Here is a 56,376-nt window from a genome sequence, read left to right as displayed (position 1 = left end):
TTCTTCCAGCTGGCCTTCGTGCTGTTCAGCCGCGGTGACCCGCAGCTGCTGCTGAATCCCAAGATCCTGTTCAGCCAGGCCATCGGCAACATCAAGAGCCCGCCCTGGTGGAACCTCGCCTACCGCGCGCAGAAGTTCCATGGCGCGATCCTGCCCACCGACTCTTCGCGCATCGACCTGGCCGCGTACTACGACCTGGCAGCCAGCCTGAGCGGCCGTGACGACGAGGCGCTGGCCTGGAACGACGCGCATTCCGGACCCTTCCAGGTCTGGGCGGAGACGCAGGCGCCGCCACGCTACCCGGGCGCGATCGATACGAAGCTGGCCGAAGCCGGCGCCATCCTGTTCCACGCCAAGGACCTGTGGGGCCGCGGCCTGGACAACCCGGCACCGCGTCCGGCCGAGGGCAACGGCTCCTGCGCCAGCTGCCATGGCGCCTACTCGCCGCGCTTCATCCACGACCCGGCCTACCTGGAGACGCCGGAGCTGGGCGGGCTGGCCGCCTACGTGGTGCCGATGTCGGTAGTGCGCACCGATCCGGTCTATGCCGACGCCATGCAGAGCCTGCGCAGCATCGACGGCGACTTCCCCGAGGCCACCAAGAAGCAGAACTTCCTCTACTGCGGCAGCGGTGCCTACGGCGAGACGGACAACAAGACGCCGGTGCTGCTGGCCCCGCCGCTGTGGGGAACCTGGGCCGCGGCGCCCTACCTGCACAATGCCTCGGTCCCCAACATCTGGGGCGTGCTGGACCCGGACAGCGAGCGGCCGGACATCTGGCGGCGTGTGTCCACGCCGGCACGCGAGGACCAGAAGGGCCTGGTGGTGATGGGCTACGACACGAACTTCGAGCGGGCCTACGACAGCGCCAGGCTCGGCTGGAAGTACGAGGCGCTGCGCTGCGGCGACGACGGCACCAGCCCCTACCGGGTCTGCAGCCCGGGAGAGGAGGAGCGCCCCTCCACGGCGCAGAACGCCATCAATCTGCTGTACGAGCAGATCGGCCTGCTCTGGAACCTGCCTCGCTTCGAGGGCCTGCGCATGAACCAGCAGGACATCGAGAACCGCAAGATCTACAACACCCATCTCTACAGCCAGGGCAACCAGGGCCACGACTTCACGCGGGTGCTGACCGATACGGAGCGCCGCGCGCTGATCGAGTACCTCAAGACCCTGTGAACCTGCCGATTCTTCGTCGCAAATGGGCGCCGTCCGTTACCGAGGCGCCCTCTTTTAACGGACCTTCCAGATGACGATCCTTTCCCGCCGCCCCCTGATGACAGACGACCTGCCGGCCCTGGTGAGCGGCCGGCTTCGCGAAGCCGGCGAGGGCTACCCCAGCCTTGCGCGCATGGCGGCCTGCCTGTGCATGTCGCCGCGCACCCTCAAGCGGCGCCTGCGCGCCCATGGCGTGCGCTTCCGCCAGCTGCTGGACGGCGTGCGTTTCCGCGAGTCCGCGCAGCTGCTCGAGCAGTCCGATCTGACGGTGGAGCAGATTGCGCTGCGCCTGGGCTACAGCAGCCCGGCGAACTTCTCGCGCGCCTTCCGCCGCTGGTCGGGTCATGCACCCGGCGCCTACCGGCGCACCGAGGCACTGCGCGGCTGGAGTCCCGCCCCGACACCTTCGATGGGCGGACAGCATGCGGGCCCGTCTGATTCATTCGAGGCCATTCGTGCCGGCCTGAATTGACAGGAGCCGGCAAGTGATTATCTTGACAGATGTCAAATAGAAGAATGATCCGCCGCCAGCGGCCTTACGGGGCGGCGGGGTGGCGCAACCAGGAGCCGCGCGGCGAACGATTCGGCGTCGTGCGGGGACTGATACAAGGCTGCAAAACATCAATTACCGGCCGCCGCCATCGCAGGGCAGGACCGGTTCGTTCGGAGGGGAGACTCCACATGCAGGCAAGGCGGCATGGCTGGGCGCGCATCGCGCTGGCGCTGGTTCTCGGGGGCGCGGCTTCGGCAGTACAGGCGCTCAGTTTCGAGATGCCGGGTTTCGGCGAGCAGACGATCGAGGGCGTGCTCAACACCACGATCACGGCCGGTGCCGCGGTGCGCACGCAGAAGCGTTCGTCCGACCTGCTGGGCAAGAGCAACATCGACCCCCAGGCCTGCGGCCGCCTCGACGGCAAGACCTACTACCAGGGCTGCCAGGGTCTCTTCCGCACGCAGACTTTCCCGGCGGAGCGCCTCGGCGAGGTGCCGGGCCAATACACGATGAACGCCGACGACGGCAACTGGAACTACGACAAGGGCGACCTGGCACAGGCGCCGCTGAAGGTCACGCAGGACCTGACGCTGTCGATGGGAGACTTCGGCATCTTCGTGAAGGGCCTGTACTTCTACGACTTCGTCAACAACGACTTTACCGAATACCACCCCAACCGCATCACCTCGGAGAACCTCAACGAGGTGGGCAACGTCTCGACCGTCGGCACGGAACTGGTGCCGCTGCCGCTGCCGACGCTGGGCGTGCGCAGCGACTCGCGCCCCTGCGGCTCGCGCGATCCGGACAACAACCCGCTGACGCCCTGCGGCATCGTCTACGGTCCGGGCGGCGTGGTGCGCAACCAGCGCTCCGACGGCGAAACCCTGCGCCAGATCGGCGCCGACCTGCAGTTGCTGGATGCCTACTTCTACGGCCAGTTGCCGCTGTGGGGCGACAAGAACCTGACCTTCAAGATCGGCCGGCAGAACGTCAACTGGGGTGAGTCCACCGCCCTGGTGTTCGATTCCATCAACACGGTCAACCCGGTCAACGCCAACAACTTCTTCCGCGTCGGCGCGCAGATCGAGGAAGTGTTCCAGCCGGTGGGCATGGTGTTCCTGTCGATGGAACCCTTCGACAACGCCACGCTGGAAGGCTTCTACCAGTACGAGTGGCTGGCCACCGAGGCACCCGCGCCGGGATCGTTCTACTCCTTCCTGGACATCGGCAGCTACAACGCCGTGGACAACATCAATCTCAGCTTCGGCTACTCGGCCGAGGACCCGCAGGGCCTGGGCTTCCTGCTCGACAACCCCCTGTCGGGCGTCACCAACACCGCGTCCACCGGCTTCCGCCTGAGGGACAAGGAGCCGGACGGCGGCGGCCAGTACGGCATCGCGCTGAAGTATTACGCCGAGTGGCTCAACGACGGCACCGAGCTGGGCGTCTATTTCACCAACACCCATGCCCGCAATCCCTACCTGAGCATGTACTCGGTGACCCAGGGCTGCGGCAAGAACACCACCAGCACGGTGGCCTACCTGCTGGCCTGCTTCGACCAGCCGCTGGGTCACGCGCTGCTGTCGCCCAACGATCCGGAAGGCTCGACCGACGACGCCACCAACTTCGACACGCTGCGCGTACAGCTCGAGTACCCGGAAGACATCAAGATGTTCGGCCTGTCGTTCAATACCACGGCCGGCGAATTCTCGCTGCAGGGCGAGGTGGCCTACCGCCCCGACATGCCGATGCAGGTGGACGTGGAGGACCTGGCCTTCGCCGGCTTCGGGCCGACGCTGTCCAACTGCCACCTCCCCACCGCGGGCTGCAACGGCAGCGGCGACCTCACGGGCCTGGCCACGGGCCTGCTGCCGGAGCCGGTCGGAAGCCTGGTGTCCGGCCTGGTCAGCGGCCTGCTGGCCCTGCCGTCCCTGGCCTTGCCGCCCGGCCTTGACATCTACGACCTGCTCGGCGGTATCGGCACCTATCGCGATCCGGCGTCCTGCTCCCAGGTGGCCGGAGGCATCATCACGGTGCCGGGAACCAATACCTGCCTCTATCCGGGCAGCGACTTCGTGGTCGATGCCAACGGCACGCCCGGCGCCTTCAAGGATTCCTACGACCTGGTGATCGGCCACATGGTCGGCTCGGGCCGTTCCTTCCCGTCGTTCATCATCCCGTACCGCGGCGGCGTGGTCGGCACCAATCCGGGCAACAGCTACATCCGCGGCTGGGAGAAGTTCGACAGCTACCAGTTCAACCTTGGAGGCACCTACGTGGCCGGCGCCACGCAGAACCCGATCGGCGCCGACCAGGTGATCCTGCTGTTCGAAACCGGCGCCACCTGGGTGCCGGACATGCCGGACTACGACGTGCTGCAGCTGGAAGCACCCGGCACCTATCTGCATGCCAGCGCCGGTGCCGACGGCTCGGGCGCGGACCGTTCGCGGCAGGCCTGCTCCACCAACGAGGCCTGCTCCTACGGTCCGGACGGCCTGCGCTTCAATCCGCACCAGCAGGACCGCGATGGCTACGCCGACAAATTCTCCTGGGGCTACGTACTGATCAGCCAGATCAGCTACGAGTCGGTGCTGCCCGGCATCAGCGTGCGCCCCTTCATCATCTGGAAGCATGACGTGAAGGGAACGGCGCCGGGACTGGTCGGCAACTTCGTGGAAGGCCGCAAGACCGCCAACCTGATGATCGAGACACGCTACAAGTCCAGCTTCTCGGTCAGCCTGGGCTACACCTGGTTCACCGGCGGCGGTTCCTACAACCTGAACCGCGACCGCGACAACCTGCAGGCCTTCTTCAAGGTGCAGTTCTAGCAGGGGGCGGGGATGAGCATCCGGATCGCGATGATGGGCGCTGGCCTGGCACTGGCCCTGGCGCAGGCGCCGGCCCTGGCCAAGGTCACGGCCAAGGAAGCGGCCGAGCTCGGCAAGTCGCTGACGCCCGTGGGCGCCGAGAAGGCCGCCAACAAGGACAGCAGCATCCCGGAATGGACGCCGGCGCCCCGGCACGGCTCGCTCAAGGGCGAGTACCCGTCCGATCCGGAGATCGACGGCGACAAGCCGCTGTACACCATCACCAAGGCCAACCTGCCGCAGTACGCGGACAAGCTCAGCGAGGGCCACAAGCGCCTGCTGTCGACCTACGACAGCTACAAGATGAACGTCTACCCGAGCCGGCGCCGGGTGTCGTTCCCGGACTTCATCTACAAGTCGACCATCGCCAACGCCATCACCTGCGAACTGGCGGGCATCGACAATCCGGACAACTGCCGGCAGGGCTTCACCTTCCCGATCCCGAAGAGCGGCGCGGAGATCATGTGGAACCACCGCGTGCGCTGGCGCGGCGATGGCGCGCGGCGCTACAACAACCAGATGATCGTGCAGCAGACCGGCGAGTACCAGCTCACCAAGATCATCGAAGAGGTGAATTTCTACTACGCCACCACCATCGACCCGGTGCCCCTGACCCGCAGCAGCGGCCTGTTCCTCAAGTACTTCTCGCGTACCGTCGAGCCGCCGCGCCTGGCCGGCACGATGATCCTGGTCCACGAGAAGGCCGGCTCCGGTAGCGAGGGCCGCGCCGCCTGGCTCTACTCCCCGGGCCTCAAGCGCATCCGCCGTGCCCCGACGGTCTGCTGCGACAACCCGTACGAAGGCACCGACGGCCACCAGTTCTACGACCAGGTGGACATGTTCAACGGCGTGCTGGAACGCTATGACTGGAAGCTGGTCGGCAAGAAGGAACTGATCATCCCCTACAACTCCAACCGCATCGGCAGTCCGGCGGTGAAGTTCAAGGCGATGGCGCGGCCGCGGCATCTCAACCAGGACCTGCCGCGCTACGAGCTGCATCGCGTGTGGGTGGTGGAGGCCAGCATCCGGCCGGGCACCAACCATACCTTCAACAAGCGCCGGCTCTACCTGGACGAGGACAGCTGGTACCCGGCGCAGATCGACAACTACGACAATCGCGGCGGCCTCTACCAGTTCCAGGAAGGGCATACGGTATTCGCGCCCAGCGTGCAGTCCGTCGGCGGCATTCCCGAGGTGATCTACCACTTCACCTCCGGCCGCTACTTCCTCACGGCCATGGCCAACGAGGACAAGCCCAACGATTTCACGGCCCGCTTTCCGGACGACTACTTCGAAGCGGCCGCGGTACAGAAGCGTTCGCTGAAATAGGCTCACAGGTAAACGATCCATGCCGTACTTCCAGGCCCGCGATGGCGCGCGGCTGCACTACCTCGACATCGGCCGCGGCCCGGCCTGCGTGATGCTGCATGCCTTTGGCATGCGCGCCGCCATGTGGCTGCCCTTCGTGCTGCCCTTCGCCGCGCGGCGGCGCTTCGTGATGCTCGACTTCCGCGGCTTCGGCGGCTCCCGTGGCGTGAAGCCCAGCAGCGCGGATGCCCTGCGGCAGAACGCCGACGACGTGCATGACCTGCTGCAGCACCTGCGGCTGGAGCGTCCACGCATGGTCGGCTTCTCCATCGGCGCGGCCAGCGGCCTGGAGTACCAGCGGCGCTACGGCTTCGACCGGATCTCCGCCTACCTGCACGTGGACCAGACGCCCTGCATCGCCAACGGCGAAGGCTGGAGCTGGGGGCTGATGGGGGTGGACAATGCCCAGGCCTTCGAACGGGCCCGGGAACTGATCGCCGCCTTCGAACCCGTCGACCGCGACATGCCGTTCCATCGGCTGCCGCCGGCCCTGCAGCAGCAGTTCTGGTCGTGGTTCGGGGAGTTCTTCGAGAACTGCATCGGCCAGCCGCTGCTCAAGCTCGTGTTCCGCGCGGCGGGCGGGAGCCGGCCGGGAAGCCACCTGCTGCGCGCCGACGACTGGCCGATCTACCTGGCCTGCGTGCGTGCCTTCGTGGAGCAGGATTACGATTTCCGCGAGTCGCTGCGCCGCGTCCGCATCCCGTTCTGGGTCCTGGTCGGCCGCCGGTCCGCCGTGTTTCCGCCCGAGGGGCAGCGCCGCATCGCCCGCTACGTGCCGGATGCACGGGTGATCGAATTCCGCTACTGCGGCCATATCGTCCCCGTGGAGGCGCCGGGGCGTTTCCTCTACACCCTGGGACGGTTCCTCTCGGCGCCGCTGGCGCCGCCGCGGATCGCCGTCCAGCCGGAGGCCGCATGAGCCTGCAGGCCCGTTTCGAGGCCCTGGCCTCCCGCCAGGGCAAGACCGGCCTGGAGGAGCTCGATGCACTGTTCGATGCCCTGCCGGACGTCGCCGAGGACTTCATGCTGGGCGAATGGGATGGCGGCGTGTTCGACACCGGCCATCCCGGCGAGGGCCAGCTCGAGGCCCTGCGCTGGGTCGGCAAGACCTTCCGCGGCAGCAACGATGTCTCGCCGATCGTCTCGCGCGGCCCCGACGGTGGCCGCGTCGTCAACCCCATCATGGGCACGGCCTCGCTGCGCCGCGTCGAGTACCGCGGCGTGGTCACCGCCACGATGTGCTACGACCAGCACCCGGTGTTCGACCACTTCCGCCGGGTGGACGAGCGCACCGTGCTGGGCGTGATGGACCGCAAGGGGGATTCGATGCCCCTGTACTTCTACCTCCGGCGCTGCTGAAGCGCCCCCGCCAGAGATTCACGATGACCGCTGCACAGAGTCCCTTCCTCCAGAACGTCCCCTCCATGGTGCCCCGCAGCCTGTTCACCGCCGAGCACGAGGAGTTCCGCCGCAGCGTGCGGCGCTTCATCGCCGAGGAGATCAGCCCGAACCATGAGCGCTGGGAGGAGCAGCAGCACGTCGATCGCGCGCTGTGGAACAAGGCGGGCGAGATGGGCCTGCTGAGCCTGACCGTACCCGAGCAATACGGCGGGATCGGCGCCGACCGTCTCTACAGCGTGGTCTATCTCGAGGAGCTGCTGTACGCCGGAGCCTCCGGCATCGGCTGGCCGGTGCACTCCGACATCGTCGCTCCCTATGTGCTGAACCACGGCACCGAGGAGCAGAAGCGCCATTGGCTGCCGAAGCTGGTGTCGGGCGAGGCGGTGGGCGCCATCGCCATGACCGAGCCCGGCACCGGCTCCGACCTGCAGGGCATGAAGATGCGCGCCGTCGAGGACGGCGACGACCTGGTGCTCAACGGCACCAAGACCTTCATCACCAACGGCTTCCTCTGCGACATGGTGATCGTGGCCGTGAAGATGGGCGAGGGTGACGAGGGCGGCAAGAGCGTCAGCCTGGTGATCGTCGAGGCCGACCGTCCGGGCTTTGCCAAGGCCAAGCCGCTGAAGAAGGTGGGCATGAAGGCGCAGGATACCTGCGAGCTGTTCTTCAACAACGTGCGCATCCCCAAGTCCAACATCCTGGGCGGGGAGAAGGCCATCGGGCAGGGCTTCATCATGCTGATGAAGGAACTGGCCTGGGAGCGCATGGTGATCGCCGTGATGTCCGTGGCCGGCGCCCGCGCCGCCTTCGAGAGCACGGTGAAATACACCAAGGGTCGCAAGGCCTTCGGCAAGCCGGTGGCCAGCTTCCAGAACACCAAGTTCAAGCTCGCCGAGATGCGCGCCGAGATCGAGATCGCCCAGGTCTACGTGGACCGCTGCATCGAGCTGGTGCTGCAGCGCAAGCTCAGCCCGGAGGCGGCCGCAGCGGCCAAGTACTGGTGTTCCGACATGATGAACAAGGTCATCGACGAGTGCGTGCAGCTGCACGGCGGCTACGGCTACATGCTGGAGTATCCGGTGGCCCGCGCCTGGGTGGATGCACGCGTGATGCGGATTTTTGGCGGCACCAACGAGATCATGAAGGAGCTGATTTCGCGGTCCCTGTAGCGTCGTCGTGCCGGCGAAAGCCGGCATCCGGTCTCCGGCAGCAATGGCCACATGGCGATTGGATACCGGCTTTCGCCGGCATGACGAAGCGGTTGTAACGGTCCTCGTTGCCGGATGGTTTGCCGGGGGGCAGCCATCCGGTTTTTTTAACGTTGTCAGGAAGGGTGCTTTCTGGTGCTGCGGCGCCTTAGTATCCGTCCCGTTCACCCCGAGTAGCGTCGCGAAGCGTCGCGTATCAGGAGCCTCCAAAGGGTGGCTCGATACGCACGCTCGCTACGCTCACGAGGCTACTCGCCATGAACGGGTCGTTCTGGCGCATATCCCAGAGAACCGGACACCAGCCCACGAAACCATGGACTTCTCCCTCAGCCCCGACCTGCAGGCCCTGCAGCAGAAGACCCGCGATTTCATCGCGCAGCAGGTCATCCCCTACGAGCGCGATCCGCGCCAGACCCCGCACGGCCCCGGCGAGGCGCTGCGGCAGGAACTGGTGGCCCTGGCGCGCGGCACCGGCCTGCTGACGCCGCATGCCTCGCCGGAGTTCGGAGGGCTGGGCCTGTCGCATGTCGCCAAGGCGGTGGTGTTCGAGGAAGCCGGATATTCGCCGCTGGGCCCGGTGGCGCTGAACATCCACGCGCCGGACGAGGGCAACATCCACCTGATGGAGATCGTGGCGACGCCGGAGCAGAAGGAGCGCTGGCTGCGTCCGCTGGCCGAGGGATGCACGCGTTCCTGCTTCGCCATGACGGAGCCAGCGCCCGGTGCCGGCTCGGACCCCTCCATGCTGCAGACCACGGCGGTTCGAGACGGCGACCACTACGTCATCAACGGCACCAAGTGGCTCATCACGGGTGCCGAGGGCGCCCGCTTCGCCATCATCATGGCCAGGATGGAAGACGGTTCCGCCACCATGTTCCTGTCGGACATGGACCGGCCGGAGATTCGCCTGGAGCGGCTGATGGATTCGCTGGACTCCTGCTTCACCGGCGGCCACGGCGTGCTGCACTTCGAGAACCTGCGCGTGCCGGCAGCGGACGTCCTGGGTGAGATCGGCAAGGGCTTCCGCTACGCCCAGGTACGCCTGGCGCCCGCGCGGCTGACGCACTGCATGCGCTGGCTGGGCGCCGCGCGCCGTGCCCACGACACCGCGCTGGCCTATGCCCGGCAGCGCCAGGCCTTCGGCAAGCGCCTGGGCGAGCACGAGGGCGTGGGCTTCATGCTGGCGGACAACGCCATGGACCTGCACAACACGCGCCTGGCGATATGGCACTGCGCCTGGGTGCTGGACCAGGGGCACTCCGGCAACCGCGAGTCGAGCATGACCAAGGTCACGGCCTCCGAGGCGGCCTGGCGCATCGTCGACCGCTCGGTGCAGATCCTCGGCGGACGCGGCGTCACCGGCGAGGCCATCGTGGAGCGCATCTTCCGCGACCTGCGTGCCTTCCGCATCTACGACGGCCCCTCGGAAGTCCACCGCTGGAGCCTGGCCAGCAAGCTGCTGGAAGGAAAGATCTCATGAGCCCCGAACTGTTCTCGCTGAAGGGGCGTCACGCCCTGGTGACCGGAGCTTCCAGCGGCTTCGGCCAGCACTTCGCCCGCGTGCTCGCGCGCGCCGGTGCAGAGGTCGCGGTGGCGGCACGCCGGGCCGATCGCCTCTCGACGCTGGTGGAGCAGATCGTGGCGGAGGGCGGCAGTGCCCGGGCGCTTTCCATGGACGTGACTGCGCGCGACAGCGTCCAGGCCGCCTTCGACGAACTGGCCGCACGCTGGGGCGCCCCGGACATCGTCGTCAACAATGCCGGCGTGGGCGCCAAGGCCCGCGCCCTGGACTGCGACGACGCGGAATGGACGTCCGTGCTCGACACCAACCTGCGCGGCGCCTGGATCGTGGCGCAGGAGGCGGCGCGGCGCATGGTGGCCGCCCAGCGCGGGGGCAGCATCATCAACGTCACCTCGATCCTGGCCAGCCGCGTCGGCGTTGCCCTGGCTCCGTACTGCGCGTCCAAGGCTGGCCTGGCGCACCTGACGCGGGCCCTGGCGCTGGAATGGGCCCGGCATGGCATCCGCGTCAACAGCATTGCTCCCGGCTACTTCTCCACCGAGATCAATGCGGACTACCTCGCCAGCGAGGGCGGCGAGAAGCTGCGGGCGAGGGTGCCCTTCCGCCGCTTCGGCCAGTATCCGGACCTCGACGGTCCCCTGCTGCTGCTGGCCTCCGATGCCGGCCGCTACATGAGCGGCGCCGAGATCGTGGTGGACGGCGCCCATTCCTGTGCCTCGGTCTAGGCGGCGCCGGCCGCTTCCCCCCCATCGCAGGATGCTTCCCCACCAACGCTTGGGCGGCTGAGCGGAACCTGGCGGATCCCCGCCAGTCCAAGCGGCATCCCCCGACGCTGGAGGGCCTGCCCTTGAAACCCGCCATCATCCTGCTGGCCGCCGCCGCGGCCCTGTCCGCCTGCCAGCGCGGCAGCGGCGAGAATTCGCCGCCGGTGGACAGCGCCCCCGAGCCGGCTGCCGTGGCCCCGGAGCCGCCGAAGCAGGAGGAAACGGTGGGATTCCGGGGCTTTGGCCCGGCTCATTTCGGCGACGGCGAGGCCGCCGTGCGCCTGGCCTGGGGGCGGCCGCTGAAGGCGGCCGGCAGCGAGCCGGGAAGCTGCCTGCAGCTCTTTCCCGACCCGGCGCCGGCCCGGGGGTTCGGCACTTCGTTCATGCTGGTCGAGGGCCGCTTTGCGCGCTTCGACGTGGACGAGGCGCTGTTCCCCGCGCCCGGAGGCGGGCGTGTCGGCAGCAGCGCGCAGGAGTTGCAGCAGCACTATGGCGGCCGCATCGAGGAGGTCCCGCACAAGTACGTGGCCGGCGCGAAGTACTACATCGTCCGCGCGCCGGAGGGCGGCGAGGCCCGGCTGATCTTCGAGGTTTCGCCGGAGGGCCGGGTGCAGCGCTGGCGCATCGGCCTGCCGCCGGCGGTGGATTACGTGGAGGGCTGTTCCTGAGGCGCCAGCCGGGCGCGGGTCTCGTCCCATAGCCGCCGCGAGACCGCGGCGTCGTGGCTGTCGGCGCTGGCCCGTGCCACGCGGCAGCTGCGGTAGTAGGCGCCCCCCACGGCCTCCGGCGCGGTGGCGCAGACCAGCGTGGTCTGCGCACCTTCCTCCGGTGTCAGCAGGAAGATCGCTTCCATCGGCGCAAAGAAGCGCCGCACCGCCTCCAGCAGCGGATTGCCGCTCAAGCCCTTGTCGGCGATGTTGGTGAACACCGCACCCGGGTGCAGGCTGAAGGCCTTGAGGCCCTGCGGGCCGTAGCGCCGCTGCAGTTCCTGCGTCGCATGCACCAGGGCCAGCTTGGAATTGCCGTAGGCCACCCAGGAGTTGTAGGCGGGACCGCCGCCGAACAGGCCGGCATTGCTGCCGCGCGCATGCAGCATCGACACCACGTTGACCACGCGGGCCTCGCCTTGCGTGGCGGCCGTGCGCAGCAGCAGCGGCAGCAGGCGCAAGGTCAGCTGCATCGTGCCGAGGTAGTTCGTGCGCCAGTGGATCTCGTGGCCGTCCACCAGCTTCGGCTCCTTCCATTGCGACAGCAGGTCCAGGTGGATGCCGGCGTTGTTGATCAGGCCGTCGAGGCGGCCATAGGCGATGACGAAGTCCGCCAGCCGGTCCACCGAGCTGGCATACGCCAGGTCCAGCGCGAGCGGCTCCACCGTGCCGCTGCCCGGCGGGAGCGCCGCGCGCAACGCCTGTGCCGCGGCATCCGGCTGGCTGCGCGTGGTGACGAGCACGGTCGCGCCCCAGGCGGCCAGCGCCCGGGCGGTTTCGAAGCCGATGGAGCCCGGTGCGATGCCGGTGACGAGATAGACGCGACCCTTCAGGTCACGAGGCTGCGCGCCGGCCGCCCCGAACAGGCGGCGGCAGGCGCGGCCCAGCGCCGCCGTGTAGCGGCGCAGGGCCATCTCAGGCGGAAGCCTTCAGCAGGCCCCGCTCGCGGGCCATGGTGATGGCGGTGTCCTCGATCATGTCCTCCTGTCCGCCGACCATCTTCTGGCGGCCGAGCTCCAGCAGGATCTCGCGGGCCGGGACGCCGTACTTGGCCTCGGCGCGGCGGGCGAACAGCAGGAAGCTGGAGTACACGCCGGCATAGCCCAGCGTCAGCGAGTTGCGGTCGATGCGCACCGGGAAGTCCATGATCGGCGTGACCAGGTCCTCGGCCACGTCGGAGATCTTGAACACATCCACCCCGGTCTGGATGCCCATGCGGTTGCACACCGCCACGAACACCTCCATCGGCGTGTTGCCGGCGCCGGCGCCCATGCCGCCGCAGGCGCAGTCGATGCGCCGCGCGCCGGCCGCCACCGCCGCGATCGAGTTGGCCACGCCCATCGACAGGTTGTGGTGGCCGTGGAAGCCGATCTCGGTCTCCGGCTTGAGCTTCTCGCGCGCCAGAGCGATGCGGGCGGTGACGTCCTCCGGCAGCATGTAGCCGGCCGAGTCGGTCAGGTAGATGCAGTTGGCGCCGTAGCTTTCCATCAGCAGCGCCTGCTCGATCAGCTTCTCCGGCTCGATCATGTGGGCCATCATCAGGAAGCCCACCGTGTCCAGGCCCATCTTGCGGCCCAGGCTGATGTGCTGCTCGGAGACGTCGGCCTCGGTGCAGTGGGTGGCCACGCGGATCGTGGTGACGCCGCAGTCGGCCGCCATCTTCAGGTGGTCCACGGTGCCGATGCCCGGCAGCAGCAGGGCCGATACCTTGGCCTGCTTCATCAGCGGGATCACCGCGCGCAGGTACTGCTCGTCGGTGGCGGCCGGGAAGCCGTAGTTCACCGAGGCGCCGCCCAGGCCGTCGCCGTGGGTGACCTCGATCAGCGGACAGCCCGCCTGGTCCAGGCCCTGGGCGATGGTCTTCATCTGCTCGATGGTGATCTGGTGACGCTTGGGGTGCATGCCGTCGCGCAGCGACATGTCATGGACCTTGATCTGGATGCCCTTGAGATGGCTCATGGTTCTGTTCCTCAGGCGGCTTCGAGCGTCAGGCGCCCGGCCAGGATTTCTTCGGCGAACATCTCGGCGGTGCGGGTGGCCGAGGCGGTCATGATGTCGAGGTTGCCGGCGTACTTGGGCAGGAAGTCGCCCAGGCCTTCGACCTGCATGAAGCTGGTGACGCGGTGGCCGTCGAACACCGGGCCGTTGACCAGGCGGTAGCCCGGCACGTACTTCTGCACCTCGGCCACCATGTCGCGCACCGATTCCTCGATCTGCTTCTGCTTCGGCTCGTCCACGGTCAGGCAGTGGATGGTGTCGCGCATGATCATCGGCGGCTCGGCCGGGTTGATCACGATGATGGCCTTGCCTTCGTCGGCGCCGCCGATCCGGGATACCGCGCCGGCCGTGGTGCGGGTGAATTCGTCGATGTTCTTGCGCGTGCCGGGACCCACGGACTTGCTGGACACGGTGGCGATGATCTCGGCGTAGCGGACTTTCTGCACCCGCGAGACGGCGTATACCATCGGGATCGTGGCCTGGCCGCCGCAGGTGACCATGTTGACGTTCATCTCGCGCTTGCCGGCGTGCTCCTTGAGGTTGATCGGCGGCACGCAGTAGGGGCCGATGGCCGCCGGCGTCAGGTCGATCATCATCACGCCGAGCTTGTTCAGCTTGTCGGAGTTGTCCTTGTGCACGTAGGCGGACGTGGCGTCGAAGGCGATCTGCACGCCGTCGGCCTTGACGTGGGCCAGCATGCCGTCCACGCCCTGGTCGGTGGTCTTCAGCCCGTGCTCGCGCGCACGCGCCAGGCCCTCGGAGGTCGGGTCCACGCCCACCATCCATACCGGCTCCAGCACCGGCGACCGCTTCAGCTTGTACAGCAGGTCGGTGCCGATGTTGCCCGGACCGATGATGGCGCACTTGATCTTCTTCATGGGGTCTTCCGAATCAGGCCTCGAATCCGATCGAGGCGGTACCGATGCCGGCGATGCTCATCTCGAAACGGTCGCCCGGCGACGCCGGCAGCAGCGGCGCGAGCGAACCGGAGAGGATGACTTCACCGGCCAGAAAGGGGATGCCGTAGCGGCCCAGCGTGTTCGCCAGCCAGGCGACCGCGGTAGCCGGATGGCCCTGCACGGCCGCGCCGACGCCGGAGGCGACGTGCTGGCCGTTCTTGTGGATTTCCATGGTCGCCGCGGCCAGGTCCAGCGAGCGCGGGTCGATCCGGGCATCGCCCACCACGAACACGCCGCAGGAGGCATTGTCGGCCACGGTGTCCTGGATCTTGATCTTCCAGTCGCGGATGCGGGAATCCACGATCTCGAAGCAGGGCGCCACGTATTCGGTGGCGTCCAGCACCTGCTCCTCGGTGATGCCGGGGCCCTTGAGGTCCTTCTTCAGGACGAAGGCGATCTCGCCCTCGGCGCGCGGCTGGATCAGGCCGCTGCCCGCGATGCTCACCGTGCTGCCGTTGGCCACGTGCATGCGGTCGGTGAGGAAGCCGAAGTCCGGCTGGTGCACGCCGAGCATGTCCTGCACCGGCTTGCTGGTCACGCCGATCTTCTTGCCGATGACGCGCTCGCCCTCGGCCTCGCGGCGCGACAGGAAGCGCAGCGAGATGCGGTAGGCGTCCTCGATGTCGATGCCGGCCTCGCGGTTGGTCAGCGGCTCCAGGACGGAGCGCGAGCGCAGCGCCGCGAACAGTTCGTCGCCCAGGGCAATGATTCTTTGGTCTGTGAGGCTCATGGGGATATCAGTGGCCTTCAGGGCCGCTCGCCCTTCGGCAGGCTCGGCACGAACGGCTCGGAGAGGGCGTGGGTCGGATCAGCCATGCTTCAGGAAGTCCAGCACCGTGCGGTTGAACAGCCCGCGATGCTCGATCATGACCCAGTGGCCGCACTGCGGCACCAGCACCATGCGGCCGTGCCTGAGGCCCTTGGCCAGGCGCATGATCCCGCTGTCCGGCATCATGTTCTCGTTGAGTCCCCAGAGCGTCAGCACCGGGCAACCGATCTCGCCCAGGCGCTCGGTCATCACCGGCACCTTCAGCGTCTTGATGACCTGCGGGTTCTGCAGCTTGGCCATCTCGGCGCGCTCGTGCACCAGGTCGTCGGTGACCACGGCCGGGTCCACCACGAAGGCCTTGATGAAGAAATCCTTCATCGCTTCCTCGGTCACCGGCTTGCCGGAACCGTAGAGCGCGAACATGGCCTTCATGCCCGGCATTTCCAGGTAGTCCGGCAGCTCGTTGAGGCCGCCCGGTGCCATCAGCACCAGCTTCTCGACGCTGGCCGGGTGCTCCAGCGCGAAACCCAGCGCCACGGCGCCGCCCAGGGAGTTGCCCACCAGCGTGGCCTTCTGCACGCCCAGGGCGTCCAGGGTCTGCTTGAGGCAGTCCACGAAGAAGGACAGGGGGTATTCCACGTCCGCCGGCTTGTCGGAGTAGCCGAAGCCGATCAGGTCGGGCACGAGGCAGCGGTAGCCGGCCTGGGCCAGGTCCGGGTAGTTGCCCTTGAAGTTGCTGTAGCCGCTGGCGCCGTTGCCGGAGCCGTGCAGGAACACCACGACCGGACCCTGGCCCTGGTCCTGGTAGTGGATGCGGTAGCCGTTCTTGAGGGTGACGTACTGACCCTCGGGCACGGGTTTGCTGGTCATGGGAGCGGACTTTCCGGCGGGCATGGTTTTCTGCACGCGAATGGTCCTCCTCCGCGCCGGGCGCTGCTTCATCCTTTTGGAGTAAAGCTCCGCCCCCCGCAATCGCCTAGGATGATGGCCGGAAAGGACTTTTTCGGGAGCGGGGCGTGCAGCAGGGCAGGGTCGTACTGGTTACCGGGGGCGCCAAGGGCGTCGGGCGCGGCATCACCGAGCGTTTCCTGGCCACGGGGGCGCGGGTGGTGATCTGCGGCCGCGAGGCTCCGGGGGCGCTGCCGCAGGTGAACGGCAACACGGCCGAATTCGTCGCCTGCGACGTGCGCAACCGCGAGGCCGTGGACGCCCTGTTCGCCGGCATCGCGGAGAAGCACGGCCGCCTCGACGTGCTGGTCAACAATGCCGGCGGCGCGCCCTTCGCGATGGCCGACAAGGCCTCGCCGCGATTCCACGAGTCGATCATCGCGCTGAACCTGCTGGCGCCGTTCCATTTCGCGCAGAAGGCCAATGCCCTGATGCAGGGGCAGGCCGGCGGCGGCGTCATCGTCAATGTCGCCAGCGTTTCCGCCATCCGCCCCTCGCCCGGCACCGCGGCCTACGGCGCCGCCAAGGCGGGCCTCCTCAGCCTCACCGCTTCGCTGGCGGTGGAGTGGGCGCCCAAGGTGCGCGTGGTCGCGGTGAGCCCGGGCATGGTCCGCACCGAGCAGTCCGACCTGCACTACGGCGACGAGGCCGGCATCGCGGCGGTGGCCCGTACGGTGCCGATGGCGCGCCTGGCCGATCCCGCCGACATCGGCAACGCCTGTGTCTGGCTGTCTTCGCCGGAGGCCTCGTACGCCTCGGGCACCAACCTCGTGCTGCACGGCGGCGGCGAGCGGCCGGCCTTCCTGGATGCGGCGCAGGTGAATAAGGATAAATGAATAAAAACTAGCGCCTCCTCCAGCGCCGATGGTTAAGATTTCCGCTCGTGCTGAGCCTGTCGAAGTACGGGCGGGAATCAGGTAGCCAGGTGTCGGGCGGTCCGTTCACCCTTCGACAAGCTCAGGGCGAACGGAGGAGGACTTGGATTGCGAAGGGGGAGAGAGGATGCGTCGCTTGCTATGCCTGGGACTGCTGCTGGCCTTGAGTGCCTGCGGGCGCAGTGACGAGACCACGGGTTCGGCGAACCCGCCGCCCGCCAGCGCCAAGTGCCGCCACTACAACGAGCAGCGCCAGCCCTTCTTCGGCGACCTGCACGTCCACACCAAGTATTCGCTGGACGCCAACACGCAAGGCACCGTGATCGGTCCGCACGAGGCCTACCGCTTCGCGCAGGGCGAGGAACTGGGCATCCAGCCCTACAACGCCGAGGGCCAGCCGCTGCGCAGCACGAAGCTGTCGCGCCCGCTGGACTTTGCCGCCGTCACCGATCATGCCGAGCTGTTCGGCGAGACCGAGATCTGCACCAACCCCGAGCTCGAGGGCTACAACTCCCTGGAGTGCCGCTTCTATCGCGCCGCGCCGCCGCAGGCCTTCATCGTGTTCAACCTGCTCGGCCCCGGCCTGTTCGGCCTGCCCTCGGGCGATGGCGAGATCATCCCGCGCCTGCCGTTCTGCGGGCTGGGCGGCGAGCGCTGCATCGAGGCCGCCAAGACCCCCTGGCGCGACATCCAGCTCGCCGCCGAGGCCTACCTGGACCGCAGCCCGGAGTGCCACTTCACCACCTTCGTCGGCTATGAATGGACCGGTGCGCCGCTGTCCAACAACCTGCACCGCAACGTGCTGTTCGAAACCGAGGTCGTGCCGGAGATCCCGCCGAGCTACCTGGAGACGCCGGAGCCCGAGCTGCTGTGGGAGGCGCTGGCCGAGCAGTGCCGCGGCGACCAGGGCTGCAACGTGCTGACCATCCCGCACAACTCCAACCTCAGCGGCGGCCTGATGTTCCGCGGCAAGGACCGCCGTGGCCGCGACTTCACCGAGGAGTATGCCCTGGCGCGGCAGCTCAACGAGCCGCTGGCCGAGATCTACCAGCACAAGGGGCAGTCGGAATGCCTGGGCACCACCGGTGCCGGCCTGTCCGACGAGGAATGCGGCTTCGAGCTGATTCCCTACCGCAACTTCATCGGCAGCCAGATCAGCCCCGCCGCCAGCGGCGCGCCGCTGGAGCGCGACTACCTGCGCGATGCGCTGAAGGAAGGCCTGCGCTACGAGCAGGAGATTGGCGCCAACCCCTTCAAGTACGGCTTCGTCGGCAGCTCCGACACGCACCTCGGCACGCCGGGCCGCGTGCAGGAGCAGGACTACCCGGGCCACGGCGGCGCCGGCGCCAGCGCGAGAGACGAGCTGCCGCCGGGCCTCACCGACCGCATCGAGAACAGCCCCGGCGGCCTGGCGGTGCTGTGGGCAGAGGAGAACACTCGCAGCTCGCTGTTCTCCGCCATGCGCCGGCGCGAAGCCTATGCCACCAGCGGTACGCGGCCGGTGGTGCGCTTCTATGGCGGCTGGAATCTCCCCGAGGGCCTCTGCGGCAGCCGCAATTTCGCCTCCGAGGGCTACCGCAACGGCGTGCCGATGGGCGGCGACCTGCCGGCGCAGCCGGCCAGCGGCCTGAAGCCGCGCTTCGCCGTGTCCGCGCTGCGCGATCCGGGGGCCGGCGGCGAACCGGTAGAGCCGCTGCAGCATATCCAGATCGTCAAGGGCTGGATCGAGAACGGCGAAAAGCGCGAAGCGGTCTACGAGATCGCCGGCAACAAGGACAATGGCGCCTCGGTGGACACCGACACCTGCCAGACCTCCGGCGACGGCTACGCCAGCCTCTGCGGCGTCTGGGAGGATCCGGACTTCGACCCGGCGCAGAACGCGTTCTACTACGCCCGCGTACTGGAGAACCCGAGCTGCCGCTGGTCCACGCGCCAGTGCGTGGCGGCGGGCGTGAGCTGCGCCGATCCGGACGCCGTGCCCGAGGCCTTCGCCGACTGCTGCAATGCCGACTACCCCAAGACGGTGCAGGAGCGGGCCTGGACTTCGCCGATCTGGTACCGGGCGGCGCGTTGAGCGACGATGTCAGTGGAGTCCATCAGCAGACCGTTCATGCCGAGCAGCCTCGTGAGCGTCGCGAGCGTGCGTATCGAGGCACGTACTGCACGCAGCTGGATACGCGACGCTTCGCGGCGCGACTCGGTGTGAACGGTCCGTGAAAGCTTCCCGCCTCTTCCGCCAGCCCCTGCTGCACTTCCTGCTCCTTGGCGCCTTGCTGCACCTGGCCCAGGCCTGGGTGCCGCCGCCCACCGAACCCATCCGCGTCAGCGCCGCCGACATCGAGCGGCTGCGCCAGGACTGGCGCCGCGACACCGGGCGTGCGCCGGATGCGGCGCAGCTGCAGGCCAGCTACCGCCGCTGGCTGGAGGACGAGGCCCTGCTGCGCGAGGCGCTGCGCCTGGGGCTGGACCAGCGCGATCCGGTGGCGCAGCGGCGCCTGCTGATGAACCTGCGCTTCGCCTACCCGGAGTCGAAGCTCGACGATGCCGCGCTGCTGCGCGAGGCCGAGGCCCTGGAGATGCGCCAGAGCGACCTGGTGGCGCGTCGCCGCCTGATCCAGGCGATGGAGCAGCGGCTGCTGGCGGAGGCCGCGCCCAGCGAGGGCGAACTGCGCGACTACGTCGCCGCGCACCCGGAGCGCTACGGCGCCCCGGAGCGCTACAGCTTCGAGCAGGTGTTCCTGGATGCCAGGCGCCCGCCCGGCGAGGCGCAGCGCCAACTGGCCGCCCTGCGTGCGGGAGCGGCGCCCGGCGGCGACGCCTTCCTGCTCGGAGCGCAGTTCCGCGCGCTGACGCAGGAGGAGATCGCGCGCCAGCTCGGCCGGCCGCTGGCCGCGGCGGTGGCTGCTGCGGCCCCCGGCGAGTGGACCGGACCGGTGGCCTCCCCGTACGGCCTGCACTTGCTGCGCCTGCAGGCACGCGAGGCGGGAGCCGCGCCGGACTTCGCTGCGGTCCGCCGCCAGGCGGCCTATGCCCTGCTGGCGGAGCGCCAGGCCCGGCAGCTCGCCGAAGCCCGGGCGAGGCTGCTGCAGCGTTATCGCATCGACGCGGAGTCCGGCATCGAGCCGGTCGCATCATGAGGCGCGCGCTCGCCGTGCTGCTGTGGCTGTGCTGCGGGCTGGCGCAGGCCCACCCGCTGGCGCCGGCACTGCTGCAGCTGCGCGAGGCCGGCGATGGCCGCGTCGAGCTGCTGTGGCGCGCCTCGATCCTGCAGGCGGTGGGCGTGGAACCTCAGCTTCCGGCCGACTGCGCGCGCCTGGAGGAGCCGCGCATCGAGCGCGACGACCGCGGCGCCTATACCGCGCGGTGGACCGTCCGCTGCCCCGGCGGGCTGACCGGCCGCAGCCTGTCGGTGCCGCAACTCGATCGCGCCGGCATCAACGTCATCCTGCGCGTCGAGCGTGCCGACGGCTCGGTGGCCAAGACCCTGCTCGACGCCACGCGGCCGGGCTACACCGTGCCGCCGCCGGAGGCCGTGCCGGCGGTCTTTCCGGCCTACCTGCACCTGGGCATGGAACACCTGCTGTTCGGGTTCGATCATGTGCTGTTCGTGACCGCGCTGGTGCTGCTGGTGCGGCGCCTGAAGCCGTTGCTGGTCACCGTCACCGCGTTCACGCTGGGGCACAGCATCACGCTGGGGCTGGCGGTGCTGGGCTTCGTCCACGTGGACCCCGGCCTGACCGAGCTGGGCATTGCCCTGAGCATCCTGCTGCTGGCCTGCGAGCTGGCTCGCCCGGCGGATCGCCCGCCGACCCTGCTGGCCCGCCGTCCGGCCCTGATGGCGGCGAGCTTCGGACTGCTGCACGGCCTGGGCTTCGCCGGGGCGCTGTCCGAGGTGGGGTTGCCGCAGGGCGAGATTCCGCTGGCCCTGTTCGCCTTCAACCTCGGCATCGAGCTGGGGCAGGTCCTGCTGGTGGTCGTCCTGCTGGTTCTTGGGCTGGCCTGGCGGCGCCTGCCGGTGGTCGCCCAGGGACCCTTGCCGCGCCTGCTGCCGGTGTACCTCATCGGCGCCCTGGCGGCCTACTGGTGCCTGGACCGGGTGTCCGGGATCGGGCTCTAGAAAGCAAAATCCCTCTCCCGCGGCGGCAGGAGAGGGACGTGGCATTCCTTGCTGGCGGCGGGGCTTACGGCAGCCCGATCACGCCCTGCACGGCCTGGATGATCAGGGTCCACCAGCCGGCTACGAACAGGCCGGAGAGCATCAGCTCTCCGCGGCGGCTGCGGGCCTTGAGCTCGCCGATGGCCAGGGGCTTGGCGCGGTCCAGCAGGCCGAGGGCGAAATTGGCCGGCATCAGGATGATGATCTGGGCCAGCGTGGACAGGATCGGGTTCATGGCGGTTCCTTTGCCGGGAGGCGTGGTTTTCTCCTCCCTTGCTGCCTATTCAACGGCAGCAAGGCGCCGGAATTCAGTCGGCAAAACCTACTGGTTCGTGCCGTCATCGTTCTGGCGCTACCGCTTGTCCGCATCTGCCCGGAACGCCCTCTCCAGGGCGCCCGCGCAGCGGTCCAGCGCCTCGTCGGCGGCACCGATGGCGCCCAGCATGTTGATGAAGCCGTGGATCTGGCCCGGATAATCCAGCACCTCCACCGGTACCCCGGCCTCGCGCAGGCGGCCCGCGTAGGCCAGGCCCTCGTCGCAGAGCGGGTCGTAGCCGGCCACCAGCACGGTGGCCGGCGGCAGGTTCCTGAAATCGGCGGCGCGCAGCGGCGAGACGCGCGGATCGCCGCGCACGGCCGGATCGGGCGTGTACTGGTCGCCGAACCAGCGCATCAGTTCGGCGGTGAGGAAGTAGCCTTCGGCGCGGGTCCGGCGGGACTCCGTCTCGGCGGCGAAGTCGGTGGCCGGGTAGATCAGCAACTGGTGGCTCAGCGCGGGACCGGTGCCGCGGCAGAGTTGCGAGACCACGGCGGAAAGGTTGCCGCCGGCGCTGTCGCCGGCCACCGCCAGCCGCCCCGGATCGCCGCCGAACTCCGCGGCATGCGCATGCACCCAGCGCAGCGCCGCCAAGGCGTCCTCCACCGCGGCCGGGAAGGGCGCCTCCGGCGCGCGGCGGTAGTCCACCGAGACCACGATGCTGTCCGCGCGCCGGCACAGGCAGCGGCAGACGTTGTCGTGCGTGTCCAGCGTGCAGCCGACGAAGCCGCCGCCGTGGAAGAACAGTGTCACCGGATAGCCGCCCATTGCGCCCGGGCGGTAGATGCGCAGCCGCAGGCCGCCCCCGGGGCCGGGAATCTCCCGCTCCTCCACCGAGTGCACCGCGTCTCCGGCCGCGAACAGGCCGCTGCGGTCCATCACCGCGCGATAGCCCTCGCCGGTGAGCGTGGCGAATTCGAAGGGCCGCAGGCGCGACAGCGCCTGCAGCATGGCCTGGGCCTGGGGGTCGAGCGTCATGCGGGCTCCGGTAAGCAATGGCGGCAGCATAGCGGAGCCGTGACGCGCCCAAGAAAAAGGCCGCCCTGGCGGGCGGCCTGAAGGGGACGGCCTACGGAATCCGGGGTGGGAGGCCGCCCCAGGGACTCCTACTTGGTGGTCATCTTCTGCACCGAGCTGGCACTGAAGTAGTCCGCATTGAAGGACACGCTGGAGTCATTGGGCTTGTCCTCGTTGAATGCGGCCGTGACGAAATAGCGGCCCGAGGTGAAGTGATAGATGATCTCCGGCACCGTCGTCGCCGCCAGGATGTTGTAGGCGAAGATCAGATGGCCTTCCTGGAACTGGTAGAGCTCGTCGCGCTTGTCGTAATCGTCCACCGCCACGATGTTCCAGCTGTCCTCGTCGATGTAGAAGCGGCGCTTCTTGAAGGTGTGGCTGGTGCCAGGTTTCAGTTCGGCCTCGACCACCCAGACGCGATGCAACTCGTAGCGCGGCAGCTCGGGGTTGACGTGCTTGGCCTTGGCGATGTCCTTGTACTTCACCTTGGGGCCGGCGATCTTGTTGGAGTTGTACGGGATGTACATCTCCTTCTTGCCCAGCAGCTTCCAGTTGTAGCGCTCCAGCACGCCGTTGAACATGTCCACCTGGTCGTAGAACTGGTGGCCGTCGGTGCCTTCGTACGGGTTGTCGCAGCAGACCGTCGGGGCGCGGCGGATGCGCTTGAGGCCCGGCGAGTACAGCCAGGCGGCGCGGCCTTCCGCCCCCGTGCCGGCCTTCTCGTGCACCAGGATGAAGGTGCCGGCCATGCGCGGCGGCTCCACGGTCTTGGACAGGTACTTCAGGAACTCGCCCGAGTTCTTGGTCACCGGCACCGGGTTCTTGATCGACGCATAGCCGAAGCTCACGTCCTCGATGATCTTGGTCAGCTGGAACTGGCCGTTGGGCTGCACGATCATCTGGTTGTTGAAACGCGTCTGCGCCTCGCCGCGCCACTTCATCTTGTGGTTCCAGATCGGCTCGGCACCGCTCTTGGGAATCGGGAAGGGGAAGCCCAGCCTGCAGTTGTCCGGCGTGTCGGTGCCCACCATCTCGCAGTTCACCGCGTTCTCGGCCGTCGCCTTCAGGATCGCGTCCGGGAAGGTGGCCATGCGGTGGCTGGGATACACGTTCATCTTGTAGCTGTCGTAGGTCTTCAGCAGCTTCTGGTGGCCCTGGGTGAGCTTGTCCGCGTACTGGCCCATGTTGGCCTTGGTGATCGTGAACAGCGGCTTCTCGGCGTCGATCGCCGCGTCGTTGGGGAACTCGCCCTTGAGAGCGCCGCGCTGCCGGGCCGGCACCCAGGCCGGGATGCTGCCGTCCTTGTTGGCGCCCGGTTCCGCGCCCACCGGCGTCAGCTCCTTGCCCAGCCTGCCGGCCTCGGCCGCCGGGACCTTGGCCAGTGCGGCCGGCGGAAGGCCCAGCGCGACGGCGGTGGCCCCCGCCATCGCCATCGCCTTGAACATATTGAATTTCATGGTTTTTCTCCTCTTGTGACCACGGTTTTACGGTGGCGGCACAATAGGGGAGAGTGAAAATTATTACCCCTAACTCAGGTTAGGTTTTGCATCCGGCGGGTGGTCCGCCGGCGAGGAGGGCGGGCGAAGGCGCGGCTCCGCCCTCCTTGTCCCGGCGGCGGCGCCGGCTTCCGGGTCCAGGCGTTCGGTCGGGCGCCCACTGCCTTATGATGACCGCCTTTCGAACCAATCTACCCCATGAAAGCCGTAAAGAAATCGAGCAAGCTGGCGAACGTCCTCTACGACATCCGTGGCCCGATCATGGATCGGGCCAAGCAGATGGAGGATGAGGGCCAGCAGCTCATCAAGCTCAACATCGGCAACCTGGCCGTGTTCGGCTTCGACGCCCCCGAGGAAGTCCAGCAGGACATGATCCGCAACCTGCCCCATTCGGCCGGGTATTCGGAGAGCAAGGGCATCTTCGCCGCACGCAAGGCGGTCATGCACTACACCCAGGTGCAGGGCATCCAGGGCGTGACCCTGGAAGACGTCTATCTGGGCAACGGCGCCTCCGAACTGATCGCCATGGCGACCAACGCGCTGCTCGACAATGGCGACGAACTGCTCCTGCCCGCCCCGGACTATCCGCTGTGGACGGCGGTGGCGAGCCTGTCGGGCGGCAAGCCCGTGCACTACCTGTGCAACGAGGCCAACGGCTGGATTCCCGACCTGGACGACATCCGCGCCAAGATCACGCCGCGGACCAAGGGCATCGTGGTCATCAACCCGAACAACCCGACGGGCGTGGTCTACCCCGACGACGTGCTGCGCGAGATCGTGGCGATCGCGCGAGAGCACGGCCTGGTCATCCTGGCCGACGAGGTCTACGACAAGGTGCTGTACGACGGCGTGCGCCATACCGCGCTGGGCAGCCTGTCCACCGACGTGCTGACGCTGACCTTCAACTCGCTTTCCAAGAGCTACCGGGCCTGCGGCTACCGCGCGGGCTGGATGGTGGTCTCGGGAGACAAGGCCGGCGCCGCGGACTACATCGAGGGCCTGAACATGCTGGCCAACATGAAGCTCTGCGCCAACGTGCCCGGCCAGTGGGCCATCCAGACCGCGCTGGGCGGCTACCAGAGCATCAACGACCTGGTCGGCGAAGGCGGGCGCCTGCGCCGCCAGCGCGACCTGGCCTACGAGCTGATCACCGCCATCCCGGGCGTCACCTGCGTCAAGCCGGAGGCTGCGCTCTACATGTTCCCGCGGCTCGATCCGGAGATCTACCCGATCAAGGACGACCGCCAGTTCTTCCTGCAACTGCTGGAGGCCACGCGGGTGATGCTGGTGCAGGGCACGGGCTTCAACTGGCCCAAGCCCGATCATTTCCGCATCGTCTTCCTGCCGCACGAACCCGACCTGCGCGAGGCCATCGGCCGCATCGCCAGGTTCCTCGGCGACTACCGCGCCCGGCACGGCAAGAAACAGCTGGTAGCCTGATCCCGCACCGCTTTCACCGCCTCACAGCCGCTCGGCGTCGCCCTGCGCTGGCGCGATCCTTGCGGGTTGGCGAGCACCATGGCCGGGTCCGTATCCATGATGCTTCGCCGACTGATCGTGCTTCCCCTGATGCTGCCGTGGGCCGCGATGGCGGCCGACGGCGCTGCCCTGTACGCGGAGCGCTGCGCGGTCTGCCACCAGGCCCAGGGGCAGGGGATCGAGGGCCATGCCCCGCCGCTGACGGGGATGGAAGCCTGGCTGGCCACCGGCGAGGGGCGCAGCTACATCGCGCGCGCCGTCGTGCATGGGCTGGCCGGCCCGATCACGGTGCGCGGGCAGCCCTATTCCGCCCTGATGCTGACCTTCCGCTGGCGACTGCAGGATGAGCAGCTGGTCGCGGTGCTGGGCTACGTCGCGGAGACGCTGAACCACCCCGCCGCGGGCTACCGGCCGATCGACCTCGAAACGCTGCGTGCCGCGCGCGCGGCATCCGGCCGCGACGCCGACACCCTGGCCCTGCGCGCGCAGCTGCCCGCGCGCTGAGGGAAGGCCGCGCGGGCAGGGGCCTCCCGGGTCTCTACCGGCGCCTTGCGGTCTCCGCCGCCTCCGGGCGGCGCGGTGGCGGGCCCTCCCCAAACCCTACCTATTGTTCGGCGCGGTCCGCCGCGGCCCGGACGAAGATGGCCGCAGCCCGCATCAGCGCCGGGAATCCCAGGAGAGAGAGCAACATGACGTCCCCGTCCGCCGGCCGGCAGGCCTGGCTCGCGCAGTATCCCGCCGGCATCGCGCCGGAGATCGGCAAGCCCGCCGCGGCCTGCGTCACCGACCTGCTGGGTGACGCCTGCTGGCGCCATGGCCAGCGTATCGCCGTGGCCTGCGGCGACGAGCAGCTGAGCTACGCGGAGCTGGGTCGCCAGGCCGAGCGCCTGGCCGCCTTCCTGGCGGCCGACCTGGGCCTGGTCCGCGGCGACCGCGTGGCGGTGATGATGCCGAACCTGGCGGCCTATCCGGTAGCGATGCTCGGCATCCTGGCCGCCGGCTGCGCGGTGGTGAACGTCAACCCGCTCTACACCCCGCGCGAGCTCAGGCACCAGCTGCGCGATTCCGGCGCGCGCGCGATCCTGATCGCCGAGCCCTTCCTGGCCACGCTCGACGCCGTGCTGGCGGAAACGCCGCTGCAGGGCGTGATCACGGTGCCGGCGGGCCCGCTGCCGGCACCGGCCGGGGAATACGCCGGCGAATTGCGCGTGCCCCTGGCCACGGCGCTGGCGACGGCGTCGCCGCTGCCCGTGATCCAGCTGGGCCACGCCGACACCGCCTTCCTGCAGTACACCGGCGGCACCACCGGCGTTTCCAAGGGTGCGGAGCTGACCCATGGCAACATCCTGTCCAACCTCGCGCAACTCGACGCCTGGTTCTCCGGCGTGTTCGCCGAGGGCCGCGAGGTCGCCATCACCGCGCTGCCGCTGTACCACATCTTCGCGCTGATGCTGAACCTGCTGAACGTGCTGCGCCAGGGCGGCACCAGCGTGCTGATCGCCAATCCGCGCGACCTGGGCGGCGTGGTCGCGACGATGCGCAAGCATCCCTTCTCGCTCTTCACCGGCGTCAACACCCTGTACAACGGCCTGCTCAACACCCCCGGCTTCGCCGACCTGGACTTCTCCTCCCTGCGCCTCTCCATGGGCGGCGGCGCGGCGGTGCAGCCGGCGGTGGCGCGGCGCTGGCAGCAGACCACCGGCTGCGTGCTGCTCGAGGGCTACGGCCTCTCCGAGACCTCCCCGGTGCTGACCGTCAACCGTCCCGATGCGCCGGGATTCCGCGGCGGCATCGGCCTGCCGCTGCCGTCCACCGACATCTCCGTGCGCGACAGCGAGGGCCGGGAGGTGGCGCCCGGCCAGGTGGGCGAGATCTGCGCCCGCGGCCCGCAGGTGATGCGCGGCTACTGGCAGCGCCCCGAGGAAACCGCCAAGGTCATGACCGCCGACGGCTACTTCCGCACCGGCGACATGGGGCGCCAGGACGAAGAGGGATATTTCCACATCGTCGACCGCGTCAAGGACATGGTCCTGGTGTCCGGCTTCAACGTGTACCCCAACGAGATCGAGGCGGTCTGTGCCGAGCACCCCGCGGTGCTGGAGTCGGCCTGCATCGGCGTGCCGGACGACAAGACCGGCGAAGCCGTGAAGGTCTTCGTGGTGCGCCGCGACGAGTTGCTCACCGCCGAGGCGCTGATCGCCCACTGCCGCAGCAACCTTACCGCCTACAAGGTGCCGCGCCACGTGGAATTCATCCCCGCGCTGCCCAAGTCGCCGGTCGGCAAGATCCTGCGCCGCGAACTGCGCTGAGGGCGCCCTCCCATGCAGCACGACTACGACTACCTCATCGTCGGCTCCGGCTTTGGCGGCAGCGTGTCCGCGCTGCGCCTGGCGGAGAAGGGCTACAGCGTCGCGGTGATGGAAATGGGACGGCGCTGGACGCCGGACAACCTGCCCAGGACCAACTGGAGCCTGTCGCGCTATCTCTGGGCGCCCGTGCTGGGCCTGCGCGGCTTCCTCAGCCTGCGCCTGTTCCGTCACGTCATGATCCTGCACGGCAACGCCGTGGGCGGCGGCTCCATCACCTACGCCCAGACCCTGCTGGTGCCGCCCGCCAAGGTGTGGTCCGACGGCTCCTGGGCCGGCCTGGACGACTGGGACAAGGTCATGCCGGGCCACTACGCCACCGCCAAGCGCATGCTCGGCGTGACCCAGAACCGCATCCTCGGCCCGGCCGACCACGCCCTGCAGAAGATGGCCGAGGCGGCCGGAGTGGGCGACAGCTTCTATCGCACCGACGTCGGCGTCTTCTTCGGCAAGCCCGGCGATGCGCCGGGCACGCGCTATCCCGATCCCTACTTCGGCGGTGCCGGCCCGGAGCGGCGATCCTGCCAGGGCTGCGGCGGCTGCATGGTCGGCTGCCGCCACGGCGCCAAGAACACCCTGGACCAGAACTACCTCTATCTCGCCGAGAAGCTCGGCGCGCAGGTGCATGCCGAGACCAAGGTCGTCGACATCCGCCCGCTGAACGGCACCGGCGGCGCCGACGGCTACGAGGTGATCGTGAAGCCGAGCTTCGGCCTGTTCGGCAAGGAGCGCCGCTGCACCGCGCGCCATGTCGTGCTGGCCGCCTCCTCGCTCGGCACCCAGGGCCTGCTGATGCGGCTGAAGGACCGCGGCTCGCTGCCGCGCATCTCCGGCGAACTGGGCCGGCGCGTGCGCACCAACGCCGAATCCATCCTCGGCGTGCGCTACCCGCATGGCCGGCAGGACATGTCCAAGGGCATCGCCATCGGCTCCGGCATCTACATCGACGAGCACACCCACATCGAGGCCGTGCGCTATCCGGCCGGCTCCGACTCCATGGGTACGCTCTTCACCATGCTCACCGGCGGCAAGCCGGGGCCGACGCGCCCGCTGTACTGGCTGGCCGCGGTGCTCGGGCTGCTGGCGCGCGGCCCGCTCAAGGCCCTGCGCTTCTTGCTGCCCTTCGGCTTCGCCAGGGAAACGGTGATCTTCCTCTGCATGCAGACCCTCGAGGGTCACATCGACATGCGCTGGAAGCGCCGATGGTGGTGGCCCTTCGGCAAGGCCATGGTCAGCGAGGGCCAGCCGATCCCCACCTTCATCCCCGAGGCCAATGCCTTCGCCGAGAAGGCCGCGAAAGCCACGGGCGGCATCCCCATGAGCTCCATGAGCGAGATCTTCCTCAACGTGCCCATGACCGCCCACTGCATGGGCGGCTGCGCCATGGCGGACTCGCCGGACAAGGGCGTGATCGACGCCCAGAACCGCGTGTTCGGCTACAAGAACCTCTACGTGGTGGACGGATCGATGCTCGGCGCCAACCTCGGCGTGAATCCCAGCCTGACCATCACCGCGCTGGCGGAACGGGCGATGAGCTTCATTCCGAAGAAGGGAGTGGGGCGGATGGTGGTGGAGAGGGTTGAGGCGGAGGTGGTGGAGGCTTGAGGAGCCCTCGCAGATGAATCTACCCCTTTTGCGATTTCGCTAGCCTCCGAGATTAGAAAGGACAGTTCCAAGTGCCAACGCCGCGAACGCTGCTCCGAAGACTTTCCAGCGATTCCTTAGGCCCAGGATTCGGAATGTACCAACGAAAGCGCCGGCTGCAACGAGCAGATAACCCAGATTGGCGATTCCGTAGCCAGCAATTTCAGCGGGGCCGGCTGGTGTAGCTGTGGCCATGTAGATAGTGGCACTTATTGGATACAGCAGACCCGCCATGCTAGGCCACGGAAAATTCCTGCCGGAGATGGTCATGAACTCACGCATCTTCGGCTGATCGTGTGCGCTATATGCGTAGTTGAGAACAACGATGTTAAAGAGGTTGAAGGCAGCCTCGTCGTCCGTTGCAAAGCCAAGTGGACCGAGGAGGCGTCGCGCATCTGCGATTATTTCGTCAAATACATCTGCGGTGTCCTGCTGCCAGAAATCTTGGTTGTAAACGCGACCATTCCACCGGTCAATGAACCCTTCAGAAAGACCTCGCACGGCTTCGGGAAGTATCGCAATCGTCCCTTGAAGACCGGCAACGCGCTCGCGCTGGTTCTGTCGAGCAAGGTGATGCTGAATTAGTTCGCAGAAGCGCTTTCCCGAAAACTGATTTCTTAGTTCGGTTAGGTTGATTGGGGTTCTGCTTTGAGAGTTCATAGTCGCCGCTCCTAAACCCAAATCCCGCTGCAATGCTAATACGCCAGGTGTACTTATCTGATGTGGGTTGGACTTAGCGTAGAGATATCCAACGCTCAAGCTTTGCGTGTTGGGCATCGCTACGCTCAGCCCGACTACTTTTACTGCGTCTACTTAGAAGAATATATTTTTGTTAGAAGCGGACTGAAGTGATACCTAACATTTAACTTTCCTTCGCATCGAACCCGATGGAAGTTATCCAGAGCCACACAAGTTTCATAGCTCAGGAGGGCCGCCAATTTCTGAATGGAAGAGGCGAATGTCATTTCGTACATGTTCCCTTTTCCCGCTTCTAAGCCCATAAGCACGGGATAGATGGCTGCCCAGATATCAAAAGTGTGAGGCATCAGTACGTGAATATTAAGTGCGGTATCGCGCAGGATTTCTGAATCTAAATCGTGCATGGATGACGGCCGAAAATTCTCATGCAGAATCATGCGGAGAGTTTTACCTGGCATGGCGATACCGTTAATCGCTTGTGCCATTTGTGCGCTGTAGAACTCTATATCTGTGCGGGCCTTCTCTAGATATACCTGATCACTCTCACGTCTGTTCATCTGAGTTTGAAGAGACACTTGCGTGAGCAGAACAATCAAAGTAAGGATGGCGATGATTGGTGAGTAGATTCCGCCAATCGCTGATCCGAACTCTGCCCAACGGGTATGGTTATCCGAGAGGGTGGTTCCAAACACGCATAAATACGTTGCTACTGGAGCCAGGAGAACGGAAAGAAAAAGCAATGTTGGAAGGTTTGGCTTTTTCATTTATCTACGCAAGGTTTATATCTAAAGATATACCGTCACCAGTCTGATCTCTTGGGCCAAAGGAACCTCAGCCGTGACACCATCCATGGCGCGACCTCGGCGCGATGATTGAGCCCCGGCCCGGCCATCCGTGGCCGGGCGTTCGGCGGGGCGGATGTCCACTGGACATCCGCCTGTTTCCGCCTCACCCAAGCAACCCCATCTTCTTCGCACTAGCCACCGCCGCCGACCGGTGCCGCACACCCAGCTTGCCGTAGATGTTGTGCAGGTGCCATTTGAGCGTGCCTTCCGACACGAACAGCGACTCCGCGATCTCGCGGTTGTTCAGGGCGGTGTCGAGCTGGCGCAGGATGCGGCGTTCCTGCCGGGTCAGTTCCTCCATCGGCGCGGCGCTGGCCGCGGTGCCCGGCTTGCCCTGGGCCTGCAGGGCGCGCACCAGCGATGCGAGCGCCGGATTGTCGGCCACCGAGGCGGGCAGGGCCTGGGCGATGGGCGCCATTTCCACGGCCTCATCGAGGAAGACACGGCGGTAGCCCTCGCGCGCGGCGATGCCCAGCGCTTCCTGCAGCGCCGCGCTGGCGCGCTCGCCGCGGCCGCAGCGCTGCTGCGCGGCGGCGGTGATCATCAGCAGTTCCACCTGGCGGTGCAGCAGGCCGCGGTCGCGGGCATGCGCCAGCGCGGGCGCGATCATCGACGGCACCGCGGCGGGCTGGTCGTAGAGCCGCAGGCGGGCGGCGACGCGCGCGGCGCGCTCGGCCGCCAGGTTCCAGCCCGCGTCTGCCTCGGGCAGCGGGTCGAGTCCATGCTTGCGGGCCAGAGCCTGCGCAGCGGCCACCCGGCCCTGCCGGCACAGCCAGTGGCATTCCTCGGCGGCCAGCGTCAGCAGCACGCGCGGCAGGCGGCGGCGCGTGGCGACCTCCTGGCCGTTGTGCAGGCTCTCGAGGCCGGCTTCGGGTTCGCCGCGCTGGAACTGCAGGCGTGCCTGGGTCAGGTAGGCGACCATCAGGATGTCGGCCGTGCTGTACTCCTCCAGGTTCACCAGGCTGACTTCGATATGGCGCTGCGCCCGGGCCTGGTCGTCGAACTCGTAGGCAATGCCGGCCATCAGCGCCTCCAGGATCGCGGCATGGCTGCGGTGCCCATGCAGCTGGTCGCGCACCAGCGACAGGCCTGCTTCGCAGCAGGCCTGCGCCTGCCGGTAGCTGCCCTGCTTGAGGCGCAGCATCGCCTCGATGGTATGGCTCCAGGCGGCACCGTACCAGGCGCGTGCGGTCATCAGCCGGTGCCTGGCCGTGGTGACGGCCTCCAGCCCGTCGCCGATCTGCGAGCAGCTCTTGTGGCCGAAGGCCAGCAGGTTGCAGGCGGTACCCAGCTGCAGGTCGTTGGCCCTGGGCCAGCGCTGCAGCCACAGCAATGCGCTTTCCCGCGCTTCGCGGCCGCGGTCGGTGATGCCCATGGACACCGTGCGCTGCAGTTCCACGCCGCAGCGGATGGTTTCGATGCGCTCACGCTGCTGCCGGGCGTTGCCGGCCTCCAGTTGCGCCGCCAGCCGCTCCAGGTGCGCGAGCTGCGCTTCCACCTGGTGCTGGCTGGGCAGGAAGCCCAGCGAGAAGGCGTAGTGGATGCGGATCTCCGGGTGCAGGTCCAGCCAGCCGGCGGGAATCTCGTCCAGCCAGCGCCGCGCGATCTGGTGGTGGCCGCGGCCCTGCACGGTCTCTTCCATGTTCTGCGCCAGCCAGTCGGAGGCCAGCTCCCAGGCCTGGGCCTGGATCGCGGTATTGATCGCGTCGTCGGTCAGGCCCTGTGCCTGCAGCCAGCGTGCGCCGCGCAGTTGCAGTTCCCGGCAGGCTTCGGGTTGCGCCAGGGCATGGCGCCGCCGCAGGAAGTCGCCGACCAGGTGATGGAAGCGGAACCACTCGCCGTTGCGGTCCAGCGCGATCAGGAACAGGTTGCGCGCCGCCAGCCGCTCCAGCATGGGGCCGGCATCGGCGATGCCGGCGGCCTCGCGCAGCAGGGCGGCGCTGAAGCGGTCGAACTGCGCGGCCTGGCACAGCAGCTCGCGGCTCGGGGCGTCGAGCTGGTCCAGCACCACCTCGCCCAGGTAGTCGACCACGCCGCGGTCGGAGCCGGCGAAGGAGCGCATCAGCTGCTCGCGCTGCGCCGGGTCCTGCAGGGCCAGGGCCGCCAGTTCCAGCCCGGCCGGCCAGCCCTCGGTCTTGGCCATCAGCTGGCGCATCAGCGCCGGGCTCAGGCTGTCCTTGAGGCGGGCTTCGCAGAAGCGGCGGGCCTCGTCCTCGTCGAAGCCGAGCGCCTCCTGGTCCAGCTCCAGCAGCTGCCCGCCGAGCCGCAGCTTGCCCAGCGGCACATGCGAGGCCTCGCGCGATCCGGCCAGGAACTGCATCTGCGGATGCGCGTACTGCAGCAGCCAGCTGAAGATGCCCAGGACCTCCTCGCTGTGGATCACATGCGTGTCGTCCAGGAACAGTGCCAGCCGGCCCTGCACCTGCGCCAGGTCGGCCGCCAGCGAGGCCAGCACCAGCCTGGGCGAACTGGTCAGCAGCAGGTCGGCCTGGGTCCAGGCGTCGGCGCCGATCGCGGGATCGATGCTGCGCAGTGCCCCGACCAGGTAGCGCAGGAAGCGCGAGGGGTCGTTGTCGTCCTCGTCCAGGCTCAGCCAGGCGCAGCGTGCACCCTGTTCCTGGAGCTGCGTGAACCACTGCGCCAGGACCGTGGACTTGCCGTAGCCGGCGGGGGCCTGCACGCGGGCCAGCCGGCAGCTGCCGTCGGCCACGGCCGCAGGCAGGCCCAGCCGCGGCCGCGAAACCGGCCGGCGGGTACCTACCCCCGGAAAGAGCTTGGCGTCGATCAGCGCCGCCGGACTGCGTGCGGTCATTCGTGACCTTATGTCGTTGTTCTCCTGCCGGAATCCTAGCCCGAATCGGCAGACGGCTGCCCGGCGGCGTCAGATGGGAGAGTGCTCCATGGGCAGGCGTCTTGCGGAACGGGTGTCCACTGGATATCCGCCGGCCTGCGGCTCAACCCAACTCTTGTTAGGCGCGCTCGGGGACCTCGCTCGGGGAAGATGCCACCGTGACAACAACCGGAGTTTCCCCGTGCTGGCCGATTATCGCTTCGACACCGTGACCGACCATGTCGGGCAGGAACTGGGCGTCTCGCCCTGGATGACCGTCAACCAGTCGCAGATCGACCAGTTCGCCGAGGTGACCGGCGACCACCAGTGGATCCACGTGGACGTGGAGCGCTGCAAGGCCGAGAGCCCCTACGGCGCGCCGATAGCCCATGGCTTCCTGACCCTGTCTCTGCTGGCCCGGCTGCTGATGGACGTGGGCATGGTGCCGCCGGACGTGCGCCAGGCGATCAATGCCGGCGTCAGCAACGTGCGCTTCAAGACACCGGTGCGGGCCGGTGCCCGCGTGCGCGCCCGCGCCAGCGTCCTCTCCGCCGAGCGCAAGGGCGAGGGGCGCATGCTCGCCACCGCCTCGGCGGTCCTGGAAGTGGAGGGCGAGAAGCATCCGGCGCTGAGCGCCGAGGTCACCGTCATGCTGTTCCGGGGAGAGGCCGCATGAGCCGCAATGCCCCGGAGCGCATCGCCGCCCACAGTGCCGAGGTCATCCTCGGGCCCAATCCCTTCGTCGGCTTCCGCGCCCGCGACGTCGGCCGCGAGACGCTGCGCGCGCTCAAGCTGGCGCTGGCGCAGCCCCGGCTTACCGCCCGCAGCGCCGGTCGTTTCGGCCGCGAACTGGCGCGGGTACTGCGCGGCGAGTCGGAGCTGGCCGCGGGGCCCAGGGACCGCCGCTTCGCCGACGCCGCCTGGCGCGAGAGCACCGGCTACCGGCGCTGGTTGCAGGCCTACCTGGCGCTGGAAGCCAGCGTCGGGGAGTGGCTCAAGGCGCAGGACCTGCCCGCGCACAGCCGCGCCCGCCTGGAGTTCATGAGTGCGCTGGTCACGGACGCGCTGGCGCCGTCCAACTTTCCCTGGCAGCCGGAAGCGGTGAAGCGCTTCCGCGAGACCGGCGGACAGAGCGCGGTGGACGGGCTGAAGAACCTGCTGCGCGACCTGCGCGAGAACCGCGGCCTGCCGGCGCAGGTGGACAAGAGCCAGTTCCGCGTCGGCGACAACCTGGCCAACACGCCGGGCTCGGTGGTGCTGCGCACCGAACTGATCGAACTGATCCAGTACAAGCCGGTTACCGCCCAGGTGCATGACGTGCCGGTGCTGATCGTGCCGCCGCAGATCAACAAGTACTACGTCTTCGATCTCACGCCGGAGAAGAGCGTGGTGCGCGGGCTGCTGGAGCAGGGCCTGCAGGTCTACGTCATCAGCTGGCGCAATCCGGAGGTGGAGCACCGCGACTGGGGCCTGGCCGAGTACGCCGCGGCCATCGACATGGCGGTGTCGGCCATCTGCAACCTCGGCGGCGTGTCGCGCCTGAACCTGGTCGGCGCCTGCGCCGGCGGCATGACGCTGGCCAGCTACGTCGCCGCCCGCGCCGCGGCGGGCGACCACCGCGTGCAGTCCCTGACGCTGATGGTCAACGTGCTCGACGTCTCCGCCGTCGGCGACACGCCGATGGGCCTGTTCGCCACGCCGCGCGCCATCGCCACCGCCAAGCGCTATTCGCAGGCCAAGGGCGTGCTCGACGGCAAGGACATGGCGGCGGCCTTCGCCTGGCTGCGTCCCAACGACCTGATCTGGAACTACTGGGTCAACAACGTGCTGCTCGGCAACAAGCCGCCGGCCTTCGACGTGCTGTACTGGAACAACGACAGCACGCGCCTGCCCGCGCGGCTGCACGGCGAGTTCATGGACATCTACCACGGCAATGCCCTGACGCGCCCCGGCGCGCTGCGCCTGCACGGCGTGCCGGTGGACCTGGGCCGGGTGAAGTGCGACAGCTACCTGGTGGCCGGCACCACCGACCACATCACACCCTGGAAGGCCTGCTACCGCAGCACGCAGCTGTTCGGCGGACGCAAGACCTTCGTGCTGTCCAACAGCGGCCATATCCAGAGCATCCTCAATCCTCCCGGCAACAGGAAGGCGGAGTTCTGGACCGGCGGCGAGAGCGGCCCGGACGCCGATGCCTGGCTGGCCGGCTCGCAGAAGCAGGCCGGCAGCTGGTGGACGCACTGGCATGCCTGGCTCAAGGAACGCGGCGGCGCGCTGCGCCAGGCGCCGCAGGAGCCGGGCAGCGCCGACTATCCCGTGCTCGGCGAGGCGCCGGGCCAGTACGTGCTGGGCTGATGCCGCGCGTGGAATTCACCCAGAGGCTGCACGAGGCGCGGGCCTGGGGCTCGGCGCTGGAGCGCCAGCGCAACGCGCTGGCCGAGGCCGGCATCGAGGTCGGCTACGCCACCGTGCGCGGCCTGCGCCTGCGCTACGGCTGGCGGGCGGGGCAGGGCATGCCCCTGCTGCTCTGCAACGGCATCGGCGCCAACATGGAACTGGCGCTGCCCCTGGTGCGCGAGATGCCGGGCGTGCCGGTGCTGCTGTTCGACATCCCGGGTACCGGCGGCTCGCCGCCGGCCTGGGTCTGGCCGTCCTACTCGCAGTACGCGCGCTACGCCGTCGGCCTGCTCGACGTGCTGGGCCTCCGCGGGCCCTTCGCCGTGGCCGGCGTGTCCTGGGGCGGGGGACTGGCGCAGCGCATCGCCCTGGACTACCGAGAGCGCGTGCGGGGCATGATCCTGATGGCCACCAGCCCCGGCGTCATCATGGTGCCCGGGCGGGTTTCGGCGCTGCTGCGCATGACCACGCCGCAGCGCTACCTCTCGCGCAGCTACATGGCACGCAATGCCGCCGCGATCTACGGCGGCGAGATGCGCGGCCGCCCGGACCGAGCCATCGCCTTCGCCGGCATGACGCGCGCACCGGAGCCGCGCACCTACCTGCAGCAGCTGCTGGCGATCCTCAGCTTCTCCAGCCTGCCCTGGCTGCATCGCGTGCGCTGTCCGGCCCTGGTGATGACCGGCGACGACGATCCCCTGGTGCGCCCGGTGAACGCGCGCATCCTCGCGGCGCTGCTGCCGCGGGGCCGCCTGCATGTCGTTGCGGGTGGCGGGCACCTGTTCCTCGCGCTGCAACCGCAGCATTCCGGCGCGACGATCCTGGAGTTCCTGCGGGGGCTGGCGCAGGACGAACGCCCGGGGACGCAGAACCCGCCGGACTGAGGCGGGCCCTCCCTGCCTCGCGACCGCCGCCTACCGGGCCAGGAAGCCGCCGTCCGCCGCCATCAGCGCGCCGTTGACGTACGAGGCCCGGTCCGAGGCCAGCCACAGCGCCAGGTCGGCGATCTCGCGTGCTTCGCCGGCGCGGCCGGCCGGCACGGCCATCTGCATCATCTGGCGGCCCTGCTCGGCGCCGAGCACGTCCTTGGTCATCGCGGTCTCGATGAAGCCGGGGGCGATGGCGTTGCAGCGGATGCCCTGCGCCGCGTACTCCACCGCCACGGTCTTGGTCAGGCCCACCACGCCGTGCTTGGCGGCGACATAGCCCGGCACGCCGGCGAAAGCGATCTGCCCGGCGATGGAGGCGGTGTTGACGATGCTGCCGCCGCCGGTCTTCAGCATCGAACGCACCTGGGCGCGCAGGCAGTAGAACACGCTGGAGAGATTGATCGCGATGACGCGGTCCCAGAGCTCCAGGGGATAGTCCAGCGTGCCCGGCGGGATCGGGCCGTCGGAGATGCCGGCATTGTTGAAGGCGATGTCGAGGCGGCCGTAGGTTTTCTCGGCCAGTTCCACCAGCGCGCTGCACTGCTCGTGCTTCGACACGTCGCAGCGCTGGAACACGGCGGCGGGGAGCGCCGCCGCGAGGGCCTTGCCGGCCTTCTCGTCGATGTCGGCGAGGACCAGCCTGGCGCCCTCCTCGGCGAAGCGGAGGGCGGCGGCGCGGCCGATGCCGCTGGCGGCGCCGGTGATGAGGGCGACCTTGTCTTGGAGTTCGTTCATGAGAGCAACCGGATTTCCCGATCCGTTCGCCCTGAGCCTGTCGAAGGGTGGACGGATCACGCGCAGCAGTGGCTCCGCCCGTGCTTCGACAGGCTCAGCACGAACGGAACAGGAGGATTGTCGACTAGCTCAGCGCGACGACGCTGTTCAGCAGCGTGCGGACCAGCTTGGTCTGCCGTGTCACGCCGGTCTTGCAGAAGATGAAGCGCAGGTAGGTGCGGGCGGTGGTGCGCTTGACGTTGAGCTTCTCGGCGGCTTCCTCCACCGTCAGGCCGTCGGCCAGGCACTGGGCCAGCGCCGCTTCCATGCGCGTCAGCCCGAACAGGCGGCGGATCGCCTCCTCGGAGGCCTTGCCGCTGCATTCGGGGTCGCGCAGGAACATCACCGCCACCGGGCGCTGCGAGCTGTCGTGCGGCCAGGAACTGACCGGTGCGGGCTTCACCACCACGCCCAGGTTCATGCGGCCCGAGGGGCGCGTTACCGACATCGCCTCGATCAGGCCCGGGTCCACCGGCGCGCCCGAGCAGACCTTGCGGACGATGCGCTGCAGCTCGCGGCCTTCGTCGTTGCGGTCCAGGCAGATGGTGCGGCCCTGGACGCGCATGCCGTCCTTCTCGTTGAGGATGCGGCGCGCCTCGGGATTGATCTCGATGATGTCGCCGTTGTGCGCGAAGCTGACCGTGCCCAGCAGCATGCGGTTGACCGTGCCGGCGTAGAGCTGGCGTTCGCATTCCAGCGTGTCGATCTGCGCGTGCAGGCGCACGGCACGCTTCAGGTGCGGCAGCAGGGCGCGGCACAGCGCCTTGTCGTTGGCGGAGAAGGGCGGGGCGTCGGCGGAGCGCGACACGCGGAAGCGGCATTCGATGCCTTCCTGCGTGCGCAGGTCGGCGCCCACCAGGTGCTCCACGTTCATCGGCCGCAGGTACTCGCGATACAGCGCGCTGCTGGTCCAGCGGCCGGTGCCCACCAGTTCCTCCGGCGTGATCACCTGGTCCTCCGGCAGGCCCACGAAGGGGTCCAGCGCGAAGAAGTGGTTCTGGTAGGACTCGGTGGCGTCGGCCGCGGCCGAATCGGTGTTGAGCATGAAGCCGGCGGACTGCGAGGACGGCGGACGCAGGATCATCGTCACGTGCATGGCGCCGAAGGTCTGCTGCAGCAGGCGCAGCGCGGTCTGCCAGGGCGTGGCTTCCATCGGTCCTTCGTAGATTGCGTCGAACAATGCGTTGAGCCGCTCGAATTCCATCGAAACGCCGCCGCCCGATACCAGGCCCTGCGGCATACGGCTGGGGCGGGATTCGCCCGGATTGATCAAGCGCAGCATCTTCTTTTCTCCTCGCACCGGCGATGGGACACCGGTGCCGACAGGTTTAACCGGGATGCGGGTACCCGGATTCGTCTGAATTGATGAAAGCCTGGTGACCATGACTCACCTGGCCGCGGTGCCGAAGGCGCGGCGCAGCTCGCCGGCCACGCAGTCCAGTGTCGCCTCGGCGGCCGGCATCAGTCCCAACATGCTGATATATCCATGGATTTGGCCCGACCAACGGTGCAGCGTGGCGGGAATGCCGGCCAGGCGCAGCGACAGGGCATAGGCCTCGCCCTCGTCGCGCAGCGGGTCGTACTCGGCGGTAATGATGGTTGCCGGGGGCAGGCCGCCGAAGTCGGCGGCGCGCAGCGGCGAGGCTCGCGGGTCGCGGGCATCGGCACCGCCGAGATAGTGGCCGCGGAACCAGCGCATCATCCCGGCGGTGAGGAAATAGCCTTCGCCGCAGCTGGCGTAGCTCGCCGATTCCCCGGCGCAGTCGGTCACCGGGTACATCAGCAACTGGTGGATCAGCGGCCAGCCGCGTGAGCGGGCTTCCTGCGCCAGCACCGCGGCGAGGTTGCCGCCGGCGCTGTCACCGGCCACCGCGATGCGCCGCGCATCGCCGCCGATGTCGGCCGCGTGGCGGCGCAGCCATTCCAGTGCCGCCACCGCATCGTGGACGGCGGCGGGGAAGGGCGCCTCCGGTGCCAGGCGATAGTCCACCGACACCACCAGCGTCTTCGCGCGCACCGCCAGGCAGCGGCAGATGTTGTCGTGCGAGTCGAGTCCGCAGGCCACGAAGCCGCCGCCGTGGAAGAACAGGGTCAGCGGCAGCGGGCCGGGCGCGTCCGGGTAGTACAGGCGCAGGCGCAGCGGGCCGCCGGGGCCGGCGATCTCGCGGTCCTCGCTGCGCGTCACGGTATCGCCGGGCGAGATCATGGCGGCGCTGCCGCCGGTCATGGCGCGGTAGGCCTGGGGCGTCAGGGTGGCGAAGTCGGGCGCCGGCATCTGCGCGAGCGCCTGCAGCAGGCCTTGGGCATGGGGGTCCAGTGTCATCGGGAAGGGTCTCGGCAGTGGGCGATGACCCACTCTGCGCCCCGGTTTCGCGGCGCGGTATCTCAAAACGGACGACATAAAAGCGACGAAGCCGGCGCCGGGAACGCTTCCGATACTGGCCCCAGAACGCTACCCGCCAGGGGTCAGCGAGTGTCCTTGAGGAGAGCCGTCATGAGATTTTCCCTGATCTACGAAGCCCAGACCACCGATGCCTCGCGCGAAGGCGACCGCCGCGTGTTCGACGAGATCGTCGAGCAGGCGGTACTGGCCGAGCAGATGGGCTTCGATGTGATCTGGTGCGTGGAGCACACCGCGCTGACCCACTACGCGCACATGAGCGCGCCGGAGACGGTGCTGGCCTTCCTGGCCGGCAAGACCAGCCGCATCCACCTGGGCCACGGCGTGGTCTGCCTGCCGCCGGCGATGAACCACCCGGTGAAGGTGGCCGAGCGCATCGCCACGCTGGACCTGCTCAGCCACGGCCGCGTGCACTTCGGCGTCGGCAAGGGCGGCACGCAGCAGGAAGCCGGCACTTTCGGCTACGACCTCAGTACCCTGCACCCGCAGATCGACGAGGCGATGTACCTGATCCCGAAGATCATGGTGCAGGACGAGATCGAGCATGACGGCGAGTTCGTCAAGATCCCGCGCCGCCCGATCCACCCCAAGCCCTACCAGGATCCGCATCCGCCGATGTACCTGGCCTGCACCAACACCGACACCCTCACGCGCGCCGGCCAGCGCGGCATGGGCGCCCTGGTGCTGGGCTTCGGCGGCCCGGACGACGTGGCCAGGAAGAACGAGGTCTACCGCCAGGCCTGGAACTCGCGCAAGGCCGAGGACCAGGTGGGCTTCCGCCCCAACCAGCACCTCGCCGCGCTGTGCCCCACCATCGTGCTCAAGGACGGCCAGCAGGCGCGCCAGATCGGCATCAAGGGCCAGCGCTACTTCATGGAGTCGCTGGGCCACTGGTACGGCGCAGGGCCCAAGCCCGATCCCTCCAAGTGGGAGGAGGACGTCACCACCCGCGATGCCGATGGCAAGGACATCATCCGCACGCAGTTCGCTTCGGAGAAGGTCAGCTTCGACTTCAGCGATCCCAACATGATGCTGATGAATCCCAACCATGCCTACGGCACCGTGGAGGACTGCATCGGCTACGTGCAGCGCCTGATCGACGCCGGCGCGGACGAGATCCTGTTCATCTGCCAGATGGGCACCATCCCGCAGTGGGCCCAGCTGGAAACGCTGCGAAACATCGGCGAGCACGTCATCCCGCACTTCCGCAACCAGGCGCAGCGCGCCGCCTGAGGAGGACGCCATGTCCGGAACTCCGGAGCTGAAGGGGCGCGTGGCGCTGGTCACCGGCGCCAGCCGCGGCATCGGCCGGGCCATCGCCCGGCGCCTGGCGGCAGCCGGCGCCACCGTGGTCGTCAGCGCGCGCAGCCTCGGCAGCAGCGCGCGGGAGGCCGGCACGCTGGCGGAGACGGTCGCGCTGATCGAGGCGTCCGGCGGCCGCGCGCTGCCGCTGGCGGCCGACCTGGAGGACGCCGCGCAGCGCGATGCCCTCGTGGGCCGCGCGGCGGATCTGGCGGGCGGGCCCGACATCCTCGTCAACAATGCCGGCTACGCCGAGTACGAGCGCGTGGAGTCGATGCCGGCGGCGATGTTCGAGCGTACGCTGGACTGCTACCTGCGCGTGCCCTTCGCGCTGTCGCAGGCTGTGATCCCGCGGATGCGCGCGCGCGGCGCGGGCTGGATCGTCAACATCGGCTCGGTCACCGCGCAGCCGCCGCGCAAGCCCTACGACTGGTTTGCCGCCAACGGCGGAGCCACCGTCTACGCCGCGGTCAAGGCGGCATTGGCCCGCTATACCCAGGGCCTGGCGGCGGAACTGCTGGGCGACGGCATCGCGGTCAACCTGGTGGGGCCCTCCACGGCGATCCGCACGCCGGGGGCCGCGCGCTACATCCCGGATGACTACCCGACCGAGGATGTCGCCTATCTGGCGGAGACGGTGCTGGCGATGTGCCATCGGCCCGCGGCCGAGCGTACCGGCCTGGTCACGCACAGCCTGCATTTCCCGGCGGCCCTGCAGCTGCCGGTGTTCAGCCTCGATGGCCGCAGCCGGCTGCCGCCGGCCGAAGTGCCGGCGCATGCCTACGCGGGCCTGCGGGGCGACGGGGAAACGCCATGAGCGCGACCATGCGGGCCATGGCGATCGGGCGCTTCGGCGGGCCGGAGGAACTGCAGCCCGCGACGCTGCCGCGGCCGGAGCCCGGTTCCGGCGAACTGCTGGTGCGCGTCGCCTATGCCGGCGTGAACCCGGCCGACTGGAAGACCCGCGAGGGCTGGCTGGCGGCCTTCTTCGACTACCGCTTCCCCTTCGTGCCGGGCTTCGATCTCGCGGGGACCGTGGTGGAGGTCGGCGAGGGTGCCGATGCCTCGCTGCTGGGCCGCCGGGTGGTGGCCTATTCGCGGCAGGGCCGCGGCGAATGGGGCTCCTATGCCGAGTACGCGCAGGTCTGGGCCGCCGCCGCCGTGCCGCTGCCGGACTCGGTCGAACTGGCCGCGGCCGCGGCCCTGCCCACGGCCGGCATCACCGCCTGGGAGGGCGTCTTCGAGGTGGGTCGCCTGCGGGCCGGCCAGAAGCTGCTGGTCCACGGCGGGGCCGGCGGTGTCGGCCGCTATGCCATCCAGCTGGCCCGCCATGCCGGCGCGGAGGTCGCCGCCACCTGCAGCGCGGCCAAGCGGGATGACGTGCTGGCCCTGGGTGCCGTGCGGGCCTTCGACTATCGCGATCCGCGCTGGCCGGCGGCGCTGCGGGATTGGGCGCCCGAGGGCGTCGACCTGCTGCTGGACGCCGTCGGCCAGGGCAGCCTGCCCGACGCCGTCGCGCTGGTCCGCCGCGGCGGCGTGCTGGCGCCGGTGGCGACCCTGGTCGCGGGCGAGCCGCAGCCCGATGCGCGATTCGCCGCCGAACGCGGCGTGCGCGTCGTGCCGGCCATGAGCGACTTCGCGCGCTCCGGCGCGCAGTTGCGCGAGCTGGTGGCACTGTCCGCCGCCGGCCTGCTGCAGGCGCCGCCGTTGGCGGTGCTGCCGCTGGCCCAGGCCGGGGAGGCGCAGCGCCGCGTCCAGGCCGGCGAGGTGCGCGGCAAGCTGCTGCTGCAGGTCGAGGGAGCGCTGCCGTGAGCGCGGCGTCCCGCGTCTATCTGGTCGACCGCATCACCGCAAAGCCGGGGCGCGCGCGCGAACTGCTGCAGGCCTACCGTGAGCGCTACATGCCCGGCGCCCGGGCCCGCGGCCTGCAACTGGAAAGGACCCTGCTGTCGCCGCCGCTGTGGCTGGAGGAGCAGTGCAACGTGCTGGAGTTCGTCTGGGTGCTTGACGGCGTCGCGGGCTTCTGGAGCATGACCCAGCAGGCGCGGCTCGACGCCGCCGTGCAGGACTGGTGGCGCGAGGCGCAGGACCTGATCGAGACCCGCGAGCGCCGCCTGTCGGCCGCCATCGAGGAGTTGCCGTCATGCTGAGGCGCATCGAGCTGATCCGCCGGACCGCGGCGGTTCCCGAAGGCGGCCGATCCGCCGAACCCGCGGCCCTGGGCGGCGGCCTGCTGCAGCCGACCCTGCCCGGCGTCTACAACGGCGGCGAATGGCTGCGGCGCAGCGAGGGGGCGGCGGCGGCGCTGAGCGCGTCGGCCCTGCTGGGCGCGAGCGTGGCCGTGGACGGCGCCCTGTACCAGGACGGCGTGGCCGGCGGCGACTGGAGCAGCGGCGGCATCTACCGCACGCTGCTGCTGAGCCTGCGGCCAGGCACCCTGCCGGACCGGCAGGAGCGTTTCGAGCGGGAAATCCTCGCCATGCCGCGCTACATCCGCGCCATCCGCGGCTGGCGGCTGGGGCGGGTGAGGCAGCCGGAAGGCGCGCGTCCCTGGACGCATGTCTGGGAGCAGCGCTACGACGAGCTGTCCGGCCTGCTCGGCGACTACATGCTGCATCCCTACCACTGGGCGCAGGTCGATCGCTGGTTCGATCCGGAGAGCCCGGACTGGATCGTGGATACGCATCTCTGCCACAGCTTCTGCCGCTGGGAGCAGGGTCCCCTGCGTTCGGACGAGTTGCCCGCCGCCGCGCTCTGAGACAGTGGCCCCACGACAGGGGAGAAGGGCGATGCGCAGACTCGACAACAAGGTCATCGCGGTGGTGGGCGCGGGCTCCGGCATCGGGGCGGTTACCGCGCGGCGCCTGGCTTCGGAAGGCGCCTCGGTGCTGGTGGCGGATATCAACGCCGGCGCGGCGCGCTCGGTGGCGGCCGGCATCGTCGCCGACGGCGGCCTGGCCACGGCGGTCCAGTGCGACATCGCCGACGATGCCAGCGTGGCGTCGCTGGTGCGCGCCGCGGTGACGGCCTACGGCGGCCTCGACGGCATCCACGTCAACGCCGCCGACATGCGCGCGATCCTGTCCGACGGCGATGCGCTGGAGGTGTCCCTGGACATCTTCGACCGCACGCTGGCGGTGAACCTGCGCGGTCACCTGCTGTGCACGCGCCATGCGCTGCCGGAACTGCTCAAGCGCGGCGGCAGCATCGTGTACACCAGCTCCGGCGCCGCCGACATGGGCGAACCCACGCGCGTGTCCTACCAGGTCAGCAAGGCCGGCCTGCAGGCGCTGATGCGCCATGTCGCCTCGCGCTGGGGCAAGCAGGGCCTGCGTGCCAACGCCATCGCGCCCGGCCTGGTGCTGACCGAGCAGCTGCGCGACCACTTCCCCGAGGACCTACGCCAGGCCACACTGGCCATCACGCGCAGCCCGCGCCTGGGCACCAGCGAGGACATCGCCGCGATGGTGGCCATGCTGATGTCGGACGACGGCGCCTGGATCAACGGCCAGGTGATCGGCGTCGATGGCGGCGCCCGGTTCCGCTGATGGTGAGGCGGGGCCGGCATGGATTGCCTGAATGGCATCCATGCCGGCGAACGCCCGCAAATGGATGTGCGGGCCGGGTTCGATGGGCGAACAGATGTCGCGCCAGGGACGGCGACCCGGCGCGACCTATCGAGCCAGGCTGAGCTTTGCCGCCACCGCCGGCAGCGTCGCCTGCGCGGCGACGATGCCCTGCAGCTTCGCCAGGATGTCCTCCGGCAGCGGCGCCGAACGCCGCGTCGACAGGTCCACGTGCACGTCGATCTGCTCGCCCACGGCGGCGCGCATGTCGCGGTCCAGGTTCCACAGCTCGTGGAAGAAGTGGATGCGCTTGCGGTCCACGCCCAGCAGGCGCGAGCGCACCTCGACCTGCTCGCCCAGGCGCAGTTCGCGCTCGAAGCGGAAGTTGCTCTCCACCACCATCTTGGACAGGCCGCGCGAGGCGACATAGGTCCGCCCCAGCTCCAGGTGCTCGGTCACCTCCACCTGGGCCCGGTAGAGCACGTGGTAGTAGCGCTCCACGTTCATGTGGTCGTTGACGTCGATCCACTCCGCCGGCACGGTGGCGCGGTGCAGGCGAAAGGGCTGGGCGAGGGCGGGGTCGGGAGAGCTCATGGAGCCCAGTCTGCCGTCCTCCCGGGCGGGGCGGCCTCGTCCGAATGCGGGCGCCCGGTGCTATCGTGGCGGCCGCCATGACCGAACCTGCCACCCCCGAACCCGCCAACCCCGCCGAGATGCTGGAAACCCTGAGCCCTCCCGGGCCGGCTGCGCGTCGCCGCCTGGTAGCGCTGGGTGGGCTCTGGCCCTTCCTGAAGCCCTACCGCCGGCAGCTGGCCCTGGCCTTCCTGCTGCTCTGCGCGGCCTCGGTGGTGATGCTGGCGGTGCCGCTGGCGGTACGCCAGCTGATCGACCACGGCTTCGTCGCCGGTGCCGCCGTCAACCGCTATTTCCTGGCGCTGTTCGGCATCGCCCTGGTCTGGGGCGCGACGGTGGCGGCGCGCTTCTACTATGTCAGCTGGATCGGCGAGCGGGTCACCGCGGACCTGCGCGACGCGGTCTACCGGCGCATGCTGGCGCAGTCGCCCCAGTTCTTCGAGACCACCCGCACCGGCGAGGTGCTGTCGCGCCTGACGGCCGACACCACCCTGGTGCAGACCGTGGTGGGGTCCTCGGTGTCGATGGGCCTGCGCAGCTTCTTCCAGTTCCTCGGCGGCCTGGTGATGCTGGCGGTGACCAGCGCCAAGCTGTTCGCCGTGACCCTGGTGCTGCTGGTGCTGGTGGTGCTGCCGCTGGTGCTGACGGCCCGCGGCGTGCGGCGCCTGTCGCGCGAATCGCAGGACCGCGTCGCCGACACCTCCGCCGTGGCCGGCGAGATCCTCAACGCCATTCCCACCGTGCAGGCCTTCACCAAAGAGGGCGACGAGGGTCGCCGCTACGGTGCCGCGGTGGAGAGCAGCTTCGCCTCGGCGATCCGCCGCACGCGCCTGCGGGCCGTCATGACCACCATCGCGATCAGCGGCGTCTTCGGCGCCGTGGTCTTCGTGCTGTGGCTCGGCGCCCAGGCCGTGATCGCCGGCAGCATGAGCGCCGGCCAGCTGGCCTCCTTCATCCTCTACGCCGGCTTCACGGCCGGCGGCATCGGTGTGATCGCCGAGGTCTGGGGCGACATCATGCGCGCCGCCGGTGCCACCGAGCGCCTGATGGAGCTGCTGGCGGCCGAGCCGGCGATCCAGGCGCCGGCGCAACCCGTCCCGCTGCCGCCGGCCCGCCAGGCGCGCCTGGACTTCCGGCAGGTTCGCTTCCACTACCCCTCGCGCCCCAAGTCCGCGGCGCTGGACGACATCACGCTGGAAGTGCGCGAGGGGGAGACCGTGGCCCTGGTGGGCCCCAGCGGTGCCGGCAAGACCACGCTGTTCCAGTTGCTGCTGCGCTTCTACGACGTGGGTGGCGGCAGCATCCGCCTCAACGGCATCGACCTGCGGGACCTGGACCCGGCGGCGCTGCGTTCGCAGATCGGCATCGTGCCGCAGGACGCGGTGATCTTCTCGGCCGACGCCATGGAGAACATCCGCTACGGCCGTGCCGGCGCCAGCGACGAAGAGGTGATCGCCGCGGCCCGCGCCGCGCTCTGCGACGAGTTCGTCCAGCGCCTGCCGCAGGGCTACAGGACCTTCCTCGGCGAGCGCGGCCTGCGCCTGTCCGGCGGGCAGAAGCAGCGCATCGCGATCGCCCGCGCCATGCTGCGCAATCCGCCGCTGCTGCTGCTGGACGAGGCCACCAGCGCGCTCGACGCCGAGAGCGAGGCCCTGGTGCAGCAGGGACTGGAGGCGGCGATGCGCGACCGCACCACGCTGATCATCGCCCACCGCCTGGCCACCGTGCGCAAGGCCGACCGCGTCGTCGTGCTGGAGCACGGCCGCATCGTGGAGACCGGCACGCCGCAGGAACTGCTGCAGCAGGGCGGTTTGTACGCACGGTTGGCGAACCTGCAGCTGGTGGCCTGAGGGATCACCCACCAAACCGTTCATCCCGAGTGATCCGCCTTGGCGGATCGTATCGAGGGACGCGCGGCGCGTGCCTCGATACACCGCTACGCGGCACTCGGCATGAACGGTTCGATGCTGTAGTCCGCAAGAATCAGAACGTCGCAGGAGCCATCGCTCCCTACAGTTTCCGTAACGAATACGGAGCAAGCATGCAGCAACCCGAATGGCAGGAACGCGTAGCGTCCCAGGACTGGCCCCGCATCGCGCACGAGCTGGACGAACAGGGCTGGTCCTGCCTGCCCGCGTTGCTCAAACCCGCCGAGTGCGAAGCGCTGACCGCCCTCTACGACGAGCCCGCCCGCTTCCGCAGCCGCGTCGTCATGGCCCGCCACGGCTACGGCCAGGGCGAGTACCAGTACTTCCGGTATCCGCTGCCATTACCCGTCGAAGCCCTGCGCCTGGCCCTGTACCCGCGGCTGGCGCCGCTGGCCAACCGCTGGAACCAGACCATGGGCCTGCCCACGCGCTATCCGGAAGCCCTGCCGGAATTCCTTGAGCGTTGCCACCAGGCCGGCCAGCAACGCCCCACGCCCCTGCTGCTGCGCTACCGCGCGGGCGACTACAACTGCCTGCACCAGGACCTCTACGGCGAGCAGGTCTTCCCCCTGCAGGTCGCGGTGCTGCTGTCACAGCCGCAGCGTGACTTCGAGGGCGGCGAGTTCGTCATCACCGAGCAGCGGCCGCGCCGGCAGTCGCGCGTGGAAGTACTGCCGCTGGCGCAGGGCGATGCCGCGATCTTCGCGGTGCATCATCGCCCTGCGTCCGGCAGCCGCGGCAGCTACCGCGTCAACCTGCGTCATGGCGTCAGCCGTCTGCGCTCAGGTCATCGCCACACCCTGGGCATCATCTTCCACGACGCCAGCTGAAGCCGCTCACTCCCTCAGGCTGATCGTGCGCTGCTTCCACTCCGCCGACTGCCAGCGGTAGAACGGCGTCAGGTGCTCCGGCGCCGCCGCGCTGCGCTCCGTGGCCAGCGTCGCCAGCGACAGCAGTTCGTAAGTACGCGTCCAGCGCCCGTCCACGCGAGCCTCGCGTGCCGCCAGCATCTGCTTGCCACCCGGAACCCAGCCCGCGAACTCCACGTAGCCGATGTCCGGCTCCGTCGCGGCCGGCGGGAGCACCTGCACGCTCCAGCCACCATCCTGCTGCGTGAAGACCCAGAGCTCCAGCCAGGTGTCCAGCGGCTGCACCGCCAGCGTCAGCGCCGTGCCGCCGGCATTGGCACGCGCCGAACTGGCCCAGACGCGCCCATAGGTGCAGCGTCGCAGCAGGGGATTCTTCGCGTCGTTCTTTGGCCCGGTAAGCAGCACGCAGGTTTCGCCCGGCTGGCCGGCCGTCGTCGTCACCGCCAGCTTGCCCTCCGGCGCCGCGCCAGGCTCCACCGCCCAGCGGGAGGCGCCCACGCGCACCGCGGCCTCGGTATAGGCGCGCTGGTCCTCTTCCGGCAACTGCGCGCGATCGACGCCGGCCAGGGCCTCCAGTGCCTTCGCCCCGGCAGTGGCCGCCGCGGTGGCACCGTCGGCGCGGCGCGCATGGGCGTAGGCCAGTGCCGACCACACGCCCGCACGGCGGAGGCGCACGCGGTTCTTCGTCATGCCATCCAGTTTGGCGAGGTCCACCCGCTCCAGGGTATCCGCACGCCACTGGTCCAGTTGCACGCGCTCCAGCGGCGGCATCGCCGGGTCGATGCAGTCATGCCGCGTCAGTGCCAGCGCGGCGCGGGCCTGTTGTGCAGGCGTCGCCGGCAGCGTCAGCACGCGGCGATAAGCGTCACCGTCGTAGCAGAGCTGGATGCGCCCGTCGTCGCGCTCGAACTGCGTCCAGGCCACGCCGTAGCGGCGCGTCACGTCCAGGTGCGCCGCGGTCTTCGCCTCGTCGGCCTTGAGCTGCTTGCCGGAGGCACGGCGCGCCAGGCGCTCGGCCATGCTGCCCAGGGCATCGAAGGGCTCGGCGTCGATCTGCTCCGCCGGCGCGGCGCGCAGGTAGGCAGCCGCATAGGCGATGCCCAGCGGCTCCTGTCCCGGCGCGTCGCGCAGGAAGCGCAGTACCGACAGCAGCTCGGGCGCCTGCTGCTCGTCGAAATCCAGCGTCCGCAGCTGCGTGGCGCGCACCCAGCCGCCACGTTCGCGCTGGTGATCCCAGACCTGCAGGAAGCCCAGGCGCTCACCGCGCACCTCCAGCGTGTCGCCCTGCCAGAGCTGGACCTGCTGCTGTGCCGAGTCGCGCGGCGCGGCGCGCAGGGCAGTGTCGTCCTGCGCCACGATGGCCAGGGCGGTGGTGAGGGCGGCGAGGATCACTGTTCGCCCTCCGTCACGGCGGCCACGGCCTGCGGCTGGGCCTGGCCGAGCAGGGTGGAGCCGATGAAGCCGCCGCCGGCCGGCGGCGAGGCGATGATGACCTGCACCTTGTCGGAGAGCTTGTCGGCCATGGTCTTCTGGATCAGCAGCGGGTGCCTGCTCAGCAGCTCGCCGTCGCGTTCCAGCTGCGCGCTGTTGACCTTGCCGAGTTGCTCCAGGCGATAGGTTTCGGCATCGGCCAGCTTGCGGCGCGAGTCGGCCTCGCCGGCGGCTTCCAGGCGACGCGCCTCGGCCGTGCCCTCGGCGTACCGGATGCGCGACAGCTTCTCGGCCTCGGCCTCCAGCTTGCGCTGCTCGATCTGCTTTTCCTTGAAGGGCAGGACATGCTTCATCGCTTCCTGCTGCGCGCGGGCGGCGATCACCTGCTCGTTGCCGGCGGCCTCGGCGGCCTTTTCGCGGCGCACCTTCTCGGCCTCGGCTTCCAGCGCCGTTTCCTTCACCTGCTGGTCCTTCAGCGCCAGGGTGTACTGCATCTTCTCGGTGGCCAGCTCCTCGGCCAGCAACTGGTCCATGCCGTTGCGGTATTCGCGCGGCAGGTCGACGTTGCCCAGTTGCACGTCGCGCAGCAGGATGCCGTCCGCCGCCAGGCGCGGCTTCAGTTCGGCCGCGATCTTCTGCTGGATCTCGGCACGCTTGCTGGAGAAGATTTCCTTGACGGTGTAGGCCGTGAAGATGCGGTAGATCACGCCATGCAGGGCCGGCTGCACCACGTCATGGTCGATGTCGGCCGGCAGCTGGCGCGCGATCTCGGCAACGCGCTTCGGGTCCAGGGCATAGCGCAGGCTCAGGTCGACGCCCAGCGACAGCCCTTCCCTGGACTGGAACGGTGCAGCGCCGTCGGCGCGGGCGCTTTCGGTGGGACGCAGCACGCGGTCGCGCAGCGAGTAGCGCTGCAGCTCGTGCAGGCCCGGCACCACCATCACGGGGCCCGAGGCAAAGGCCGCCTGTCCCCCGGTGACGCGGTTGCTGCGCATGGCGATCTCGCCGGACTCGACGGTCTGTACCGGAGGATGGCGGTAGCCGCCATAGACGGCGGCGGCGACCAGGCCGAGCGCGAACAGCCGCCCGCGCACCCGCCATGCGCCGCCGGCGGCGGTTTCCGCCGCTCCGCCGAGCCTTTCCCGCCAGTCCGGCCGATGAGCCGGAGGCTCTGACTGCGCATCTTCCTGAATCGGTTCCTGCATGACCCTGCTCCCTGAAAGCCCGGACCGGGAAGCGGCCACCCCGGCCGCCGCAGCGGCGGCCCGGAGGGGACCGCTGCTGGAAACAGAGTCTGGGCCGGGGCTGTGCGCGGGCCGTGGCGCAGTCATGCAAGAGCGGCGGAATTTCGTGCAGAACTTGTGCAGGACCTAGAATGACGGGCATGAAGACCGTCGATTTCGATCTGGACCGTGAGTACGTCGAACTGAACCAATTGCTCAAGCTGGCAGGAGCCTGCGATTCCGGGGGCGCCGGCAAGCAGCTGGTGGCCGACGGCCTGGTCACCGTCGATGGCCAGCCCGAGAGCCGCAAGACCGCCAAGATCCGCACTGGCCAGGTGGTGGTCTGCGAGGGCCTGCGCATCCGGGTGCGGTCCGCCTGAGCGGAATGTCCACGGACACCCTCCTGCGCCGCTACCTCGGTGCCTATCCCGACCATCTCCAGGCCCAGGTCCGCGGCTTGGTCGAGCAGGGACGGCTGGAGGAACACCTGCGGCGGCGCTATCCCGGCGGCCACCAGATCCAGAGCGACGGCGCACTGCACGAATACGTGCAGGAGCTGAAGCAGGCGCACATGCGCAGCGCGCCGCCGCTGCACAAGGTCCAGTTCCAGAACAAGATGGACGTGCTGCAGAACGTGCTGGGCCTGCACACAGCGGTCTCGCGCGTGCAGGGTGCCAAGCTCAAGGCCAAGGCGGAGATCCGCGTCTCCGGCCTGTTCAAGGAACTGGCGCCGGAATTCCTGGAGATGGTGGTGGTGCACGAACTGGCGCACCTGCGCGAGCGCGACCACAACAAGGCTTTCTACCAGCTCTGCCGGCACATGCTGCCGGACTACCACCAGGTGGAATTCGACCTGCGGCTGGTATTGCTGCAGCGGGCGCTACAGGCCGGGTAGCCGCCGCCGTTGCCGCGCAGGCATCGATAGCCCTGAAATTCCTCCGGAAAATCTGCGCCTTCCGGTGCTGTTCCGGCGCGTTGCCCACAGCCACCATACGGTGGCAATCCGAATTATCCTGGCCGCGGCCATTGTGGGCGCCCCCGACCTGTGCCTAAGGTCGGCCATCACTTTTCTCTTGATGGAGGCTTCACCATGGACGAACTGGTCCGCTACGAGCTGCAGGACGGCATCGCCACGCTGACGATGAACAACGGCAAGGGCAATGCGATCTCGCCGGCGATGCTGGTCGCGCTCAATGCCGCGCTGGATCGCGCGGATGCCGATCGCGCGGCGGTGGTGCTCACCGGCCGCGAGGGAATGTTCTCCGGCGGCTTCGATCTGGCCGTGATGGGCGCGGGCGGCTCGCCGGTGCGCGAACTGGTCATCGGTGGCTTCCTCGTCGCCGAGCGCCTGCTGAAGTTCCCGCGCCCCGTGGTGGTCGCCGCGGGTGGCCATGCGCTGGCCATGGCTTCCTTCCTGCTGCTCAGCGGCGACCTGCGCCTCGGCGCGGAGGGCAGCTTCAAGATCGGCGCCAACGAGGTGGCCATCGGCCTGACGATGCCCTACGCCGCCACGGAAATCTGCCGCATGCGCCTGGCCGTCACGCATTTCGGCCGCGCCGTGACCCATGCGGAAATCTTCAGCCCGGCCGGCGCCGTGGAAGCGGGTTTCCTCGATCGCGTCGTGCCGCAGGATCAGTTGCTGAGCGAGGCGAGGGCCGCCGCCGCAGGCCTGCTCAAGCTCAACCGCCCTGCCTTCGCCGCGACCAAGCTGCGTGCCCGGGCACCGGGGCTGGCGGCGCTGCGCAGCGCCATCGAGGCCGACGAGGCGGAGTTCAGGAAGATGTTTGGCTAGCTTTTCCGGTCTGGGCTCTTGGGTCGTCATACCGGCGAAAGCCGGCATGACGGGTTCATGAGTCTGGCGGGACCGGGAGTGTTCCGTGCCTTGAATTCTCCTCCACCCGGAGGAGGGAGCGCCGCCCGGCAACGCCTATCTTGCGGATAGAGCCGTCCAAGGCCACCCGAGGAGAATGCCGTGTCCGAGCCTGTCTATTCCCGCACCCGTCCCTGCCGTGTCGCCGAGGTGCCGCGCTGGGACCTCGAAACCGACGTCGCGGTGGTGGGCTTCGGCGCCGCCGGCGCCTGCGCCGCGCTGGAGGCGGTGCGCTCGGGTGCCAGGGTCGCGCTGATCGAAGCGACCTCCGGCAGCGGCGGCACCTCGGCCCTGTCCGGCGGCGAGATGTACGTCGGCGGCAGCGGCGGCACGCCGCAGCAGCGCGCCGCCGGCTTCCAGGACCACACCGAGGACCTGTACCGCTACCTGCTGATGGCAGGCGGCCCCGATGCCGACGCCGCCAAGGTGCGCCTCTACGCCGACAACAGCCTGTCGCACTTCGAGTGGATGCAGGCGCAGGGCCTGGTCTACAAGAACAGCTTCATCCCGCAGCGCATCGTCGAGCCGTTCACCGACGACTGCCTGATCTGGAGCGGCAGCGAGGAGGCCTGGCCCTTCGTCGAGCAGGCCAAGCCCTGTCCGCGCGGCCACACGCCGCAATGGATGGGCCTGGGCGGCGGCCGCTACCTGATGGACCGGCTGGCGGAGCGTGTTGCCGAGTCCGCCATCGACGTCCGCTACGACACGCGCGCGGTGGCGCTGATCGCGGAGGAGTCCGGCCGCGTGCAGGGCCTGGTGCTGCGCCGCGACGGGCAGGACAGCTTCCTGCGCGCATCGCGCGGCGTGGTGCTCTGCGCCGGCGGCTTCGTCATGAACCAGGAGCTGATGCGGCAGCATGCGCCGCAACTGATGCGCGCCAACATGCCCATCGGCACGGTCGACGACGGTTCCGGCATCCTTCTCGGGCAGAGCGTGGGCGGCCATGCGATCCATATGGACCAGGGCTTCGTGACGCTGCCCTGGTATCCGCCCGAGCAGCTGATCAAGGGCATCTTCATCAACGCGCGAGGCCAGCGTTTCATCAACGAGGATTGCTACCACGGCCGCGTTGCGCAGCATGCCCTGCAGCAGGCCGGCGACCGCTTCTGGCTGCTGCTGGACCATGAAATCTTCGCAGAGCCCGAGTTCGGCCAGTTCGCGAAGATCACCATCGGTGCCACCGGCGACAGCTGGCAGGAGGTGGAACGCGAACTGGACCTGCCCGAAGGCGCGCTGGTGTCCACGGTGGAGTTGTACAACCGCCATGCCGCACGAGGGCAGGACCCGCTGTTCCGCAAGGCGGCCAAGTGGCTGAGGCCGCTGACCCAGGGTCCCTTTGTCGCCCTGGACTGCCGCATCGACCACGCCGCCTGGTTCAGCTTCACGCTCGGCGGGCTCGATACCTTGCCGACGGGCGAGGTACTGGATGCCTCGCGCAGGCCCATCGCCGGCCTGTATGCGGCAGGCCGCACGGCCTGCGGCCTGCCGCGCTGGGGCGCGGGCTACAGTTCCGGGATGTCGCTGGCGGACGCCAGCTTCTTCGGGCGAGAGGCCGGTCGCCGCGCCGCTACGGTCTGAGACGCCGCGCGCGGCGCAGCACGAGCAGGGCGGCCAGGCCGGCCAGCAGCGAGGCGGGCAGGGCCCCGCCGCCACCGCCGTCATCCTCTTCTTCCTCGTCGACAGGAGGACCGTCCGTAGCGGGAGGTGGATTGGTGCCCAGGTCCAAGCCGCCGAGGCTGCGGATGCTGGTGTCGCCCGGCGCCAGGTAGGGCTGCAGCGAGCTGCCCAGCGCCTTGTCGGTGCCGCTCCAGGCCAGTTCGAGGCGGCCGAAGTAGTCCGGCTGGCCGTTGGGTGCGCCGTTGCTGCAGGCGGCACCGCCGCCGGACAGGGTGCCGATGACGCGCCCGTCCTGGTTCCACAGGGCCGAGCCCGAGGAGCCCGGCTGGGTGGTCCCGAGATTCCAGAAGACCTTCCAGGCATCGACGGTGAATTTCCTGCTGTCGCTGCCGATCTGGACGTTGTCCACCTTGGTGGTGTCATTGCCGTAGAAGCTGATCTTCTTGTCGTCCCCCGCGGGATGATGGATCGCCACGCCCGAGGCCGGGGTGGCGCCGTTGGCATCCCAGCCGGCGAAGTAGACGTTGAAGCCCGCCACGCTGCCGTTCAGCCGCAGCAGCGCGAAGTCCGAGGTGGTGCTGCGGGCCACCACTTCGGCCACGGTGACGTTCTGGCTGATGGAGCCGTCCGCCCCGCTGCCGCAGCCGCCGCGATCGACGTTGAAGTAGGCGCGGATGCTGGACGGCGTAACCTGGTCGAAGCCGCAATGATTCGCCGTCAGGATGTAGGGAGTCTGGCTGCTGCCGGTGTTGCCGGTGCTGTTGACCAGGGTGCCGCTGCAGACCGCACTGTTGTTGATGGTCAGCAGCACCACCGAGCGGACCTGCGTGCGCCAGCCGTTCGCGGCGGGGCAGGCGACATCGACATTGCAGCTGCTGGAGCGGCCGAACTGTCCCTTGGCGGTCGTCGCCTGCCGGAAGCCCTCGTAGCCATGCTGCGCCTCCGCGATGCGCAGACCGAACTGGTCCTTCAGCGCGGCCGGCAGCCGCAATTCGAGCAGAGCCCGGCTGCCGCGCACCACCGGCAGCCACAGCGTGCCGGCGTCGGTGGCGCCGAACGGGCCCTGCACGTCACCGCTGTCCTCGCCGATCCAGCGCAACTCGCTGCCGGCCGGCAGGCGCAGGTCCTCCAGGCGCAACGCCAGCGACTCGGCGCCCTCGGACTCGATGCCGAGGCGCCAGCGCGCGATGTCCGCGGCGGGGTTGTCCCAGTCGCCATCCGGCGTATGGAGGTTGATGGCCTGGGCCACCGCGTAGCGCAGGGGCTCGTCCTTGGATGCTTCGACCGCCTCCTGCACCTGGCTGGCCGGCAGGGCATGGCGCGGATAGTCCGCGGCGGCCGCAAGGCCGGGCAGCAGGCTCAGCAGCAGGGCGTAGCGGGGCAGGTTCATCGGGAGCGGCGGGCAGGGGACAGGACCGCACTATAGCGGCGTCCCCGGCCGTGTCTGTGAAGCGGTTCGTATCAGTTTGTAGGCCGGCGCAGGGCCGC

At 68.9% G+C, this 56,376-nt stretch carries 52 protein-coding genes (2 of these 52 running past the window's edge); 33 read left to right on the top strand and 19 right to left on the bottom strand.

The features are described from left to right. The 10 genes from roxB to C3942_RS03080 form a co-directional block, all read left to right on the top strand. Positions 1-1,179, top strand: partial view of a rubber dioxygenase RoxB gene (gene roxB, locus C3942_RS03125; RefSeq protein ID WP_133164221.1) — the 3' portion only. 867 nt of this gene lie to the left of the window's left edge; only the last 1,179 of its 2,046 coding nucleotides appear in the window; the start codon falls outside the window, past its left edge; its stop codon occupies positions 1,177-1,179. 70 nt (positions 1,180-1,249) lie between these two features. Further along, entirely contained in the window at positions 1,250-1,690 is a 441-nt protein-coding gene (locus C3942_RS03120; protein WP_104228854.1) for a helix-turn-helix transcriptional regulator, read from the top strand. 209 nt (positions 1,691-1,899) lie between these two features. Beyond that, on the top strand, positions 1,900-4,539 hold the full coding sequence (locus C3942_RS22595) for a DUF1302 domain-containing protein (protein WP_243393499.1): 2,640 nt from the start codon (positions 1,900-1,902) through the stop codon (positions 4,537-4,539). Positions 4,540-4,551: 12 nt separating this feature from the next. Beyond that, positions 4,552-5,907 carry a DUF1329 domain-containing protein gene (locus C3942_RS03110; RefSeq protein ID WP_104228853.1) on the top strand — a complete coding sequence of 452 codons (1,356 nt, stop codon included), beginning with the start codon at positions 4,552-4,554 and terminating at the stop codon, positions 5,905-5,907. Between the two features lie 19 nt (positions 5,908-5,926). After that, positions 5,927-6,865, top strand: a complete 939-nt coding sequence (locus tag C3942_RS03105; protein WP_104228852.1) for an alpha/beta fold hydrolase — start codon at positions 5,927-5,929, stop codon at positions 6,863-6,865. Further along, the gene (locus C3942_RS03100) at positions 6,862-7,305 is read left to right on the top strand and encodes a DUF4334 domain-containing protein (RefSeq protein ID WP_104228851.1); all 444 of its coding nucleotides are present in this window, start codon (positions 6,862-6,864) and stop codon (positions 7,303-7,305) included. Before C3942_RS03105 ends, C3942_RS03100 begins: the two co-directional genes overlap by 4 nt. A gap of 23 nt (positions 7,306-7,328) precedes the next feature. Then, on the top strand, positions 7,329-8,519 hold the full coding sequence (locus C3942_RS03095; protein ID WP_243393498.1) for an acyl-CoA dehydrogenase family protein: 1,191 nt from the start codon (positions 7,329-7,331) through the stop codon (positions 8,517-8,519). Between the two features lie 352 nt (positions 8,520-8,871). Continuing rightward, complete coding sequence (locus C3942_RS03090; protein ID WP_104228850.1) at positions 8,872-10,038, top strand: acyl-CoA dehydrogenase family protein; 1,167 nt, start codon at positions 8,872-8,874, stop codon at positions 10,036-10,038. Beyond that, complete coding sequence (locus tag C3942_RS03085; RefSeq protein ID WP_104228849.1) at positions 10,035-10,805, top strand: SDR family NAD(P)-dependent oxidoreductase; 771 nt, start codon at positions 10,035-10,037, stop codon at positions 10,803-10,805. Before C3942_RS03090 ends, C3942_RS03085 begins: the two co-directional genes overlap by 4 nt. Before the next feature lie 122 nt (positions 10,806-10,927). Further along, on the top strand, positions 10,928-11,512 hold the full coding sequence (locus C3942_RS03080) for a lectin (RefSeq protein ID WP_104228848.1): 585 nt from the start codon (positions 10,928-10,930) through the stop codon (positions 11,510-11,512). Here C3942_RS03080 and C3942_RS03075 read toward each other — a convergent pair. The 5 genes from C3942_RS03075 to C3942_RS03055 form a co-directional block, all read right to left on the bottom strand. Further along, positions 11,491-12,465, bottom strand: a complete 975-nt coding sequence (locus C3942_RS03075; RefSeq protein WP_104228847.1) for an SDR family NAD(P)-dependent oxidoreductase — start codon at positions 12,463-12,465, stop codon at positions 11,491-11,493. The genes C3942_RS03080 and C3942_RS03075 overlap by 22 nt on opposite strands. Before the next feature lies 1 nt (position 12,466). Further along, a complete protein-coding gene (gene dmpG / locus C3942_RS03070; RefSeq protein ID WP_104228846.1) occupies positions 12,467-13,510 on the bottom strand; it encodes a 4-hydroxy-2-oxovalerate aldolase in 1,044 nt (347 codons plus the stop codon). 11 nt (positions 13,511-13,521) lie between these two features. Beyond that, positions 13,522-14,427, bottom strand: coding sequence for an acetaldehyde dehydrogenase (acetylating) (locus C3942_RS03065; RefSeq protein WP_104228845.1), 906 nt, complete (start codon positions 14,425-14,427; stop codon positions 13,522-13,524). 13 nt (positions 14,428-14,440) lie between these two features. After that, positions 14,441-15,238, bottom strand: coding sequence for a fumarylacetoacetate hydrolase family protein (locus tag C3942_RS03060; protein WP_104228844.1), 798 nt, complete (start codon positions 15,236-15,238; stop codon positions 14,441-14,443). Between the two features lie 78 nt (positions 15,239-15,316). Further along, positions 15,317-16,147 (bottom strand): alpha/beta fold hydrolase, encoded by an 831-nt coding sequence (locus C3942_RS03055; RefSeq protein ID WP_165797297.1) that lies wholly within the window; start codon positions 16,145-16,147, stop codon positions 15,317-15,319. A 146-nt stretch (positions 16,148-16,293) separates the two neighbouring features. On the opposite strand from C3942_RS03055, the gene C3942_RS03050 reads away from it, so the two are divergent. From C3942_RS03050 to C3942_RS03035, 4 genes are all read left to right on the top strand, one after another. After that, positions 16,294-17,061, top strand: coding sequence for an SDR family oxidoreductase (locus C3942_RS03050; RefSeq protein ID WP_104228843.1), 768 nt, complete (start codon positions 16,294-16,296; stop codon positions 17,059-17,061). A 166-nt stretch (positions 17,062-17,227) separates the two neighbouring features. Then, the gene (locus C3942_RS03045; protein WP_104228842.1) at positions 17,228-19,174 is read left to right on the top strand and encodes a DUF3604 domain-containing protein; all 1,947 of its coding nucleotides are present in this window, start codon (positions 17,228-17,230) and stop codon (positions 19,172-19,174) included. 139 nt (positions 19,175-19,313) lie between these two features. After that, complete coding sequence (locus tag C3942_RS03040; RefSeq protein WP_104228841.1) at positions 19,314-20,237, top strand: peptidyl-prolyl cis-trans isomerase; 924 nt, start codon at positions 19,314-19,316, stop codon at positions 20,235-20,237. Further along, positions 20,234-21,217, top strand: coding sequence for a HupE/UreJ family protein (locus C3942_RS03035; RefSeq protein ID WP_104228840.1), 984 nt, complete (start codon positions 20,234-20,236; stop codon positions 21,215-21,217). Before C3942_RS03040 ends, C3942_RS03035 begins: the two co-directional genes overlap by 4 nt. A 64-nt stretch (positions 21,218-21,281) precedes the next feature. On the opposite strand, the gene C3942_RS03030 is transcribed toward C3942_RS03035, so the two are convergent. From C3942_RS03030 to C3942_RS03020, 3 genes are all read right to left on the bottom strand, one after another. Continuing rightward, positions 21,282-21,491 carry a hypothetical protein gene (locus tag C3942_RS03030; protein ID WP_104228839.1) on the bottom strand — a complete coding sequence of 70 codons (210 nt, stop codon included), beginning with the start codon at positions 21,489-21,491 and terminating at the stop codon, positions 21,282-21,284. A gap of 117 nt (positions 21,492-21,608) precedes the next feature. Beyond that, entirely contained in the window at positions 21,609-22,550 is a 942-nt protein-coding gene (lipP1, locus tag C3942_RS03025) for a LipP1 family hormone-sensitive lipase (protein ID WP_104228838.1), read from the bottom strand. A gap of 128 nt (positions 22,551-22,678) precedes the next feature. Next, positions 22,679-24,046 (bottom strand): DUF1329 domain-containing protein, encoded by a 1,368-nt coding sequence (locus C3942_RS03020; RefSeq protein WP_243393497.1) that lies wholly within the window; start codon positions 24,044-24,046, stop codon positions 22,679-22,681. Positions 24,047-24,283: 237 nt separating this feature from the next. Here C3942_RS03020 and C3942_RS03015 point away from each other — a divergent pair, with 237 nt between their 5' ends. The 4 genes from C3942_RS03015 to choxAB all read left to right on the top strand — a co-directional run bounded on the left by C3942_RS03015 (position 24,284) and on the right by choxAB (position 29,535). Continuing rightward, positions 24,284-25,525, top strand: a complete 1,242-nt coding sequence (locus C3942_RS03015) for a pyridoxal phosphate-dependent aminotransferase (protein ID WP_104228837.1) — start codon at positions 24,284-24,286, stop codon at positions 25,523-25,525. 96 nt (positions 25,526-25,621) lie between these two features. Beyond that, positions 25,622-26,068, top strand: coding sequence for a c-type cytochrome (locus C3942_RS03010; protein WP_165797296.1), 447 nt, complete (start codon positions 25,622-25,624; stop codon positions 26,066-26,068). Positions 26,069-26,253: 185 nt separating this feature from the next. Beyond that, positions 26,254-27,873, top strand: a complete 1,620-nt coding sequence (locus tag C3942_RS03005) for an AMP-binding protein (protein WP_104228835.1) — start codon at positions 26,254-26,256, stop codon at positions 27,871-27,873. 12 nt (positions 27,874-27,885) lie between these two features. Further along, on the top strand, positions 27,886-29,535 hold the full coding sequence (gene choxAB, locus C3942_RS03000; protein WP_104228834.1) for a cholesterol oxidase: 1,650 nt from the start codon (positions 27,886-27,888) through the stop codon (positions 29,533-29,535). A 39-nt stretch (positions 29,536-29,574) separates the two neighbouring features. Here choxAB and C3942_RS21960 read toward each other — a convergent pair whose 3' ends face one another. The 3 genes from C3942_RS21960 to C3942_RS22200 form a co-directional block, all read right to left on the bottom strand. Then, entirely contained in the window at positions 29,575-30,351 is a 777-nt protein-coding gene (locus C3942_RS21960) for a hypothetical protein (protein ID WP_165797295.1), read from the bottom strand. 32 nt (positions 30,352-30,383) lie between these two features. After that, a complete protein-coding gene (locus C3942_RS21955) occupies positions 30,384-31,037 on the bottom strand; it encodes a hypothetical protein (protein WP_133164219.1) in 654 nt (217 codons plus the stop codon). Between the two features lie 184 nt (positions 31,038-31,221). Next, the gene (locus C3942_RS22200; protein WP_104228833.1) at positions 31,222-33,930 is read right to left on the bottom strand and encodes a winged helix-turn-helix domain-containing protein; all 2,709 of its coding nucleotides are present in this window, start codon (positions 33,928-33,930) and stop codon (positions 31,222-31,224) included. 220 nt (positions 33,931-34,150) lie between these two features. Between C3942_RS22200 and C3942_RS02990 the strand changes: the two genes are divergently transcribed. From C3942_RS02990 to C3942_RS02980, 3 genes are read left to right on the top strand one after another with little or no spacing between them, the layout of a single operon-like run. Continuing rightward, entirely contained in the window at positions 34,151-34,624 is a 474-nt protein-coding gene (locus C3942_RS02990; protein WP_243393496.1) for a MaoC/PaaZ C-terminal domain-containing protein, read from the top strand. Continuing rightward, entirely contained in the window at positions 34,621-36,303 is a 1,683-nt protein-coding gene (locus C3942_RS02985) for an alpha/beta fold hydrolase (protein WP_104228831.1), read from the top strand. The genes C3942_RS02990 and C3942_RS02985 overlap by 4 nt, the downstream gene beginning before the upstream one ends. An 8-nt stretch (positions 36,304-36,311) precedes the next feature. After that, the gene (locus C3942_RS02980) at positions 36,312-37,229 is read left to right on the top strand and encodes an alpha/beta fold hydrolase (protein WP_165797294.1); all 918 of its coding nucleotides are present in this window, start codon (positions 36,312-36,314) and stop codon (positions 37,227-37,229) included. A 30-nt stretch (positions 37,230-37,259) separates the two neighbouring features. Here C3942_RS02980 and C3942_RS02975 read toward each other — a convergent pair whose 3' ends face one another. From C3942_RS02975 to lipP1 (C3942_RS02965), 3 genes are all read right to left on the bottom strand, one after another. After that, entirely contained in the window at positions 37,260-38,009 is a 750-nt protein-coding gene (locus C3942_RS02975; RefSeq protein ID WP_104228829.1) for an SDR family NAD(P)-dependent oxidoreductase, read from the bottom strand. 124 nt (positions 38,010-38,133) lie between these two features. Then, positions 38,134-39,330: a helix-turn-helix transcriptional regulator gene (locus C3942_RS02970; RefSeq protein ID WP_104228828.1), complete on the bottom strand. Its 1,197-nt coding sequence runs from the start codon at positions 39,328-39,330 to the stop codon at positions 38,134-38,136. Positions 39,331-39,435: 105 nt separating this feature from the next. After that, on the bottom strand, positions 39,436-40,371 hold the full coding sequence (gene lipP1, locus C3942_RS02965) for a LipP1 family hormone-sensitive lipase (protein ID WP_104228827.1): 936 nt from the start codon (positions 40,369-40,371) through the stop codon (positions 39,436-39,438). A 171-nt stretch (positions 40,372-40,542) separates the two neighbouring features. On the opposite strand from lipP1 (C3942_RS02965), the gene C3942_RS02960 reads away from it, so the two are divergent. The 6 genes from C3942_RS02960 to C3942_RS02935 are packed head-to-tail and all read left to right on the top strand — an operon-like array spanning position 40,543 to position 45,299. Then, positions 40,543-41,682 carry an LLM class flavin-dependent oxidoreductase gene (locus tag C3942_RS02960; protein WP_104228826.1) on the top strand — a complete coding sequence of 380 codons (1,140 nt, stop codon included), beginning with the start codon at positions 40,543-40,545 and terminating at the stop codon, positions 41,680-41,682. Positions 41,683-41,692: 10 nt separating this feature from the next. Further along, a complete protein-coding gene (locus C3942_RS02955; protein WP_104228825.1) occupies positions 41,693-42,568 on the top strand; it encodes an SDR family NAD(P)-dependent oxidoreductase in 876 nt (291 codons plus the stop codon). Beyond that, positions 42,565-43,563 (top strand): quinone oxidoreductase family protein, encoded by a 999-nt coding sequence (locus C3942_RS02950; protein WP_104228824.1) that lies wholly within the window; start codon positions 42,565-42,567, stop codon positions 43,561-43,563. Before C3942_RS02955 ends, C3942_RS02950 begins: the two co-directional genes overlap by 4 nt. Further along, positions 43,560-43,901 (top strand): hypothetical protein, encoded by a 342-nt coding sequence (locus tag C3942_RS02945; protein ID WP_104228823.1) that lies wholly within the window; start codon positions 43,560-43,562, stop codon positions 43,899-43,901. Before C3942_RS02950 ends, C3942_RS02945 begins: the two co-directional genes overlap by 4 nt. Beyond that, a complete protein-coding gene (locus C3942_RS02940; protein WP_104228822.1) occupies positions 43,895-44,509 on the top strand; it encodes a Dabb family protein in 615 nt (204 codons plus the stop codon). The genes C3942_RS02945 and C3942_RS02940 overlap by 7 nt, the downstream gene beginning before the upstream one ends. Before the next feature lie 31 nt (positions 44,510-44,540). Continuing rightward, on the top strand, positions 44,541-45,299 hold the full coding sequence (locus C3942_RS02935) for an SDR family NAD(P)-dependent oxidoreductase (RefSeq protein ID WP_104228821.1): 759 nt from the start codon (positions 44,541-44,543) through the stop codon (positions 45,297-45,299). A 126-nt stretch (positions 45,300-45,425) separates the two neighbouring features. Here C3942_RS02935 and C3942_RS02930 read toward each other — a convergent pair whose 3' ends face one another. Next, positions 45,426-45,911 (bottom strand): thioesterase family protein, encoded by a 486-nt coding sequence (locus tag C3942_RS02930; protein WP_104228820.1) that lies wholly within the window; start codon positions 45,909-45,911, stop codon positions 45,426-45,428. Positions 45,912-45,988: 77 nt separating this feature from the next. On the opposite strand from C3942_RS02930, the gene C3942_RS02925 reads away from it, so the two are divergent. Continuing rightward, entirely contained in the window at positions 45,989-47,800 is a 1,812-nt protein-coding gene (locus tag C3942_RS02925; RefSeq protein ID WP_243393495.1) for an ABC transporter transmembrane domain-containing protein, read from the top strand. Between the two features lie 191 nt (positions 47,801-47,991). Next, positions 47,992-48,708, top strand: coding sequence for a 2OG-Fe(II) oxygenase (locus C3942_RS02920; RefSeq protein WP_104228819.1), 717 nt, complete (start codon positions 47,992-47,994; stop codon positions 48,706-48,708). A 6-nt stretch (positions 48,709-48,714) separates the two neighbouring features. Here C3942_RS02920 and C3942_RS02915 read toward each other — a convergent pair whose 3' ends face one another. Together C3942_RS02915 and C3942_RS02910 are read right to left on the bottom strand one after the other, a co-directional pair. Further along, positions 48,715-50,139 carry a hypothetical protein gene (locus C3942_RS02915; protein WP_104228818.1) on the bottom strand — a complete coding sequence of 475 codons (1,425 nt, stop codon included), beginning with the start codon at positions 50,137-50,139 and terminating at the stop codon, positions 48,715-48,717. Continuing rightward, complete coding sequence (locus tag C3942_RS02910) at positions 50,136-51,383, bottom strand: SPFH domain-containing protein (protein ID WP_207765951.1); 1,248 nt, start codon at positions 51,381-51,383, stop codon at positions 50,136-50,138. Before C3942_RS02910 ends, C3942_RS02915 begins: the two co-directional genes overlap by 4 nt. A gap of 179 nt (positions 51,384-51,562) precedes the next feature. Here C3942_RS02910 and C3942_RS02905 point away from each other — a divergent pair, with 179 nt between their 5' ends. The 4 genes from C3942_RS02905 to C3942_RS02890 all read left to right on the top strand — a co-directional run bounded on the left by C3942_RS02905 (position 51,563) and on the right by C3942_RS02890 (position 54,849). After that, positions 51,563-51,781, top strand: coding sequence for an RNA-binding S4 domain-containing protein (locus C3942_RS02905; RefSeq protein ID WP_104229010.1), 219 nt, complete (start codon positions 51,563-51,565; stop codon positions 51,779-51,781). A 5-nt stretch (positions 51,782-51,786) separates the two neighbouring features. Then, positions 51,787-52,296 carry a M48 metallopeptidase family protein gene (locus tag C3942_RS02900; RefSeq protein ID WP_104228816.1) on the top strand — a complete coding sequence of 170 codons (510 nt, stop codon included), beginning with the start codon at positions 51,787-51,789 and terminating at the stop codon, positions 52,294-52,296. Between the two features lie 195 nt (positions 52,297-52,491). Beyond that, a complete protein-coding gene (locus C3942_RS02895) occupies positions 52,492-53,193 on the top strand; it encodes a crotonase/enoyl-CoA hydratase family protein (protein WP_104228815.1) in 702 nt (233 codons plus the stop codon). Between the two features lie 180 nt (positions 53,194-53,373). After that, entirely contained in the window at positions 53,374-54,849 is a 1,476-nt protein-coding gene (locus tag C3942_RS02890) for an FAD-dependent oxidoreductase (protein ID WP_104228814.1), read from the top strand. On the opposite strand, the gene C3942_RS02885 is transcribed toward C3942_RS02890, so the two are convergent. After that, positions 54,839-56,278: a trypsin-like serine peptidase gene (locus C3942_RS02885; RefSeq protein WP_104228813.1), complete on the bottom strand. Its 1,440-nt coding sequence runs from the start codon at positions 56,276-56,278 to the stop codon at positions 54,839-54,841. The two genes, C3942_RS02890 and C3942_RS02885, sit on opposite strands and share 11 nt — an antisense overlap. A gap of 71 nt (positions 56,279-56,349) precedes the next feature. Beyond that, positions 56,350-56,376 carry the end of a trypsin-like serine peptidase gene (locus C3942_RS02880; RefSeq protein ID WP_104228812.1) on the bottom strand. Its footprint extends 1,413 nt past the window's final position, so only the last 27 of its 1,440 coding nucleotides appear in the window; its start codon lies beyond the right edge, outside the window — the gene reads right to left on this strand; the stop codon is at positions 56,350-56,352.

The sequence above is a fragment of the Solimonas fluminis genome (assembly GCF_002930645.1).
GTDB classification, from domain to species: domain Bacteria; phylum Pseudomonadota; class Gammaproteobacteria; order Nevskiales; family Nevskiaceae; genus Solimonas_A; species Solimonas_A fluminis.
Note: the sequence above shows the minus strand (reverse complement) of the source record. Positions and strands in the feature narration are given on the sequence as shown.

Excerpts from the sequence above, each read along its gene's own strand:
- C3942_RS03120 (WP_104228854.1), top strand. The coding sequence starts at position 1,250 with ATGACGATCCTTTCCCGCCGCCCCCTGATGACAGACGACCTGCCGGCC.
- C3942_RS22595 (WP_243393499.1), top strand. The coding sequence starts at position 1,900 with ATGCAGGCAAGGCGGCATGGCTGGGCGCGCATCGCGCTGGCGCTGGTT.
- C3942_RS03110 (WP_104228853.1), top strand. The coding sequence starts at position 4,552 with ATGAGCATCCGGATCGCGATGATGGGCGCTGGCCTGGCACTGGCCCTG.
- C3942_RS03105 (WP_104228852.1), top strand. The coding sequence starts at position 5,927 with ATGCCGTACTTCCAGGCCCGCGATGGCGCGCGGCTGCACTACCTCGAC.
- C3942_RS03100 (WP_104228851.1), top strand. The coding sequence starts at position 6,862 with ATGAGCCTGCAGGCCCGTTTCGAGGCCCTGGCCTCCCGCCAGGGCAAG.
- C3942_RS03095 (WP_243393498.1), top strand. The coding sequence starts at position 7,329 with ATGACCGCTGCACAGAGTCCCTTCCTCCAGAACGTCCCCTCCATGGTG.
- C3942_RS03090 (WP_104228850.1), top strand. The coding sequence starts at position 8,872 with ATGGACTTCTCCCTCAGCCCCGACCTGCAGGCCCTGCAGCAGAAGACC.
- C3942_RS03085 (WP_104228849.1), top strand. The coding sequence starts at position 10,035 with ATGAGCCCCGAACTGTTCTCGCTGAAGGGGCGTCACGCCCTGGTGACC.
- C3942_RS03075 (WP_104228847.1), bottom strand. The coding sequence starts at position 12,465 with ATGGCCCTGCGCCGCTACACGGCGGCGCTGGGCCGCGCCTGCCGCCGC.
- dmpG (WP_104228846.1), bottom strand. The coding sequence starts at position 13,510 with ATGAGCCATCTCAAGGGCATCCAGATCAAGGTCCATGACATGTCGCTG.
- C3942_RS03065 (WP_104228845.1), bottom strand. The coding sequence starts at position 14,427 with ATGAAGAAGATCAAGTGCGCCATCATCGGTCCGGGCAACATCGGCACC.
- C3942_RS03060 (WP_104228844.1), bottom strand. The coding sequence starts at position 15,238 with ATGAGCCTCACAGACCAAAGAATCATTGCCCTGGGCGACGAACTGTTC.
- C3942_RS03055 (WP_165797297.1), bottom strand. The coding sequence starts at position 16,147 with ATGACCAGCAAACCCGTGCCCGAGGGTCAGTACGTCACCCTCAAGAAC.
- C3942_RS03045 (WP_104228842.1), top strand. The coding sequence starts at position 17,228 with ATGCGTCGCTTGCTATGCCTGGGACTGCTGCTGGCCTTGAGTGCCTGC.
- C3942_RS03035 (WP_104228840.1), top strand. The coding sequence starts at position 20,234 with ATGAGGCGCGCGCTCGCCGTGCTGCTGTGGCTGTGCTGCGGGCTGGCG.
- C3942_RS03030 (WP_104228839.1), bottom strand. The coding sequence starts at position 21,491 with ATGAACCCGATCCTGTCCACGCTGGCCCAGATCATCATCCTGATGCCG.
- lipP1 (WP_104228838.1), bottom strand. The coding sequence starts at position 22,550 with ATGACGCTCGACCCCCAGGCCCAGGCCATGCTGCAGGCGCTGTCGCGC.
- C3942_RS03020 (WP_243393497.1), bottom strand. The coding sequence starts at position 24,046 with ATGAAATTCAATATGTTCAAGGCGATGGCGATGGCGGGGGCCACCGCC.
- C3942_RS03015 (WP_104228837.1), top strand. The coding sequence starts at position 24,284 with ATGAAAGCCGTAAAGAAATCGAGCAAGCTGGCGAACGTCCTCTACGAC.
- C3942_RS03010 (WP_165797296.1), top strand. The coding sequence starts at position 25,622 with ATGATGCTTCGCCGACTGATCGTGCTTCCCCTGATGCTGCCGTGGGCC.
- C3942_RS03005 (WP_104228835.1), top strand. The coding sequence starts at position 26,254 with ATGACGTCCCCGTCCGCCGGCCGGCAGGCCTGGCTCGCGCAGTATCCC.
- choxAB (WP_104228834.1), top strand. The coding sequence starts at position 27,886 with ATGCAGCACGACTACGACTACCTCATCGTCGGCTCCGGCTTTGGCGGC.
- C3942_RS21960 (WP_165797295.1), bottom strand. The coding sequence starts at position 30,351 with ATGCCCAACACGCAAAGCTTGAGCGTTGGATATCTCTACGCTAAGTCC.
- C3942_RS21955 (WP_133164219.1), bottom strand. The coding sequence starts at position 31,037 with ATGAAAAAGCCAAACCTTCCAACATTGCTTTTTCTTTCCGTTCTCCTG.
- C3942_RS22200 (WP_104228833.1), bottom strand. The coding sequence starts at position 33,930 with ATGACCGCACGCAGTCCGGCGGCGCTGATCGACGCCAAGCTCTTTCCG.
- C3942_RS02985 (WP_104228831.1), top strand. The coding sequence starts at position 34,621 with ATGAGCCGCAATGCCCCGGAGCGCATCGCCGCCCACAGTGCCGAGGTC.
- C3942_RS02975 (WP_104228829.1), bottom strand. The coding sequence starts at position 38,009 with ATGAACGAACTCCAAGACAAGGTCGCCCTCATCACCGGCGCCGCCAGC.
- C3942_RS02970 (WP_104228828.1), bottom strand. The coding sequence starts at position 39,330 with ATGCTGCGCTTGATCAATCCGGGCGAATCCCGCCCCAGCCGTATGCCG.
- lipP1 (WP_104228827.1), bottom strand. The coding sequence starts at position 40,371 with ATGACACTGGACCCCCATGCCCAAGGCCTGCTGCAGGCGCTCGCGCAG.
- C3942_RS02960 (WP_104228826.1), top strand. The coding sequence starts at position 40,543 with ATGAGATTTTCCCTGATCTACGAAGCCCAGACCACCGATGCCTCGCGC.
- C3942_RS02955 (WP_104228825.1), top strand. The coding sequence starts at position 41,693 with ATGTCCGGAACTCCGGAGCTGAAGGGGCGCGTGGCGCTGGTCACCGGC.
- C3942_RS02950 (WP_104228824.1), top strand. The coding sequence starts at position 42,565 with ATGAGCGCGACCATGCGGGCCATGGCGATCGGGCGCTTCGGCGGGCCG.
- C3942_RS02940 (WP_104228822.1), top strand. The coding sequence starts at position 43,895 with ATGCTGAGGCGCATCGAGCTGATCCGCCGGACCGCGGCGGTTCCCGAA.
- C3942_RS02935 (WP_104228821.1), top strand. The coding sequence starts at position 44,541 with ATGCGCAGACTCGACAACAAGGTCATCGCGGTGGTGGGCGCGGGCTCC.
- C3942_RS02930 (WP_104228820.1), bottom strand. The coding sequence starts at position 45,911 with ATGAGCTCTCCCGACCCCGCCCTCGCCCAGCCCTTTCGCCTGCACCGC.
- C3942_RS02925 (WP_243393495.1), top strand. The coding sequence starts at position 45,989 with ATGACCGAACCTGCCACCCCCGAACCCGCCAACCCCGCCGAGATGCTG.
- C3942_RS02920 (WP_104228819.1), top strand. The coding sequence starts at position 47,992 with ATGCAGCAACCCGAATGGCAGGAACGCGTAGCGTCCCAGGACTGGCCC.
- C3942_RS02910 (WP_207765951.1), bottom strand. The coding sequence starts at position 51,383 with ATGCAGGAACCGATTCAGGAAGATGCGCAGTCAGAGCCTCCGGCTCAT.
- C3942_RS02905 (WP_104229010.1), top strand. The coding sequence starts at position 51,563 with ATGAAGACCGTCGATTTCGATCTGGACCGTGAGTACGTCGAACTGAAC.
- C3942_RS02900 (WP_104228816.1), top strand. The coding sequence starts at position 51,787 with ATGTCCACGGACACCCTCCTGCGCCGCTACCTCGGTGCCTATCCCGAC.
- C3942_RS02895 (WP_104228815.1), top strand. The coding sequence starts at position 52,492 with ATGGACGAACTGGTCCGCTACGAGCTGCAGGACGGCATCGCCACGCTG.
- C3942_RS02885 (WP_104228813.1), bottom strand. The coding sequence starts at position 56,278 with ATGAACCTGCCCCGCTACGCCCTGCTGCTGAGCCTGCTGCCCGGCCTT.